The following is a 44,376-nucleotide window of genomic DNA, read 5'->3' on the forward strand; positions in this document are numbered from 1 at the left end:
AAAATAGCCGAAACTCTCACTTTCAAAGCGGACCAGTTTTCAGGGGGAAGGCCACTGTTTCGGCTCGGACTGGCCGGTCGCACCGCTCGATCCGATGACCGGTGTGGATGCGGCCGTCCGGCGGCAGACAATCGACGGCGCCAACCCGGACGGCTGGCACCCGGAACAGCGCGTGACGATTGCTGAAACGCTGACGGCCTATACACACACAGCGGCCTTCGCCGGTTTTCAGGAGGATCGCCTCGGCAAAATCGCGCCCGGCTATCTTGCGGATATGACGGTGCTGGACCGCAATCTCCTCAGCGTCTCGCCCGGTCAGTATCTGAAAACCGGCGTGCTGCGGACCTTCGTCGATGGGCAGGAGCGTTTTACGGCATAATCGCGATAGGTGTTTTCGCCCCGCGCCGAATTACGCCGCGCTGCCCCGTGGTCGCCGCCGAAACCACAGCCACGTCCCGAGGATGATCGTAACCGCAAGCCAGAGGCCCACCGACATGGTGAGAACGCGCCCGAACGTGCCGAGGCTTTCGCCCGTGTGAAGCGGGTAGAAAGAGGCGATGATCGCTCGGGCGGTATCGGCCTCCGTCGCGGGCCAAGCACCGCGCACGCTGCCAGTGTTGGCGTCCACGATCACAAGGCTGCTGCCGTATCCGCCGCGGTAAAGTTCGCCGGGCGCGCGGACCCATGCATAGTAGCTTGCGTCCGCCGCTGACGGGAAGGTCGTCCCTACGAAACGGCTGTCGGGGATCGCGTCCACGGCGGCCTGCCGGGCGGTCGCAAAACCGACGCTGGGGCCTGCGGGCGCGTTGGCGGGCAGGGTGATGTCCGGAACGCGGGCGAGATCGCGCAGCGGATGTTCGAACAGAATGAGCGTGCCCGTTCCCGCGATCACGATGGCGGGAACCGCCGCCCACAGCCCCACGGCGCGATGCCAGGAATAGAGGCCCGCCGTCTTTCCGGTGGAGCCGGCAGGCTTCAGCACACTGCGCCACTGCGCTCGCCTCGGCCATGCAGCGATGATCCCGAAGATGAGGTTCGTGACCAACAGCAGCCCGGAAACGGCAAGAAGCCAGTGACCGAACGTCCCCGCCGCCAGCGTCAGATGAATTTCGCGCATCAGCGCGAGGAAGCTGTAATCGTCGGCTTCCCGATCGCGCAGGATGTTTCCCGCACCGTCGATATAGGCTTTGCGCTGCGTCCCGTCCGCGCCAGCAAACAGGATGATATAGCGGTCGGGCAGGCCGGCGGTCGTCCAGATCCAGGTGATCCCGGCCTCCGCTCCATCCGATGCAAAACTGTCGATCCGCTTTTCGATCGCGGCCGGATCGGTGGGACGGTGTGCGCCGCCAAGCGCCATGTCCTCCAGCTCGAAGTGAAAACTCAGCAGCGTGCCCGTGATGGCCTGGACCAGCCAGAACAACGCGGCGCCAAGGCCGAGCCAGCGATGGAGCTTCATGATCCGGTTGCGAGTGGACCGGCGGGGCGGCTGCGGGATTGATATCATAACGCTGTATGGTGCCGTTCCGAATCACTGTCTGCAACGCGGCGAAAGGGTAAGCCGGGCGTGCAACCGGGTAAGCAATCGCAGCCGAAAACGTAAGAACTGTGCCGCTTGCGAAGGCCTCTGCCGCTACCCAGCGACCACACTTTCGGACTTACCCGTCTTTGCCTCTCATTACCCTCAAAAGCCGTTCGCACGTTGCCGAGACTGTTGTTGAATGCGTGATGTAGGAAGCCGGGGATAACAGACAGCAGCGCCCGGTAATACGCAGCCGCATGAAAAAGGGGGTAAGAATGAAACTTGCAATCCAGAATTCCGGTCCGATGTCGTCGAAGCTCTGGTTGGCGCTGCTTTCGACAAGCTGCGCGGCACTATTGCCCACGGTTGCCTCGGCGCAGGCTGTCGATGACGATGAAAGCATCATCGTAACGGCGGAGCGTGCGGTCGCCGCGACCAAGACCGATACACCGCTCACCGAAGTGCCGCAGTCGATCAGCGTCGTCACCGCCCAGGAGTTCCAGGATCGGACGGTCGTCGATTTCCAGGACGTCTATCGCTACAGCGCTGGCGTCGCCTCCAACAACAGCGTGGACTCGCGGGGCGATTTCGTGCTGACGCGCGGCTTCGATGCGGCGCAGTATCTCGACGGGCTGAAGCGTATGCCCGATTTCATCTACGGCGCCAGGCTCGAGCCGTTCACGCTTGAACGCGCCGAAGTGCTGCGCGGCCCCTCTTCGGTGCTTTACGGCGCGGGCGGCCCCGGCGGTGTGCTCAATGCCGTCAGCAAGCTGCCGCAGTTCGAGTTCGGCGGCGAGGTCGGCGTCATCGTCGGCACTGACGACCGCATCCAGGGCCAGGTTGACGTGACAGGTCCACTCACCGAGGGCGTTGCTGCGCGCTTCGTCGGCGTGCTGCGTGACGGCAAGACGCAGTGGGGTACTCCGGATGACCGTCTGCTCATTAACCCGTCGCTGCGCTTCCAGCCCGGCCCGAACACCGACATCACGCTGATCGGTCTCTATCAGAAGGACAAGCAGGGCTCGCTTGGCTACGCGCCGCTCTTCAAGTCGCTGCTCGCGCCGAGCAAGGCGGAGCGGGTGAAATTCAACTTCTATCAGGGCGAACCCGGCTTCAACGGGATGGACACCGAATATGCGTCCGCCGCGCTGATCGTCTCGCACAGCTTCAGCGATGCGATCACCTTCCGCAGCGCGTCGCGCTACAGCCACATGGATACGGATTACAAGGAAGTCTACACGAACTATACGGCCGAGCCGTGGGAGGATGCGGCGGAAACGCTGCTCCGCCGCGAATTCTATGTGAATTACGAGAAGAGCAAGGTCTTCAACAGCGACAACAACCTTACGATCGACTTCGCGACCGGCCCGATCGAACACAAGGTTCTGCTCGGCGTCGATTATACTTGGTTCAAGCAGAGCAAGGACGAGGGCTTCTCGTACCTCGACTTCTTCCCGTTCCCGGCACCGCCGCCCATCAATATCTATAATCCGGAATACGGTGCGGATTTCGATTTCGGAGCATTCAACTTCCTCGATTACAAGAGCACGCAGCTCGGTTTCTATGTGCAGAACCAGATGAGCTACGCCGACCGCGTGCATGTCGTGCTCGGCCTGCGCCGCGACAAGGCGACGTCGAAGCGCAACGGCGTGTCGGAGCTTTCGCAGACAGCATGGTCGTTCCGCGGCGGCATCATCGCCGAGGTGGTGAAAGGCGTTTCGCCCTATTTCAACTACGCCGAATCCTTCCTGCCGGTTCCAGGCGGCGACTTCTTCGGAAACCCGTATGCGCCGCGCACGGCGCGCCAGTACGAGGGCGGCGTGAAGTGGGAGCCGATGCGCGGCGCGCTGCTCAGCGTGGCGTATTTCGACATCAAGGAATCGAACTACATCTCGCAGGATCCCGGCAACATCCAGAATTTCATTCAGGGTGGTTCCGTGGGCTCGACGGGCGTTGAAGTCGAAGCGATCATACGGATGCCCGAAAACTTCGAGTTCACCGCGTCGTACAGCTACATCGACGCGAAGGTCCTGACGTCCAGTTCGACGCTCACGGCCGGCGACCGCCTCTCGGCACAGCCGCGGCAACTCGCCTCGATCTGGGGATCGAAGACGTTCATGGTGGGCGACGACTGGCAGGTCCGTGCCGGTGCCGGCGTGCGTCATATAGGTAACAAGATCGATGCGGGCCAGTCATTCCTGACGCCGTCGGTGACGCTGGTCGATGCGATGGTATCGGCAACCAGCGGCCAGTGGGTCGCGTCGCTCAACGCGAGCAACCTGTTCAACAAGAAATACTACGACCTCTGTTCGCTGCTCGCGACGACGCATGGTCTGTGTACGGCGGCGAAGGACCGCACGTTGCTTGCGTCGCTGACGCGCAAGTTCTGATTGTCCTCCAGGAGGAGCACGCTCAGGCGTGCTCCTCTTCAGGTTTCGAGTGTGAGTGAACCGATGATCCTGTCTTCCCGCAATTTTCTGCCCAATGCCGCCGTCGTCCTTGGTGCAGTGCTTCTCGCGTCCTGTGCGGGGCAGGCCGTGCAGTCGCCTGCGGAAACGGCTGATCTCATTCTCACCAACGCGCGCGTCTACACGGTGGAAACCGCGCGGCCGTGGGCGGAGGCCGTTGCGATCGACAACGGCAAGATCGTCGCGGTGGGTTCTGCGAAGGACGTGCTGAAATATCGGGGGGCGGACACCCGTACCGTCGATCTCGGCGGTCGTCTGCTGATGCCTGCGTTCGGCGATGCGCATGTGCATCCCGTTTTTGGCGGCATGGCCTACACGCGCTGCTCGCTGCACAGCGGCAAGACCGTGGAGGATTATCAGAAAATCATTGCCGGCTGTGTGGCCGCGTCGCCCGGTGACGGGCCGATTTACGGTGTCGGCTGGCAAGACGCATTGTTTCCGCCGAAGGGCGTGCCGCGCAAGGAACTGCTCGACGCTGTCACGGCGCAGCGCGCGCTGATCTTTGAATCCGTCGGTGGCCACAGCTACTGGGTGAATTCGAAAGCGCTCAAGATCGCAGGGATCACCAAGGATACGCCTGACCCGGCCAACGGCCACATCGACCGTGATCCCGCGACGGGCGAGCCGGTCGGCGGGCTACAGGAAGCGGCCATGGCGCTCGTCGGCGATCTCATACCAAAGCCCACGGCGGAAGAGGTGCAGCAGTCGATCGTCTATGTCGCGCACCTCTTCAACAGCCTCGGCATCACGAACTGGCACGATGCCGGCATCGATCTCGCCGCCGACGGAACCAGCGAAACGCTTGCCGCCTATCACGCCGTCAAGGACCGCGGTGAACTGAGCGCGCATGTTTCGCTGGCCTTCAAATGGGAGAATGAGCGGGGCCTGGAACAAATCCCGGCGATCCGGGCCGCTTCGGAACGCGCCGCCGCGTGGGGGATCAGCGCGAAATCGGTCAAATTCTATGCAGACGGTGTCATTCCGCAGCAGACGGCGGCCATGATCGCGCCGTACGAGCACGCGGGCGACCATCGCGGACCTTTGCAGATCACGCCCGAAACGCTGGCGCAGGCGATCACCACGCTTGGCAAGGATGGTTTCCAGCCGCACGTCCATGCGATCGGGGACCGTGCCGTGCGCGTCGCGCTCGATGCATTCGCTGCTGCAAAGAATAGCAACGGCACCGCGAACCGGCCGATGATCTCGCACCTCAACGTCGTCGATCCGGCTGATCAGCCGCGCTTCGGCAAGCTCGGCGTCATCGCGCAGTTCCAGCCGACGTGGGCGAGCAACTATCCGTACATGGACCTCACCAAACAGGCGATCGGTCCGGTGCGATCCGGCTACATCTATCCTTCGCATGGCATTCTCGCGCCGGGCGGCATGATCGCTTATGGTGCCGATTGGCCCGTGGCGACCGCGAACCCGCTGTTCGGCCTTCAAGTTGCAGTTACGCGCGTGAATTATGAAGAGCCTGCAACACCGCCGCTGCTTCCCAAGGAAGCGATTACGCTGGAGCAGGCGATCCGCGCGCATACGCTGAATGTCGCCTATGCGAACGGCATGGAAACGCTGACGGGATCGATAGCGCCCGGCAAGAGTGCGGATCTTGTCGTTCTCGACCGGAACATCTTCACGCTCGCCCCGCTCGAAATCGGCAAGGCGAAGGTGATGGTCACGCTGTTCGAAGGCAGGCCGGTGTTTGGTAACTGGTCGTCGTTGGGCGCGGCGAAGGAGCCTTAACGCGCGCGTGCCGCCGCGCGCAGGCTCGCGGTGACCGACCGGCTCGGTACAGAGATATGGGTTTCTTCATCGAGCATGATGAAGTCGCTGCGCAGACCCTGCGCGGAAAGCGCGGCCATGCGCTGCGCGAGCGCCTTCGTATCGCCCGGAATATTGCCTTCCTCTTCGCGTTCACCCGCCATCAGCAGCAAACTGGTGGCCTTGCCGGTATCGGGGGTCTTCAGGACCTGTGCCCTGAACGCAGCCTCTTCCGCCAGGATGGATTGGTTGTCCCACCAGATCGAAGGGCTGGTCGCGATGATCGTGCGGAACGCGCCGGGGCGGGAATAAAGCATATGGAGCGCGAACAGGCCGCCGAGCGAATGCCCGTAAAGCGATTGCCGGGTGGTGTTCACGGAATAGCGCTTCTCGATTGCCGGGCGCAGCTCGTCGAGCAGGAACTTCGCGAACCGGTCGCGCCCGCCGCTTTGATATTGCGCGAACGCCTGTTTCAGCGCCGGGGTTGCGATGGGCGCGGTGAAATCGAACATGCGCCGCGCATCGTAAATCTGTTCGCCCGGATGGCCGACGCCCACGACGATCATCTTGTCGATGCCGCTGCTCCCGAAGCCATGGATACGGCGCGCTTCGGCGAAGCCCGCGAACATCGCATTCCCGTCGAGCACGTAAAGAATCGGATAGCCGCCCCCGGGTGCAGGCGCGGACGGACGCGAGACGAAGATGCGAAATTCCTGTCCATCTGCCGACGTCATGTCCCACATCTCGGTTTCGGGCATGGCGTAGGGGACGGAGACGGGTTCGGCTGCCGCAGCCGGAACGGCAAGCATCGCAAAGGCGAGGAATAGGGGAGCTGCCAGCATCAAATCAGGTTCGCGGCCTGAGGACGGCGACCGGCCCAAGGTTGCGCCTCTTCCAGTACGGTGCCGAGCGCGAGCAGCTGATCGTCACCTCCGCGCCCGGTCCAGAACATCGCGCCTGCGGGCAGGCCATCGGACGCCATGAACAGCGGCAGCGACAGGCCGGGATAGCCCGCCATGTTCTGAAGCTGCGTATAGTTCACGTGCCGGAAGTGATCGTTCCACAGCCCATCGAATTCACGGTCGGGCGCCAGCACGCCGAGCGGCGGCGGTGTGCTGCTGGTGACCGGGCTCAGCACGACATCGTATTTTTGCCAGAACGCGTCGAGGCTTCTGTCGATCTCCGCGATTGCGCTTAGCGCAGCGGCGAGATCGTCGGCCGTCATGCCGTCGCGCCGCCGCGCAAGCCCGAGCGTCCACGGTTCGAGCAAGGAATCCGCCTGCGTCCCCAGCCGCGCCCGGCAAAGGTCCACGACCTCTCCGCCGCCGTAGCTCCACAAAACATCGAAAGCGCGGCTCAGCGCACCGCGATCTATCGGCGGCTCGCAGAGTTCCACACGCCACCCAAGCGTCTCGCACAGAGCCGCTGCCTTCCCGATCACCTCGGCAACGGCCGGATCAGGCTGCAACCCGTCCAGCCCCTTCAAACTCACTGCCACCCGCAGAGTATCGGTCGTCTTCGTCTCACCCGGCTGCGACCGAAGAAACCGCGCGGCCCAGGCCGTGTCGCGCATCGTGCGTCCGTAAAGTCCATCGGAGGTCAGCAGATCATCGGCCAGGCTCGCCCCGCGCGCGCGGAGGTTCCAGCCCCGGCTCGGCTTGAAGCCAATGATGCCGCAATGCGAGGCAGGGATGCGGATCGAACCGCCGCCGTCGCTGCCCGTTGCGAACGGCACCATGCCCGTCGCGACCGCCACCGCCGCGCCGCTGCTGGAGCCGCCGCTGCTGCGTGTCAGATCCCACGGATTGCGCGTGGGACGGTATAGCAGTGCCTCGCCCGTGCCGATCAGGCCGAACTCCGGCATGGTCGACATCCCGCAAGGAATGAGCCCGGCCGCATCCAGCCGAGCGGTGAAGGGGTAACGGGCCTTCCCCGTCGTGCCCGCCCGCGTCCGCGAGCCCGACAGCATAGGGAAATCGGGATATTCGAGCGAGGCTTTGAGCAGATACGGAACACCTGCCATCGGCGCGGCTCTGTCCACTTGGCGTGATGCTTCAAGCGCATGGTCGAAGGCGCGGTGGCTGACGGCGTTCACCGCGGGGTCGACCTTTTCGATCCGCTCCATCGCGGCCTCGACGAGCGCGAACGGCGGCACCTCGCCGCTGCGGACGAGAGCGGCCTGCGCGTGCGCGTCGAGCGCGGCGATCATCGCTGCCGCCACCACAGCAAAAGCCCGTAGCTGCCTGCGGCGAGCAGCGTGGCATCGAGCGCGGGAACGGTCGTGAGCGACAGACCCATGTGCATCGCGGGCAGGGTGATGGCGAGCGAACCCAGCCACACGCCGATCGCGTCCCAGCGGATCGCGGGCGGGGTCTCGCCATCCGTCCCCCGAAAACGCGAGAAGCCGTCGATCACGTAGATGGCTGCGATCGGCGGAATGATGAGCCCGAGCGTCACCAGAAACGGAATGAAGGAATTGATGATGCCGAGCAGCGCGAAGATGCAGCCGATCGTCCCGCCGACGACGATGATGACCCATTGGCGAACGCCGGGGAAGGTCGCCGCCATCGATAGCCCGGCGGAATAGAGGTTGAGCGCGTTGATCGTCCACACGGAAAGCAGCAGCATGGCGAGCGCCGGTATGCCGAAGCCCATGGCGACGACGATCTGCATGATGTCCGTCTGTCCTGTCGCCAGCGCAATCAACGCTGAAATCAACATCAGCAAGGGTGCGGCGAGCGGAAAGGACAGGAGCATTCCGGCGATCGCGCCGCGCTCGGTCCGGATGAAGCGGGACAGGTCCGGCATCGCGGCGACGGTGAGCATGTTGCCGCCGACGAGCGCGGAGAGCGCGATGCCGAAGCTCATCGGCGTCGGCGGGTTCGCGGCGGGCGCGAGATCGACGGGCTGGGCGCCGACGGCCGTGACGCACACGGCGACCAGAATGATGCCCGCTAGCGGCACTGCAACCATTGCCAGCCGATCAAGGGTGCGAAAGCCGTAGATCGTAGAGGCTGTAATCAGCACGCTGCCCAGGATGACGAACGTGCCGAAATCGCCGGGTATTCCGTAGCCCTGCTTCGAGGCGGCCACCATTGCGTCGCCGAAGAACGACACATTGACCCCGAACCAGCAGAAATGGACGATCGCGATCACGATATTGACCAGCGCCGCGCCCTTCATGCCGAACGACCGCTGGACGAGCAGATACGTCGTCAGCCGCGTGCGAACGCTGATGATCGCGGTGAGACAGGCGGCCGCGCAAAGGATGAGCCCGGAGAGCAGGGCGGCGAGAACCGCCTTGTCGAGCCCGAGCGCAAGGCCGGTCTGCGCGCCGTTCAGGAATCCCGGCAGCGAGAATGTGAAGCTCGTGATGATGAGCGCCACGCGCCATCCGGCGACGGTCAGATGTTCCGGCAGCGGTCCGCTGGCATGGGCATCGCTGTGCCCGCCGCTCATACCGTCTCCGCGGTGTCGAGGTTTTCGAGCGCGATGAAATCGGTGCCGAGCCTGAAGGCGCGCGGGCCGACGAAACGCAGTGCCGGCTCTTCCCGCAGCATCGCGGGCGCGGCCGCGGCGATCACCTTGACGCGCTGGCCATATTTCAGACGCTCGGTGGTGATCGTGTCGGCGGTTTCCCGGTCCATGATGGTGATGAGATCGGGCACCATCGCGCGAATTCGGCCGTCCTGGCGGGCGATGAGGTTCTCGTTCTGAAACTCGATCTCCATGCGCCCTTGCCCCCCGAAGCCGTCGATTATGACGTTTCCGACGGAAAAGCCACCGCGCGTCTCACGCTCCAGATCGACGATCTTTCCATCGAAGAGCGTCTTGCAATGCGGGTAAAGGCCGGTCGCGCGTAAGGCTTCGGCAAGGGCCTCAAACGGGTCCTGCCGGGCGGCACGCGCCTCGCGTATGGCGGCGCCCGTGGCGATGGCCGCGCTGACGCTGCCCGCAATCGCGTGCGCGCGCGCCTCCGCGCCGGTGAGAGGGTATTCGACCATGTGCGCGATGCCGCCGAGCGCCACGGAAAGGCTCCGCGCGATGCGTTCGTGCGCAAGATTGTCGTCGGTTTCGATGACTGTCAGCGCGCCGCAGGAGGCGGTGACGACCGATGGGCAGGCACTGAGGCCCCGGATGTTGAAGATCGCCATTTGCGATTCCGGGAAGGCGCGCCCCATGCCGTCGCAGTCGACGACGGGCACGCCCATGTCGGCGGCGGCAATGATCGGCGCCAGCCCATTGCCGCCGCCGATCTCGATAGGCAGTACGGCATCGATGCGGCGGCCGAGGATCGTCTCCAACCGTCGCAAGCCGGCGACCGCCTCGCTGCCGTTCGGTAGCTTTTCCACCGAAACGGTCGGCGCGCCGATCCAGCCGCAAGGAACGACGAGCGCGTCGTCGGCGAGCGAGGAGAGCGGGATCAGCTCGACACGTCCGCGCCGTTCAAGCGCTGCTTCGGCGAGGAGTAGGCTGTAATAGGGGTCGCCGCCGCCCCCGGAACCGAGAAAGGCGGCACCGCGCGCCAGATCGGCCAGCGCCTCGCGTTCAATGCGCATGGTGGGCCTCGGCGATGAGGTTGCCGGCAGCGGGCGAGGAGGTTTCGACAAGATCGCCAACAGCCTTGATCCTTACCTGTGCCGACCGGCCGGGCAAGTAGCTCAGAAACACCTCCTCCATATCGACGATCTGGATGCTGTCTTTCTGGCCGCCGTTGGCGACGACACGCGCCGCGACGGCTTCGCGCATCCGATCAAGGGCCGCGTGGCGCGGAACGCTGTCGTAGTCCACGATCTGTTCAAGCTGGGCGCCGATCTGGGCGATGGCGGCGCCGACCGCGTTGGCGACCGAGGCGTGCGGCGGCCGCAAAACCTGCGTTGCGCCCGGCAAATCGTTATCGATCAGAAAATGCCCGCCGCCGACGGCGATGATCGGCACATCGCCTTGCGCGGTCTTCATGCGATCGATGCCATCGGCGAACATCGCCTGCATACGGTGCCAGATGGCGGTTTGCACGGTCGCGCTGAGCGGCGGGATGCGGGAGGGATCGCCGAAGTGTGTTCGACCGGCAGCCACGGCGACATCACTTGCCGTCAGGGTTCGGCCGCCGAAGAGAAACGCGTCCTGCAGGATGCGGTAGCCCACCGAATCCGGGCCGATCTGCAGATCGGATTCGCCGAGCGCGTCCGCCAGGTAGAGCCCGGGATCGAGATGGATGCGGGTGCCGCCGCCAAGACCGAGGGCGAGGATGTCCGGCATCCGGAAATTGGTGCGGACTCCGCCGATATCGACCGAAATCGAGGATTCGCGAGGGAAGCCCTTGGAAAGCACGCCGATGTCGCAGGTGGTTCCTCCCACGTCCATGACGATCGCGTCGTTCATGCCCGTGAGGAAGGCTGCCCCGCGCATACTGTTCGTGGGCCCGGAGCCGATCGTCATCACCGGATAGCGCGCGGCATCCTTCGCCGAGATCAGCGTGCCGTCGTTCTGCGAAATGAACAGGGGCGCCTCAAGTCTCAGATCGCGGAGTGCGCGTTCCAGCGAGGCGACAACGTGCCGTGCGAGACTGGTCAGCGCGGCGTTGAGGATGACGCCGTTCTCGCGTTCGACAAGCCCCAGCCGCCCGATGGTGTGCGAGAGGCTGACGCTGGCCTCGGGATGTTCTGCGCGGATGACTTGGGCGGCGCGCTCTTCCATGGCCGCATTGATCGGGGCGAAGGCACTGCTGACGGCGATGCTGTTGATGCCGCGTTCGCGGCAACGCCGTGCTGCGCTGCGAACCCGGTCCTCGTCGAAGGCCGAGATCTCGCGACCATCGAACTCGTAGCCGCCGGGCAGTAGGAAGATGTCGCCGCAGATCTGCTTCGTGAGGGGTGAGGGCCAGCCCGTGAACGGGGGCAGTGCCTCCCCCGAAGGGCTCGCCAGCCGCATGATCGCGACGCGGTCCAGCCGGTTTGCCTCGACGAGCGCGTTGGTGAAATGCGTCGTGCCGATCATCACCGCGGTGATCGCGCCGGGCGCGACGTTTCCGCCCTCAAGCACGGCGCGGATGGCGGCTGAAACGCCGCTGCTGACGTCGGGGGTCGTCGGCTGCTTGTTCGTTGCGACGATCCGGAGGCCATCGATCAGAACGGCGTCGGTGTTCGTTCCGCCGACATCGACACCAATACGCACCTGATCCTCCTTGAAGCGTCGTTCGCTAACGTTCCGGGATTTGAAGGGCCTGCCCCCTCATGCGCAACGCGAATTACGGGTGTGAACGGGTGTGAACGGGTAATGCGCCTTCCCGATACGGGTAAAAGCCCCTCCACCGCCGTGCGTGGGGGCGTCTGCAGGTTGCCATACCCGCGTTCAACCCGTAACTTTGGTCCATTCGGTAGAATGAAATCACGCGCGCGAGGTTCGAGGCCCCATGCTGGATGTGATTGCCGCAAAATTTGATCCGCCGATATGGATGAGTGAGCAGATTCATCGTGGCCTTCTGCTGCGCCAACTCAATCATGCGCTGTCCCATCGCCTCACGCTCGTTCACGCGCCTGCGGGATATGGCAAGACCAGCCTGCTGGCGCAGTGGCGCGACAGCTTGGCGCCGGCATCGGCGCAGGTGGCCTGGCTGACGCTGGAACGTGATGACCGCGATCTGAAGCGGCTGGTGCGCTACCTCTTGATCGCGATCCACAGCGACGCTCACGACGGAAGCCAGAAAAGGTCCTCGCCGGACTTGCCGCCGCGTGCCGCTCTCTCTGCGATAGTCAACGGGCTCGCGGGGCGTTCGAGCCCGTTCGTGCTGATCCTCGACGACCTTCACCACGCCGACAGCGAGCCGGTGGCGGCGTTCCTTCAATCGCTGATCCGCCTTGCGCCCGCCAACTGCCACTTCATATTCGCATCGCGCGACTATCCCCGGCTTGGCCAGTCCGTGCTCGCAGCCGAAGGGCAAGTGCTCGAAATCACGGCGCACCAGCTCAAATTCTCGCTTGCCGAGACGGAAAGCCTGCTGGCCCGCACCGAGCAGCCTCTGGACTCTTCCGATATCGAAACCATTCTCGACCGAACCGAAGGCTGGCCGATCGCCGTGCAACTGGCGTCGCTGTCGCTGAAGCGCGGCGCAGACGCAGGAAGGGTGATCGACGAATACTGCGGGTCCAGCACCGATCTTGCGCGCTATCTTTCCGAGCAGGTGCTGATGACGCTTCCGCAGGAGACGCGGGAGATCGTGATCCGCACGGCGCTGCTCGATCGGCTGACGGGCGGGATGGTTGATCTGCTATGCGACCGGGAGGACGGCTGGCTGGTACTGGAACGGCTGGAACAGCAGGGCGTGTTTCTGGCGCCGGTGACGTGGGAGCGACGAGAATACCGCTATCATCAGCTGTTCGCCGAATATCTCCGAGACCGCTTCGAACGATCTGATCGCGCCGGCTACTGTGCCCTTCAGCGACGAATCGCACAGTGGCTTGCCGAACGCGGCATGGTGGCCGACGCCGTGAACCACGCGATTCTTGCATCCGACGATCTGCTGCTGGCCAACATCATCGAGGAAGCTGGCGGATGGCGCTTGATACCGCAGGGCTTGCTGGGCGTTGTCGAACGCGGCCTCTCCAAGCTGCCGGGCGCACTCATCCGTTCGCGTCCGGGTCTCGTGCTCGCGCAGGTGTATCTCCAGATAAAGTTGGGCGAGTTGGGCGCGGCGCGCGCCGAATACGATCGTCTCGCTGCCGAAGTCGAAAAAGCGGAGTTGTCGGCTGCCATCCGCATCGAAATGCAGGTCGTGGGCGACACGCTCACCGATTACGAAAATCAGCCGATGACGTTCGAGGACCTGCTCGCGCGCGAAGCCCTGCTCCGCAAGTTCCCGGCAAACGATCATCTGGTGCTTGCGAACATCTCCGAAACACTCGGCGCCAAATATTTCGAGGGCGGTTGGCTGGAACGCGCATTGCAGCCGACGCTTGCTGCGCGCGAACATTATCAGTCCTGCGGATCGCTCTATAGCGATCTCTTCACCCGTTTCCTCGAAGCCCGGATCAAGCGTGGGCAGGGGCGATCGAAAGAGGCGGGAACGATCCTGCAGGCTGCCTGGCAGGCCATCGCGGAGAATTTCGGGAGCCGGTCCGACCTCGCCGCCAATTGCGCGGCGTTTCAGGCGGAGCTGCTCTACGAGCAGGACCGCGTTGCCGATGCGCGCGAGCTGCTGTCATGGGCGCTGCCACACATGGAACAGTCCGATGGCTGGGTCGATGTGTATGCGGTGGCCTATTTCACTGAAGCCGGCGCGCTGGCGGGCGAGGGCGCGTTCGACGAGGCGTGCGACGTCGTGGCGCGGGCACGGCGCGTGGCGGGGCGCAGGCGTCTGGTCCAGCTCGAGCAGCTCGCGGACATTTGCGAACTCGATCTGAAGATTTCTAACGGTTTCCTGTCCGCTTCGGGGGTGGCCGAGCTCGATCGCTACGCCGACATGATGGCAGAGGATTCGCCCCAGTATCGCCCCGTGGCCGTGGCCGCGTCGCTGTGCCGGGTCCGGCTTCGCCTGTTCAACGGTGCATACGAAGCCGCGTTGGAGGAACTCACGCGTTTACGAGCATGGGCGGATCAGCGCGGGGCAGGGCGGCTTCTCATTGATGTCAATATCCTCGCCGCCGCCGCGATGCGCGGGCTTGGCGCGGTCGAAGATGCCCGAAACCACTTCGACGAGGCTGTCAGCATCGCGATGTTCCAGGATATCGTCCGGCCGTTCGTGGACGCGCGGCAGTTTGTAGGACCTTGTCTTGAAGATGCCATGCGCGCCGACACGCAGGTGGACCGTTTCCGCGCCCAGTTCCTCAAAACGCTGGCGAAGTCCCTCGCATCCTGCCGGAATACCGTGGCGGGGCAGGGGCCGTTCACCGAGGCGGAAGCCGAGGTGCTGCTATATCTGAGCCAGGGACATTCGAACAAGGAGATCGCTCGGCTGATCGGCATGTCGCCCGATACCGTGAAATACCGGCTGAAATCGGTCTTCCGCAAAATCGGTGTCGCCAAGCGCCGCGATGCCGTTCGTATCGCTGCCGAGCGCGGTCTTGTCTCAATGCAGCTGGTGTCCTGAGGTCTGCCAAGCGAGACGCCTGAGAAGGATCATCAGCTAGCGCAGATCACGCCGGCCGCGATCAGCGCCTCGATATCAGCCTCCGGCATTCGGGTTTCGCGCAGGATCGCGCGGCTGTCTTCGCCGAGAGCGCGCGGCGGCGTGTCGGGCCGGGGTTCGAAGCCTTCGAACAGCACGGCTTGCGGCAGGCTGCGGGCGATGCCTTCGGGATAGCCGCCGGGCACATCGAAAAAGCCGACCCGGGTCAGATGCGGATCGGTGAGCAGGTCTTCGAGACTGTTCACTTCCGAGCACGGCACGTCGCGCGCCGAAAGCGCTGCAATCCATTGCGCGGTCGTGCGTGCGGCCATGCTTTCTGCGACGAGCGCGTAAAGCTCGTCGATATGTGCGGGACGCTGCTGGGGATCGCGAAACCAGTGCTCTTCCGCCACATCGTCGCGGCCGATCTCCGTGAGGAACGCGCGCCACTGGCGGTCGGTATAGGGCAGCACCGCGATCCAGCCGTCGGCGCTGCGGAACGGGCGGCGATTGGGTGAAAGAATGCGGGGATAGCCGACGGGGCCGGCCGGCTCAAACGTCGCAGATGCCAGATGCTCGTTGAGAAGGAATGCGGCCAGCGCTTCGAACATCGGCACCTCGACCTTGATCGCTCCCTCGCGTCCGTTCGCGCGGGCGAGGAGCGCGGCAAGGATGCCATAGACGGCGTGAAGCGCGGCGACCTTGTCGGCGAGAATGGTGGGGACGAAACGCGGGTCGCCGCCCGTTGCCGTGCCAAGGCCGGCGATGCCGCTTACCGCCTGTATGATGTCGTCGAAGGCTGGGCGATCACGATACGGGCCGCGCTGGCCGAAGCCGACGGCTGCGCAGTGGATGATGCGCGGATTGATCGCCGCCACCGCGTCGAAGCCGAGGCCGAGCCGGTCGGCGGCGTCGATGCGCATGTTATGGAAAAGCACATCCGCGGTTTTCAGCAATTCTGCGAAGGCCGCGCGGCCTGCGTCTGCCTTCAGATCAATCGCAAGCATCCGCTTGTTGCGGTTGTTGTTCACGAAAAGCGCGCCGCCGCCTTGGCCGCGTGGGTGGGCATGGCGGGCGATATCCCCCTCCAGCGGCTCGACCTTGATGACGTCGGCGCCGAGGTCCGCGAGCAGCTGACCCGCGTAGGGGCCGAGCACCACGGCGCCCACCTCGATTACCCGTATTCCTTCCAGCAAAGCCAGCATCGTTCGCGTCTCCGTCTTGACTTCTATTCCTAAACAGAGACAAAAATGTCCACAAATAGAAATTATATGGGGAGTCGCGATGCCGACCGGTTTCCGTTTCGATCGTCTTTTCATTGGCGGCGCGTGGGTGGCCCCGCGCGATGGCGGCGTCCGGCCGAGCATCGATCCGGCGACGGGCCAGCCGTGGGGTGACGTGGCTTACGGCGGCGCGCGCGACATCGATGCGGCGGTTGCGGCTGCGAAGGCGGCGTTCGAGGGGCCGTGGCGGACGATGCCGCCGTGGGAGCGCGCTGCGCTGCTGCGGAAATTCGCGGACCTCTATGCAACGCGCGTAGGCGCGCTCGCCGAGGTCGAAACGCGCGACAACGGCCGCGCCGTGCGTGAATCGCGCGGCGATATCGGGCTGCACGCGCAATATTATCACTGGTTTGCCTCGCTCGCCGACAAGCTCGGCGGGCGCACCATTCCGATGGACGACAGCGTTCACGCCTTCACCACGCGGCATCCCGTGGGCGTGGTCGGCGCGATCACACCGTGGAACGTGCCGCTGATGGCGGCGGCGTGGAAACTCGGCCCGGCGCTCGCAGCGGGGTGCACTGTCGTGCTGAAGCCGGCGGAGCAGACACCGGCCTCGTCGCTGGCGCTGGCGCATCTTTTCGAGGAGGCCGGTTTTCCGCCCGGGGTCGTCAACGTCGTGCCGGGTGACGGCCCGGTCGCGGGCGCGCGTCTGGTGGAACATCCCGATGTCGCCAAGATCAGCTTCACGGGCGAGGGGACGACGGCGAAGACCATCCTGAAGGCGGGCGCGGACACGCTGACGCGCTGCACCTTCGAACTCGGCGGCAAGGCCCCCCACATCCTCTTCGCCGACGCCGATCTCGATCAGGCGCTGAATGCGGCGACCGGCTCGGCATGGGCGCTCTGCGGCCAGAGCTGCGCGCTCGGCAGCCGCGTCCTCGTCGAGCGGCCTGTCTACGACAGGGTCGTGGAGGCGTTCCGCGAACGCGCCGCGCGCGTGCGTGTCGGAATGCCGCTCGATCCGGCGACGCACATGGGGCCGCAGGCGCATCAGCAGCAGCTCGACAAGACTCTTTCCTACGTCGCGATCGGCCGCGCGGAGGGCGCCGAACTGGTAACGGGCGGCGCCCGCATCGATCGCGATGGTCTTGGCGGAGGCTATTTCGTTGAACCGACCGTGTTCGCCGGGGTTTCGGCGAACATGCGGATCGCGCAGGAGGAAATCTTCGGGCCGGTGGCCGCGATCATCCCCTTCGACGGTGAAGACGAGGCGGTCTCCATCGCCAATTCGACACCCTACGGTCTCGCCGCCGGTCTGTGGACACGCGACACGGGCCGCGCGCACCGCGTCGCCGCGCGGATCGAGGCAGGCATGGTGTGGGTGAACACCTACCGCTATATCCGCTGGTCGACGCCCTATGGTGGCGTCAAGGCCAGCGGCTGGGGCCGTGAGAACGGCATCGAGGGGCTCGATCCGTTCCTCGAAACCAAAACCACGATTGTTTCGACCACCGGCACGTTCGCCGATCCCTTCGCAAACTGAGGACAAGACCATGCGCCTTTCGGGCAAGCTCGCCATCGTCACCGCCGCGGCATCCGGCATGGGCCGCGCCGGCGTGGAGCGTTTCGTGCGCGAAGGCGCGCGCGTTGCCGCCATCGATATCAACCCGGATGCGCTTGCCGCACTCGTTGAAGAGTTCGGGGACAGCCGGGTGACTGCGGTCGCCGCCGATCTCTCCACGCCCGAAGGCGCCACCGACAGCATCGACCGCGCCGTCGCGGCGCTGGGCGGCGCGGATATTCTGTGGGCACATGCCGGAATGCCTGGCCCGGCCTCGGTCGAAAATCTCGATCTCGCCGCCTATGACAAGGCCATCGCGCTCAACGTCACTGCAGCGGCATTGGGCGCCGGGCAAGTGGCGCCGCACATGCGCGCGCGCGGCGGTGGCGCGATCGTGTTCACCTCCTCGATCTCCGGCCTCGTCGGTTCGATGATGAGCCCGATCTATTCCGCTGCGAAGTGGGGCGTCGTGGGGCTCGGCAAGAGCCTCGCGCTGGCCTTCGCGTCCGATAATATCCGCGTCAACGTGGTTTGCCCCGGCCTTGCCGATACGCCGATGAAGGTCGGCTTCACCGGCCGCAGCGGAGATCCGGCGGAAGCCGCGGCGAACGAGGCCAAGATCGTCGCCGCCGTGCCGATGGGCAGGCTCGTGAAGGCCGGCGAGGTAGCTGACGCGGTGCTCTGGATGGTCTCCGACGAGGCGAGCTTCGTCACCGGCGTCGCCTTGCCGGTCGACGGCGGCTTCACGGCACGGTGAGCGAAGGTGCTTGCGGCTTTTCCGGGCGCGCCGCTTCGGCCATACGGGAGGCTGCAATACCCTTTAGGCGAAAACCAAGATGATCGTGCGGCAAGCAGCCAATGTGCTGGAAATTCTAGAATATTTCGCGAAGCGGCTGAAGCCGGCGACGCCCGCCGAGATGGCCGGGGACCTCGGCTGGCCGCGTTCGAGCACGTTCAAGCTGGTGGGTACGCTCGCCGCCAAGGGCTATCTCTACGAACCGCGCGGGCGCGGCAGTTACTATCCCAGTCCCCGCTGGCTGGTGCTCGCCGAAGCAGTGACGCGCGCAGAGCCGCTGCCCGAACGGTTCCAGCGGCTGGCCCGCGATCTGATGGAAGCCACGGGAGAGACGACGGCGATCTCGGCGCCCGCGGGCATCTTCGCGACTTTCGTGGATGTCGCGGAGTCGCGTCAGCCGGTGCGCTATTTCGCCAGCGTCGGGGACAGGGTGCCGATCCATGCAAGCTCGGCGGGGCGCGCCCTCCTCGCACAGCTGAGCCCGGACGAGCGCGAGCGCCTGTATCGCAAGATCGATTTTACCGCTTATTCGCCCGCCACGCCCACCACGCCGCAGGCGGTGGAAGCGAAGCTGGCGCGCGCCGCCGAACGCGGCTGGCACCAGAGCAACGCCGAATACACGCCCGATCTGGCAGGCGTAGCCCTGCCTTTGCCGGGCAGCGATCGGCGCCTGTCCGTAGTGGTGGTGGGGCCGGTGTCACGCTGTCTCGAGCGGCGTGCCGAAATGGCGGCGATCGTCGCAAGGCATCTGGCGACGCTGTAACCCGCGTATCCAGATTCAACGAAGAATCCGGGCGGCCGATCCGGCGCGCGTTCGGCGGGGGAGGGGCAGCATGAACAATGACCCAAGGGCGATGCTGGCAGCCTCGCCTATGCGGCCGGTGCAGATTGTCGTCGTCGCGCTGTGCATCGCGCTCAACGCGCTCGACGGGTTCGATGTGCTCGCGATCAGTTTCGCGGCGCCCGGCATCGCGGCCGAGTGGGGTGTCGATAGAGCGACGCTGGGCGTGGTTCTGTCGATGGAACTGTTCGGCATGGCGGCAGGCTCCGTGCTCATCGGCAACATCGCCGACAGGATCGGGCGGCGGCCGACGATACTTTCCTGCCTGATCGTGATGACGCTGGGTATGGCCGCCGCATTGTTCGCAAACGACGTGATGACGCTTTCGGCAGTGCGATTTCTAACAGGCATCGGCATCGGCGGCATGATCTCGTCGACGAGCGCGATGGTCGCCGAGTTCTCGAACGATCGTCGGCGCGGCCTCAATATGGTGCTGAATATCGCAGGCTATTCGGTGGGCGCCATTTCCGGCGGCCTGGTGGCTTCGGCATTGCTGGAGATGACAGGCGACTGGCGATCCGTCTTCATGCTCGGCACGGCGGCAACGGCCGCGATGATTCCACTGGTGGTTTTCTTTTTGCCGGAATCGATCGAATCGCTGATTGCGCGGCGACCGGCGGGCGCGCTTGAAAGCGTCAATAAAACGCTGCGGAAACTTGGCCACGCGGCGGTCGATATGCTGCCCCCGCCGCCGGAACAGGTGGTGAAGCCGTCAATCGGTTCGCTCTTTTCTCAGAACTATGCGCGCGTGACGATCCTGCTCACAGCGGCCTATTTCGCGCAGATCCTGTTTTTCTATTACATCCAGAAATGGATTCCGAAGATCGTCGTCGATCTCGGCTTCGACGCGGCGGAGGCGGGCCGCGTGCTTGTCGCGGCCAATGTCGGAAATCTCGCGGGCGCCCTGGTCATCGGCCTCGCGAGCCAGCGTTTCAACCTGCGCCCCCTCGTTGCCGGTGCGATGCTGGCCGGGTTCCTCGCGATCGGTGCCTTCGGCCTCGTCGGCGCTGATCTCACGCGGCTTTCGATCACCGCTGCCGTGGCGGCATTCTTCGTCAATGCCGGGGTCGTCGGCATGTACCCGATCTTCGCCCAGACCTATCCGGCGGCGCTGCGAGCCAGCGGAACCGGGTTCGTCATCGGCATCGGGCGCGGCGGCTCTGCGCTGGGTCCGGTCGTCGCGGGGGCGCTGTTTGCCGGCGGAAATAGCCTGCTGATCGTTTCGCTTGCGATGGGTGTCGGCGGATTGATCGCGGCGACGATGATATGCCTGCTGCCGCGCGCGCGCTCTGAGAACAACGCGCCGCCGCCGCCCTGACCGCGCTCCTCAGCGGATTTCGAAAGCGAATCTCAGCACATCGGTCACGGACCGGGCGGGCACGCTCATGTGGCCTTCGTTCTCGTAGCGCGTGAAGCGGACACGCAGGCCGTGACCTGAAAGACGGTCGAGCCGGTCGGCGAGCGCGCGTGCGGGTTCGGGATCGTCATCGACATCGCGGTCGCCCACCACGATCATCAAGCGGCTCGTCTTGCCGATCTTGCCGTTCGTGAGCCGCGCAGTGAATTCCCGTTCCTCGCCCAGCACGCCTTGATCGTTCCATTCGATGGAGGGGCTTGCCGCGATGATCGAATGGAAGGCATCGGGCCGGGCGTAGAGCGCATAAAGGCCGAACAGTCCGCCGAGCGAATGCCCGAACAGGGACTGGCGCTCGGGGTCGATCTTGTGGCGCCTGCCGATTTCGGTGCGCAGCTTGCCGGTCAGGAAATTCAGGAATTCCTTGCGGCCGCCGCTTTTGTACTTCGCCAGCCATCGCCATTGCGTCGGCGGCGGATCGAGGAGCGGCGGCGTCAGGTCGTTGAGCCGTCTAACGTCATATGTCTTGTCGGTCGGGTAGCCGACGCCGACAATGATCGATTTCCCGACGGGGTAGAACTCTTGCAAGCGCCGCGCTTCGGCAAAGGATGCGAAGCTCGCGTTGCCATCCAGCACATAGAGTACGGGATAACCGTCCGCCGGTGGTTCACCTTCAATCGGGTAGGACACGAAGATCCGGTAAATCTCGCCCGTGTCGGCTTTCATGTCCCACATATGCGTGGACGGCATCGTATAGCCTGGCAGGGATGGTGTCGTCGCAGGGTCCGCGCTTGCTGCCACGGCAGAGAATACGAGCAGGGCTGCCACAGAGACGAGCTTCATCATTCGCGTTCTCCTTCAGTCGTGAGGCCGGTGTGCGCTCAAGGCAAGGTCGGGTTCGCTCTTGCCTTCCCCTAGCACATGCTCAGCCACGTAGCGCCCGACGGCAGGACCATGTTTGAAGCCGTGTCCGCTGCCGCCTCCCACGATCCATGTATTTGCCCAAAGCGGGTGCCGGTCGATCAGAAGATGGCCGTTGTCGCTGTTTTCGTACTGACAGACCCGCGCTTCCGAGAGCGGGCGATCAGCGAGATCGGGAAAGCGCCGCCGAAGGTAATTTCGAACGTCGTGAATGCCCTGATCGGTCACCCGGCGGTCGTTGCGGTCCGGATCTGTTTTCGGGCCATGCTTGTCGAGCGCGATCTTGAAGCCGCGCGCTTCGATGTCCGGAAAGCCGTAATGGAGGTCCGCGCTGCTGACATCGACCCACGCTGGAAGGTTCGCATGTCCGAAGCGCGCATCGCCGGCGTCCGGCGCGAAAAAGAACACCTCCTGACGGGTTGGAACGATACGGCTTCCGATGACGTGGGGAAACATCTTGGGGAGCCATGGGCCGCAGGCGAAGACGTAAGAGTTCGCATGAAGCGTTTCGCCACCGCCTGAGATCGAATCGAGTGCTGGTCCTTTGGCTCGTGGCGGATCGATGGCCAAAGTCCGATAGGTTCCGCCCGCGTTCACGAACTCGGAGACGAGGCTCTGAACGCTCCTGCGCGCCATCAGCGCGCCCATCGTCGGTTGCATCACGCCCACTGCGATGCCGCTGAAGTCGATCTGTGGCCAGCGCTTCGCCATCTCGGGGGCCGTCATCTTTTCGATCGGTATGCCGAGCCCACGCTGGAGCGCGATGCTCTCGTCGATCTTCGCGTTATCCTGGGGGTAGATGTAAAGCGCGCCCGTTTCGAGGAAGATCGGGCTTTCATGGCGACGCGACAGTTCATGCCACTCTGCAAGCGATTCCCAGGCCCAGCGGGTATACAGCGCATTGCCCGCGTACTCCGTGCGGATAAGGCGCGTCTCACCGCCGGACGAGGACCGGCTATGCGCAGCGCCCCAGGCATCGACGAGCAGCACGGTCCGCCCTCTGCGCTGCAAGTTCCAGGCCGTCCACGCCCCGAACACACCCGTGCCGATCACGATGACATCCCACCGCTCGGAGGGTTGGGCGACGGCCCGGGTCGAAGAGGTGCCGGCGAAAACGCCCGTCAACGCCATTCCACCCAGAATATGACGGCGGGAGACGAGAGAGTTCGCCAGATCGATTCCGTTGCTCGTGGGTCGGCGAGTGATCATCTCTTCTCTCTCACTCCGGACAGACCAGAAAGGCCAAGACGCCGCGTTACCGTCTTTGCGGAGATCAATAGACTGCTTCGCTAAAGCCCATGTCTTTTGGAGCCCTTTCCAACAGCTTTTTCCAGCGTTCGAAGGGGTAAGAATAATCACATTTAGGGTAACGCAAGTCGTCCAGCTTTTTTGGAATCGAAACGCATTTTTAAGCTGCCTCCATGGTGAGTGGTGCTTGGCTGCCAATTCTCACTGCGCTCTGCAGAGGCAATTTCGAGCCACGCTGGCTGCGGAAGACATGCCGCCGCCCGCGATTGGTAGACGCGCCCCTGCTCCTGCTCTGGGAGTGCTCGCGGAACTGGCAGCCTTTTTCCCGAAGGCATGAGGCCGGCCGGCGTGCGGCCGGCCCCAACTTACCGCGCAGTCTGTGTCAGTCGTTCGAACTCGCCTTCGTCCGTCACGCCTTCCGTGATGATGAAAAGCAGGGTGGCATCGCCGTTCATGCCGATGGCTTCGCGCCATCCGAGGTTGGTGGCGGCAAGTGCGCCGGCAATACCGGCCGCGCCTGATGCGCCCGCGCGGATGACGGTGTCTGTTTCTGCAGGGGCGGCAAGGCTGCGGACGGCTTCGGCAGCGTAAGTGTCCGCTATCGATATAAAGGCGTCCACGCGATCCTTCAGGATTGCGAACGCCGGCAGCGAAGGGCGCAGACAATCGAGCATCGCGAAAATCGTCTCCGCGCTGTGCGCGATCTCGGTCGCACCGCCGGCACGGGCGCTTTCCAGAAGGCAGTCGGCGCTGTCCGGCTCGACGACGATGATGCGCGGCGCGTGGGGGCTGCTGCTGAACCGGCTGGCCATCGCCGCGGCAAGCCCGCCAACACCAGCCTGGACGAACAGGTGCGTCGGCTGTTCGCCGGGTGAAAGCTGCGCGCGGATTTCTTCGGCGATCACGGTGTAGCCCTGCATCACGCGAACGGGCAGCGGATCGTCCGCGCATTCCGGTGCGTCCGCGGTGTCGGAAACGAGGATGGCGCCTGTGCGCGCCGCATCGCGCCGTGCCTGCTCGACCGAATCGTCATAGGTGCCGTCGATGCGCACGATCGCCGCGCCCTGCCTCCGGATATGGTCGGCGCGTTCCTCGGTAACACCAGCGTGCAGATAGACCGAGCAGTGCGCACCCACGAGCCGTGATCCGGCCGCCACGGCGCGGCCGTGATTGCCGTCGCTGGCGCAAACGAAATGCATGTCCGAAGCGATGGCGCGAACCTCTTCGCCGACGAGGTCGGCAGGATCGAGCGTGCGGCCGAGCGTGGCCTCGGCGCGCGCGCGTACGACGCTGAACACCGCATAGACACCGCCCAGCGCCTTGAAGCTGCCGAGCCCCATGCGCTTGCTCTCGTCCTTCACGAGCACCTGCCCAACGCCCAGGCGGCGCGCGAGGCCGGGCAGTCGCACCAGCGGCGTCTGTGCATAGGCCGGGCAGGCGGCGAGCATCGCCATCGGTTCGAGATGCGCGTCGGCAGGAAGGCCACCCTGCGGGTGGGTGGTTTTGAGCGGGTTCAAAAGCAACTCAGTCATACGGAAGCTCCGGTTCATGTGGCGGAGACCGGCGGCCGCGTGTCCCGCCACGGCCGTGCGCTTTGGAGCGCGGCGGCAAGCGAAAGCAAGCTCTCCTCACCACCCAATCGGCCAGCGATCTGCGTGCTGATCGGCGATCCGTCAAGCACATGCAGCGGCACGCTCATCGCGGGCTGACTTGTGAGACCTTATTGGAAATCCCCGCCATCCGTCGGGGAAGGCGGGTGCGCGCCGTCAACACATGTCGGATCAGAAGCGGGGATGATGCTCGATCCCCACGGTTCAACGTCGCGCGCGATAAAGGCGATGGCCGTAAGGCCGAATCGGCGGCGCTGCATGGCTTTTTCATGGTTTTTTCTGGCGGAGACGGAGGAAAGTGAAATTTTAATAATAACAATGTAAAATCAAATATTTAAAGAATATATTTGTACAAGATGTCCCTCCTAATGCCCCCGATATGAGGCATCAATCGCATTGGTGGTGACTGCGACGTCTTGAATTTGCGCCTCTAGAACCGGCGCAATCAGCGATGCCAACAGCATAAGCACTGCGCCGACGAAAGCGCCGGCCGCTGCGTACCATTTGACGGCTCGCTGCTGGTCCTGCGCCGTCCGCGCGGTGGCAAGCGCGCTCTCGATCTGACGCGCTGCTGCCGCCATACCGTTCTGCGCGTGCCCGAGCAGCCGAGCATCTTCGGCCCGCACCTGCTGGCTCGCGCGCAGGATCTGCTGTCCGATGGCTTCGGGTGTCAGCTGAAGCGCCGGCGCCTGTGCCATGGCGCCGAGCGCCGCATTCTGTTCCCTGACCCTCTGGCCGATGCCGGCGAGCACACCGCTGTAATCGGGCTGCGCCTTCTGCTCGGCGGCGAGCCCTTCGAGTGCGCGGCGGAGCAGCGCCACCTCGCGCCTCAGCGCCTCGAACGCGTCTGCCGGGGATGAGTCGGTTGCCATGAGCATGAGCCTAACGGCTAAGCCCGCGCCCGCGCGAGAGGCCGAACCAGTCTGAGAGCTCCCGGGACAGCCCGCGTGCCGGTTCCATGCCGATGCCGAGCCCGAGCTCGCGGGCGCGTGGTCGAAGCAGTGATTCCATCTGCGCGTCGCGCTCGAGGCTCTTGGCGAGTCCGGCCATGCCGGCGTTGATCTTCGGGAGCTTGTGTTCCTCGCCCCAGAACCTGGCGTGCTCCTGCTGCTTCCGCAGCCGGGTCCATTCGGCGACGAACCGGTCGGCACGGTACGCGGGATCGGTGCGGACACGCTCGGCCTCGTCGAGGATAGCGCGCGCCTGGCGCACGTCGCCGCGCGCCATGGTGTCGAGGAGCTTCAGGTCCGCGCGCCATGCATTCCGAAGGTCGCGCGCCGCGCCGGGGCGGATGGCATCGAGCGCGGCCTCGTCGCGTTCGTGCATGGCGCGCAGGCCGTCGCTCATCGGCACGCCTGCGATGCCCATCTCGCGGACCTTGTGCACCGTGCGCGCATACTGCTCGACCGCCGGCTCCAGCTGGGGTTTAGGAGGTGTGAGCGGCTCGGCCTTGAGCTGCAGCCCCTCGAACATGTCGCGGACCTTGACCGCGATCTCTTTGACCCGTTCCTTGAGCGTGATGCCGCGCCGGGCCGCGAACGCTTCCCCCTTGTCTGCGACCGGCCCATAGTCGCCGACCATGTCCTTGCCGCGGTCGCGCCCGAGTGTGCGGATCAGCAGCTGCTCGTTTTTGAACGTCTCCTTGCCGTAGTAGAGATCTACGCGCTCCCTGTGGCGTGAGAGCGCCACATAGGCGCCGTGCCGGTTCATGCCGCCTGTCGCCATCACATAGGCCTTGTCCACAGTGACGCCCTGCGCCTTGTGGATCGTGGCGGCATAGCCATGGTCGATGTCGGTGTAGAGCTTGGTGTCGAAGCTGATGGCTCTACCATCATCGAGCATCACCGCCATGCGGGCCGGACTCACGTTCTCGACGCGCCCAAGCGAGCCATTCTTCACCCCCAGGCTCTTCTCGTTCCGCAGGAACATCACCCGATCGCCGCGCGCGAACGGCTTGGGGCCCTTCGTGGTCTCGACACGGACGTCATCACCCAGCTGTTTGCCAAGCCGCAGGCGCTGGCGGGCGAGCGCGTTGAGCTCTGCGACGTCGGCACGCGTGTGCGCGAGGATCAAGCGGCTCTTCTGCGGCGCCGCTTTGCGGTCCTTGTCCCAGCGGTCGATGAGCTGCTTCTTGGCGTCGGCTTCGGTCGGCGATGCGTAGATGCGGTCATGCTCGCGGAGGGCATGGATCGCCTCCGCGGTTCTCCCGGTGGCGAGCTGACGCACGGCGTCACGTTGCCAGCCCTCATGCTGACGGCGGATCTCGGTGACCTCGACCCCGCCGTGTCGCTCGTGGATGCTGCGGAACGCCGCGCCCGCCTCGATCGCCTGCAGCTGCTCGGGGTCACCCACCAGCACCACCTTCGCGCCCACCTCGCTGGCGTGGCTGAGGACACGCTCCATCTGCCGCGTTCCGATCATCCCGGCCTCGTCGATGACGAGTACGTCGCGGGATGTGAGGTGTTCGGTGCCGTTGGCCCAGGCGTGCTCCTGCGCCGCGATCGTACGCGATGCGATGCGTGAGCCGCTTTCGAGGTTTTCGGCGGCGATACCAGAGAGCGCGAGTCCGCGCACACGGTAGCCGGCGTCCTCCCACGCTTCGCGCGCCACGCCGAGCAATGCCGACTTCCCCGTTCCGGCGTAGCCGACAATGACGCCGAGGCCTTTGGGCTCGGTCACATGGTCGAGCGCCGCGCGCTGCTCGGAGGAGAGCACAAGACCGCGGCGTTCTGCGCGCGCGACGGCATGGTCGCGGAACAGGTCGTGCACGGTGTGCTTACCCTGTATCTGCAAGCGCTCTGTCGCCTGTTCGAGCCGCTGCTCGGTCTCCAGCATCGCGCGGGATGTGAACCGCTCCTGCTCGCGTCCGTCTTTCCCGAGCGCCACGAGTTCGGGAGAGGCTTCGACCGCAGCGAGCACCCGGTCGAACTGGTCCTTGCCGTCGCTGTGCCGGTGCACGAACATCGCGAGCTCTCTTCGCGTGAACGTCGACTGGCTGTGGGTCAGCGCATCGAGCGCTACTTCAGGGTTCGCGAGGATACGTTCGCCGTTGGCGCGCGCGATGGCGTGGTGCTCGTCGAGGCGTTCTCCGGTAAGCCCCACATCAGCCATGCGCGACGCTGCCGGACCGATCTTGTTCTGCGGCTCAAGATCGATGCCCTGTGCCTCGAGGCTGCGGTGATCGACGGTGATGTCGATGTCGCGCTCGGCGAGTGCGCGGTTGAGGTGTGCTGCCCAGGCCTCGCGCCAGTGTTCGAGAAGCTGTGTGCTGTTCCAGTCGCGCACCTTCGCGCCGAAGCCGTTCTCATCCACTTCGCGCATGGTGAGCATGACGTGGGCATGGGGCTTTGCGAGCCCATCGGCGCCGATGTCCCAGTGGACATTGAGATCGGCGCACATGCCGCGTTCCACGAACTCACGGGCGACGAAGTCGCGCGCCACACGGATCGCGTCCGCTTGTTCCAGTTCCCTTGGCAGCGCAAACTCGACTTCACGCGCGAGCTGCGCGTCCTTGCGCACCTCGGCGGCCTCGACGGCGTTCCAGAGCGCTTCGCGATTCCGAAGCAGCTCGGGAGCGTTCTCCGGCAGCATCACTTCTGAGTGGATGACGCCGGCCTTGTTGGTGAAATCGTGATGGCGATCGAGGTGCTGGTCGTGGAGCCGCGAGGCAGAACGGTAGGCGGCGGACGCAAGCGCGCTCGCGCCGGTACTCCGGCTGATGACCTTCGCGCTGAAGTGATAGATCGCCATGAGGGCTATCCATCTACACCCCGAAAGCCACGTCGGCACGACGTATAAGCGCGCCCTCACAAGATCGAATCTCGCGAGGGACCGGGTGATCTCACACAGGTTCGGCCTCTTTACCGCGCGCCAGAACGACTCGTAGCGTCGGGCACATCACTGCAAACGGAAGGACTCCATCCCATGCGCAGGCCCCGTGACTATGATGCCGAGATGAAGCTGCTCGCTGAGAAGACGAAGGCGCTTCAGGACCGGAAGCTTCGTGAGCTTGGGCAGCTCGTTACCGCGACCGGCGCAGATAGCCTCGGGGCCGATGTGCTCGCGGGTGCGCTGGTCAAGGCCGCCGCGACCACCGACATGGTGCAGAGGGAGGAGTGGCGCACCGCGGGCGCCGCTTTCTTTCTGCGCGGGAAGCACGCTGACGGCACTGCGAAGGACACTCCGCGCCGAGGGAAGGCTCCGGGTTCTGCTGAGCCGGCTGCAAGCTCGGCGGGCGCGGGCTGATACGCGAGACTGGGTCGTGAAGCGCCGTGAACGGACGCGCAGGCTCATTGAGCTGGGCGGGCTCGTCGTCAAGACCGGGCTCGACGTTCTCGTCGATGACGACCGGGCGGCGATCTACGGGGCGCTGCTCGGGCTCGTGCAGCAGGTGGACGAGGAGCAGCGCGACGAGGTCGTTGCGCTGTGGCGGCGCAAGGGGAAACGGGCGTTCGAAGCCGAGCAGAACCAGACATGACATCGACTTCGCACCCGCTTTTCTGAGCTGGTCACATCCGGGAAGCGGAAAAATCGTTGCAACAAGCATCCTGCATTCGACGAACCAAACGTAGCATGCGTCTGTAATCAGTGATCAGGCCAACTGCGGTGCAGCTCATCAATGATGTAAGGATGCCCCGCGGTGCCTCCGGCGTGTTCTTTTCGAAGATGCGGATGGTCGGCGGACAAGTCGTCGTGACGATGCTCGATGATTTCGGGATCCTTCCGTGGCCAGATCCACCACGCGACCAACGTGCCGACGAACGCCATCGCCGCGCTTGCGCCGAACGCCGCGCCCATGCCGGCGCGGGCGCCTATCTGGCCCGCGAGGGGATAGGCGATCAGCCAGCAAACATGGCTGAGCGCGAACTGGGCCGCGAACAATGCCGGGCGGTCCTCTGCGCCTGACGAACGCCGCAGCAGCCGTCCGCCTGGCGTGATGCTCGCAGCGTAGCAGAGCCCCAGCGCGAACCAGCCCGCGAGGACGATCGGCCAGTGGCCCGGAGCGTTGGCAAGCGACCATGAGGCGGCAAGCAGTGCGAGCACGACACTCATGCAAGCTGCCGCGGCGATCATGACGCTGCGGTCCGTCGTGCGGTCGAGAAGGCGCGGCAGGAGTAACGCTGCGATCATTGAGCCGCCGCCGAAGGCTGCAAACGTGATCGCAACCTCGCTTTGACCGAGTCCAAGCGCACCGCGAACGAGCACCGGCGTGTTGACGATGACCATTGCGCTCGCTGCGGCAGCAGCAAGCGTAACGGCGAGAAGGCCGCGCAGGCGGGGGGTCTTCAGATATTGACGGGTGCCGCGCGTCGTCCTGTCGTAGATGCCGCCGCTTGCGGGTTTCGCTTGGGCCTGCGGAAAGGTCACTGAGAGCACGAGCAGCGCCGAGGCGGCAAAGCCGATCGCCGTGCCCGAGAAGAGCCAGTGGAAATTCATGATGCCGAGCAGCGCCGCAGCGAGCAGCGGGCTTGCGAGGCTTTCCATGTCATAGGCCAGCCGCGAGAGCGACAGTGCTTTCGTATACGCCTTCTCGTCGGGCAGGACATCGGGGATCGTTGCCTGGAAGGACGGCGTGAACCCCGCCGACGCGGACTGGAGAATGAATATCAGGATGTAGATCTGCCAGACCTGGTCGACGAAGGGGAGTATCAAGGCGACAAGTCCGCGAGCCACATCCATCGCGACAAGGAAGGTCTTCCTCGGCAGGCGGTTCGCATAGGCACCGACGACAGGAGCGATGCCGATATAGGCAATCATCTTGATTGCCATCGCGGTGCCGAGCACGGCGCCCGCATCCGCCCCCGCGATTTCATAGGCGAGAAGCCCGAGCGCGACCGTTGCGAGGCCCGTGCCGACGAGCGCGATGATCTGCGCGAGGAAGAGGTGGCGATACGTCCGGTTCGAAAGCACATCGAGCATGGCTTTGGTCCTTGCTGATGCCTCCGGCCGAGCCTGCCGGCCGGAGGTCACGCCTGCGTCCTCAGACGACGCGGCGAATTTCGCTATAGGCGCCTTCGGTACGCAGCGTGATGGTCACCGGACTCCCCGAGCGGTTGCGCCAGAACCAGCCATGCGTGCCGTTGAAAGCCGCGACGAGTTCGCCCTTCTCACCGGTCGACTCACGGCCTTTGCCGTAGCCATGATAGAAGCCGCGCGGCGCATTTTCGGGATCGCCGTGCGTATCGAAATGGACATGACCACCTTCAACAGACCAGTCGAAGGCGAGGCGCGCACCGTTCGTCATTTTCGCTTTGATCTCGGCGCCCTCGCCGGGCGCAAGAGCAAGCGTCATCGTGTCGGACCGCTGCGCGGTGGCACCGGTCGCCGTAGCGGCGGTTGCGGCTTCGGTCACAGCCGGCACGGCCGTCGGCGTCGGGACAATGGTTTCGGACACGGCCTCACGTGCCGCTTCTTCTGCGAGGTGGGTCTTGATCTCGCCCATCTTCGTCAGGCCGAGCTGTCGTCCGACGCCGGTCGGGTCGATCGCATATTCGCTGGGAAGAACGATTGCGACCAGAATCGCACCTGCACTGACGATGGCGAGACCAGTTGCGCGAAGGAGCTGGCCGGTGGTCGGCAGGTCTTCAAGGCGGGGGCGCTGGGAATTGAACATGGCGGATTCCTTTGAATTAGCTGATTGCGTAGCCAGCGAGCTGGTAGCCGACGAGCACGAAGCCCGCGGTCATCAGCAGCACATTGGCGGCGAAGGCGTGACGCATGAAACTCGAGGTCCGGCGCCAGTAACCCATGAGGATGAGAATTGCGGCGAGCGCGAGCAATTGCCCGATCTCGACCCCGATGTTGAACGCAAGGAGGTTCGGGATCAGCCCATCGTTCGCGATCTCGAACTCGATGATCTTCGTTGCAAGGCCGAAGCCATGGAAGAATCCGAAGATCAGCGTCGCGGCCCTGGTGTCCGGCTGAAAGCCGAACCAGCGCTGAAAGGCGCCGAGATTGTCGAGCGCCTTGTAAACGACCGAGAGGCCGATGATCGCATCGATGATATAGGCGTTGGCGCTGATGCCGCTCAGGACGCCAAACAGCATCGTCGTCGAATGACCGATCGCGAACAGCGTTACGTAGAGGCCGATATCCTTCATTCGGTAAAGGAAGAAGATGACCCCGAAGAGGAAGAGCAGATGGTCGTAGCCGGTGACCATGTGCTTGGCGCCGAGATAGACGAAGGGCCAGAAGAGGAAGCCGGTGCTTTCCTGAATATAGCCCTTGTCGCCTTCGGCGACATTATGTGCCCAGGCCTCCGCGCCCGCAGCGAGGGTCAGGAGGATCAAACTGACGGCGAGCAGGAGCCTCCGGGTGGACATCCACGGCGGCGCGATCGTGCGAGTAAACATGCAATAGTCTCCTGAATTACTGAAAGGACCGTGCGGGCTCGGTCGGCGGGACCGCGTGCTTCCCGGCCGCACGGCCATGCACCATGCGGTAGAGCGCCGGCAGCACGAGCAGCGTCAGGATCGTCGAGGACACGATCCCGCCGATCACGACCGTCGCCAGCGGCCGCTGCACCTCCGCACCCGCGCCGACGTTGAAGGCCATCGGGACGAACCCGAGGCTGGCGACGAGCGCGGTCATGAGCACCGGACGCAGACGGGTGAGCGCGCCTTCGCGGATCGCTTCCTCCAGCGCCGCACCGCTTTCACGCAGCTGGCGGATGAAGCTCAGCATCACGACGCCGTTCAGCACCGCAACGCCCGAGAGGGCGATGAAGCCCACACCCGCCGAGATCGACAGCGGCATGTCGCGGATGAGCAGCGCGGCAACGCCGCCGGTGAGCGCCAGCGGCACCCCCGAGAAGACGATCGCGGCATCCCTGCCCGAACGGAACAGCGCATAGAGCAGGCCGAAGATCAGCAGCATTGCCGCCGGCACCACGATCTGGAGGCGCTTCGCCGCCGAGATGAGCTGCTCGAACGTGCCGCCATAGCTGATCCAGTAACCGGAAGGCACCTCGACTTCTGCCCCGACCCTGGCCTGAAGGTCCTCGACGAAAGAGCCGAGATCCCGTCCGCGGACATTGGCCGTCACAACGACACGGCGCTTGCCGTCCTCGCGACTGATTTGGTTGGGGCCGATGACGACCTCCACCTTCGCCACATCCGCGAGCGGCACGAAGCCGCTCAGCCCCGTGTCGAATGCCGCGTCCATCGTGCCCGCCGCAGAGGCGCCAACGGTGGGCAGCGGGATGCGCAGACGGCCGATCTCGTCGATCCGTTCCCGCGCTTCCTCGGGCAGGCGCACGATGATCGGGAACCGCCGGTCACCCTCGAATATCTGCCCGGCCTCGACGCCGCCGATGGAGATGGCGACGACATCCTGGATATCAGCGACATTGAGACCGAAGCGGGCGAGCGCCGCGCGGTCAGGCGTGATCTGCAGCACCGGCAGACCGGTGACCTGCTCGACGCTGACATCCTGCGCCCCTTCGACGCTCGACGCGACGCCTTCGATCTGCTGCCCGACTTCGAGCAGCGTATCAAGATCGTCTCCGAACACCTTGACCGCGACATCGGCCCGAACACCCGAGAGCAGTTCGTTGAAGCGCATCTGGATTGGCTGGGTGAACTCGTAGTTGTTTCCCGGGATTTCAGCGACGGCCACCTGCAGTTCGCGAACAAGCTCCGCCTTGGGCTTGCGCGGATCAGGCCAATCCTCCCGGTCCTTCAGGAAGATGAAGGTGTCGGCAACCGATGGCGGCATCGGATCGGTTGCGACTTCCGCCGTGCCGATCTTCGCCACCACCCGGTCGACCTCCGGAAACTGCTTGATGCGTGCCTCCAGGGCGGCCTGCATACTGATCGCCTGGCTGAGGCTGGTGCCGGGGATGCGCAGGGCATGAAGCGCGATATCGCCCTCGTCGAGGTTCGGCACGAACTCCGACCCCATACGGCTCGCGGCGAGGCCCGAGATGAGCACGAGCCCGACCGCACCCGCCACGAAAAGCGTTCGCAGCCGCATCGCCTTGTCGAGCGAGGGCGCATAGATACGCCGCGCCCAACCCATCAGCCGGCTTTCCTTTTCCTCGACCTTGCCCGTGACGAACAGCGCGACCGCCGCCGGTACGAAGGTGAGCGAGAGAATGAGCGCCGCGCTCAGGGCCATCACGACGGTGATCGCCATCGGATGGAACATTTTCCCTTCGACGCCCGTGAGCGCGAAGATCGGTACATAGACGAGCGCGATGATCAGCACGCCGAAGAGCGACGGACGAATCACCTCCGACGTTGCCGAAGCGGCGAGGCGGAAGCGCTCTTCCCGATCAAGCAGGCGACCGAGTTGGTGTTGTGCTTCGCCGAAACGCCTGAGGCAATTCTCGACGATGATTACCGCCCCGTCGACGATGAGGCCGAAGTCGAGAGCCCCGAGACTCATGAGGTTTCCGGACACGCCTCCACGGACCATGCCGGTGATCGTCATCAGCATGGTTATAGGGATGACCGCCGCCGTGATCAGCGCCGCGCGGACATTGCCGAGCAGCAGGAACAGCACGACGATGACGAGCAGCGCGCCCTCGAGAAGGTTTTTCTCGACGGTCCAGATCGCGCGCTCGACGAGATCGGTGCGATCGTAGATCGGTACGGCTTTCACACCGCCCGGAAGTGCCTTTGCGGCTTCCTGAAGCCGCTGTGCCGCGGCGCGCGCGACGATGCGGCTGTTCTCGCCCGCGAGCATGAAGACCGTGCCGAGCACGACTTCCTTGCCATTCTCGGTCGCGGCGCCGGTACGCAGTTCCTCGCCGAGGTTGATGTCTGCCACGTCGGCGATGCGGATCGGCACGCCGCCGCGGTTGCTGACGATGATCATTCCAAGGTCGTCGATGCCCGCGGCCTGTCCGGGCGTGCGGACGAGATATTGCTCGCCGTAGCGCTCGACATACCCCGCGCCGCGATTGTCGTTATTGCGCTCAAGTGCGCGAACGACGTCGCCGAGCGTCAGCCCATAGGCAGACAGTCGTGCGGGGAGCGGGGTCACATGATACTGGCGTTCGTAGCCGCCGATGCTGTTGACCTCGGTCACGCCGGGCGTGCTCCGAAGCTGCGGCCGGATCACCCAGTCCTGCAACGTCCGCAAATCCTCGGGCGTATAGGCGGTGCCGTCGGGTTTCTTCGCGCCCGGCACGGCTTCGAGCGTATACATGAAAATCTCGCCGAGGCCGGTCGCGATCGGCCCCATTTCCGGCGTGACGCCGGGCGGGAGTTGTTCGCGTGCCGATTGCAGCCGTTCATTGATGAGCTGACGGGCAAAATAGATGCTCGTTCCATCCTCGAAGACCGCAGTGACCTGGCTAAGCCCATAGCGCGAGACCGACCTTGTATATTGCAGCCCCGGCAAACCGGCGATTGCCGTCTCGACCGGGAAGGTCACGCGCTGCTCGGCTTCGAGCGGAGAGAAACCCGGCGCCTCGCTGTTGATCTGCACCTGAACATTGGTGATGTCGGGCGTGGCGTCGATGGGCAGCCGCTGGAAGCTCCAGACGCCGATTGCACAAAGCAGTGCGACCATCGCAAGAATCGCCCAGCGGAACCGGATCGCACCTGTGATCATCCGCTCGAGCAAGGGCGTTTTTCCCTGCAGCGGTGCTGTCTCAATGGTCATGGCTCGCCCCCGATTTCTCAATGTCGGCGCGGATCAGGAAGGCACCGTCGACGACATAGACCTCGCCCGGCTCAAGCCCGCCGAGCACTTCGGTCCACTCAGGCGTGCGGCGCCCGATTTCGAGCATCCGCACCTCATAGGTGTTGCCGACCTTCGCGAAGACCACCTCGAAGTCGCGGAAGCGCTGGATCGCCTTCGTCCGTACTGCGAGCGGCACGTTCGATTGCGCCACCGCAAAGCTGCCCTCGACGCCCATGCCCGGGCGGAACACACGCGAGGCGGATGGCGGCAGATGAACATGGGCAATCATCGTCTGACTCGCGACGTCGGCCGTTGGCAGGATCGCCTCGACCTCGCCTTCGAAGCGCGCCTCACCCGACAGGCTGCGGAGGTTCACCGACTGCCCGACGCGGACCCTTTCAGCATCACGCGGATAGACGAAGAATTCGGCATGGAGCTTGGTCGGATCAGCGACGACGAAAAGCGCGCGGTCACCGGTCGTATCGCCGACGTTGACATTCTTCTCCACGATCGTGCCGCTGATCGGCGCTGTGATCGCGTAGGTCTGGAGCGAATGACTCGACTCCACCCGCGCGAGAACGTGGCCCCGCGACACCTGCTGCCCAAGCTTGCCGCTGAGCGAGACGATGAGGCCCGGCAGGCGCGCACGCACTTCGCCCTTGCCCTCGGGTGTGATCTCGATCCGTCCCCCCATGTCGACAAGATCGCTGACCGTCGCCGGCCCCGCCGCTTCGATCTTGATGCCTCCGGCTTTGGCAGCCTCCGGAGTGATGACGGTACGCCCTTCATAGGAGGGATAGGACCATTTGTGATTGCGCCCGCCTTCCGAGGCCTGAACGCGAACGTCGAAACTGTGCGGTTCGGTGACGACACCGCTGCCCCGCAGAAAGTCTTCCTGCGGGGTAAAGCTGAAGCGATCGGTCTTGCCGCCGAGACGGCCCAGTTCGATCGTCAGCTTGACCTCCGACGGCTTGATCGGTTCGTCGTTCCGATAGGCATAGACGCGGAACTCGGGATCGACGCCGTCCTCGAAGATGGTGATCTCGAGCGCAAGATCACCGTCACGAAGCATACGGCCTCGATGCGGGCCGCGTTCATATTCGCCGGCGGCGACCGCAGCTTTTTCGCCGTTTTCTTTGGTCGGCGGGCCGTCGCTGCACGACGCCAGCAGCGCGACCGCCAGGAGGGGCAGCGTCCTCAACAAGTGCTTCGTGTTCATCGAACGGTCTCCAGGGTTGCGAGCAGGGGCGCGTGACGGCCGGCCAGCCGGTCGAGGCGCACGCTTAGAAGATGAAAGCGTCGAAGCAGGTCGACACGACGCGCGCGCGTGTCGTGGGCCACGGTCTGGGCCTGACTGAACTCAAGGAAGGTGAAAGCCGTGCCCCCGCGCGCGAGCCCGTCACGGATCAGCCGCACCGCACGTTCAGCGCTGGGAATCACGTCGGCGTCGATCCTCCTGATCTCGGCGGCGATCAGCCGGCGGTCGGCGGCGAGCTTGTCGATCTCCCGACTGATCTCGACGCGCGTCACGGCGATATCCGCTTCCAGCGCGCGTCGTTCGGCCTCGGCCCGCATCACATTGCCGCGATTGGCACGTTTGGCGCCGATCGGTATCGAGCCGCCGATCATCACGGCGACATCATTGCCATCGCCGAAATGGCGTAGCCCGATGCGACCGCTCGGGTCGGAGACATTGCCTGTTTCGGCCAGCTTGACCTTCGCGTCCACGGCCGCACGTTCCGCGAGGAGAGAGGCGATATCGGCGGACTCCCCGCGAGGTGGGACAGTGACGTCCAGCGCCTGAAATGTTGCCGGATCAAGTTTGAAGTCGCCCGAACCGCCCCACCAGGCCGCGAGGTTCGCGCGGGCGATCTGCGCTGTTTCGCGCGCCTGCTCCAACGCGATCTCGGCCTGTGCCACATTGGTCCGCGCCCGCTCGGCCGCGAACTGGGGATCGAGCGCGCCCCGCACGCGCTTCACCACATCGCGTTCGACATGCTGAAGGTCGGTCAGGCGGGCTTCGGCCACGGGTATCGCCGCTTCGGCGGCCAGCGCCTCGACCCAGGCCGCCTGCACGCGCGCGAGGCGATCGAGCAGGCGAACACTGTTTTGCTGCACCACGACTTCGACATCGGCGCGCGCCGCGCCGATGCGCGCTTCCCGCTTGCCCCCGCGCTCCCAGGTCCGCTCGTACCAGCCGGTCGTTTGCGGTCGGGCGAGCGACGAATAGGCACCGGTGCCCGCAAAATCCTCGAAATCGGCACCAATCACGTCGCGCGGCCGGACGTCAGCCTGCAATATGCCGGCATCCACGGCTTTGAGTCTCGCTGCGTTGGCAGCAACGGCGGGGTCGCTGCTTGCGACCCGGGAAAGAACCTCGTCCAGAGTTAGGGTCTGTGCCCGTGCGGGCTGCGCGGCTGCGGCCAGCAGAACGCCCCCGAAGAGCAGCGCTCTACGGACGGCACGCGCGCCGGAGCGCGCTCGATGTTGGAAAAACATGAGATAACAGCCTCGCTGAAAGGCGTGGAAACACCCCACGCCTCACGATGCGGCGCAGGAACTCAGGCGTTCAGCGGGGTTCTGGGAGGGCGCTCTTGTCCAAGCGCGCCAAGACCGGCAATCGGTCGGTCCGTGCGGAAGCCGTGCATTTTGCCTGAAAAATCAATATCCAGGTGACGCGCGAGACTTGGGAATATCAGACTGGCGCCATTGTCGCCATGATGATGGTGAGGACCACCGGCAAGAGGATCACCGGGCTGTTCACGCCCCGCCTCGTCACCATGATCATGGTGTGCGTCATGGCTTTCATGAACGGCATCGAATGAAAGCGTGCCAGGTGCCACATGCTCATGGCCGATTGTCGCAGATGAGGCGTGCTGGATGTTGTTCAGCGCTTTTGCAGGTACAGCCCCGGCGTACAGCAGCATGAGCGCTGCACAGAGTACGGCGATAAAGCGCCGCGCGCGAGAGGCGAACAGTTCGAGCACAATCGCCATGTACTCAGAGCGCCGCACATTGACAATACGGATGAGCGCCTGAGCCAAGTACCCCCACGTCAGTCAGATCACCCGCGCATAGCGGCGGTCAATCGCCTCCCAATCAAGATTACGGAACCAGGCATCGATGTACCGGGCGGCCTGGGTGCCGTAGTCCATGTGGAAACTGTGCTCGTACATATCGAGCACCAGTAACGGAACGCCGGCGGCGGCGCCGTGCATATGATCCCATGCCCAATGATTGTTGAGTGAGCGGGTATGCAGGTTGTAGGCGAGAATCGCCCAGCCCGACCCGCCGGCCAGACTCATGCCGATGCGGCGGAACTCGGCCTCCCAGGTTGCGAAAGAACCGAAGGCCGTCGTGATCGCGTCACGGATCGAGCCTGCCGCCACGCCGTTGCCGCCCAGCCCGTCGAAATAGATTTCGTGCAATACGACCGAGCCGGTGCGATGCAGCTCTTCGCGCTTGAGGCCGCCATAGATCGCGGCCGGGGCTTCACTGTCGACAAGCGCCGCCGCCAGACGGGGGCGGAGAGAGTTCAGCGTCTTGACCGATCCCTGGTAGTTGTTCTCCCAATGGGACCGGATCAGTCGTTCGGAAAGGCCGTCGAGCTTCGCCGGATCGAATTTGAGTGGCCTCGGCTGATAGCCGCCGGCAAAGGCGGACGCGAGGGCCGACGCAGGCTGCTGTGCTTCCGCGCTATCCATTGCGGTCATCGCAACGGCGCCCATTCCAAGGGTTTGCACGGCGGTGCGTCGTGAGATTTCGGTCACTGGAGCGTCTCCTTCAGGCAAAGAATACATAGGCCGCGCCGAGACCGGCGCAGGCCAGCAGCACCGGGATCATTCCGGCCTTGAAGCGGAACACCGCGATTGCCGCCCCGGCTGCGAGAATGAAGGCGGGCAGGTTGAGCGAGGCGAGCACCGGTGCATCGAACGCGCCGCCCAGGATGCTCACCGTCCGCACCTCGTTGAACAGCGTGTGGATCGCGAACCAGAGTGCGAGGTTCAGGATCACACCGACCACTGCCGCAGTGATTGCGCCGAGCGCGGCTGAAAGCGCCGGGTTGCCGCGCAGCCGCTCCACAAAGGGCGCGCCGCCGAAAATCCACAGAAAGCAGGGCACGAACGTTACCCAGGTTGTCAGGATCGCGCCGAGCGTCGCGGCGACCAGCGGATGCAAATCACCCGCATCCCGAAATGCCGCGAGGAAACCGACGAACTGGGTGACCATGATCAACGGCCCCGGCGTCGTTTCCGCCAACCCGAGGCCGTCCAGCATTTCGCCGGGCTGCAACCAGCCATAGGTGCCGACCGCTTCCTGCGCGACATACGCAAGCACCGCGTAGGCGCCGCCAAAGGTGACCACCGCCATTTGGCTGAAGAATGTCGCGATGCGCGCGAAGACGTCATCCGGCCCGAACAGCGCGAGCATCGCCGCGACGGGAGCCAGCCAAAGAAACAGCAGCGTGCCCGAGATTTTGAGCGACCATGCAAGATCGGGGCGGGCATGGTCGGGCAGCCCTTCGCCGAGCGCAGTGTCGCGATCGTGGACCACATCGCCGCTCGCCGGGCCATGCCCGCCGCCGACCTTGAAGGCCGGAACGCCAAGGCGTCCGCCGACATAGCCGCCAAGCGCGGCCGCCAGTACGATCAGCGGAAACGGCGCGCCGAGGAAGAAGATAGCGACGAAGGCCGCAACCGCGATCCCGCGCATCACATTGTTCTTTAGTGCCCGCGAACCGACCCGGACAACCGCCTGAAGCACGACCGCGAGGACCGCAGCCTTCAAACCGAAGAACAGCCCCTCGATCAGCGGCGATTGGCCGAGCAGTACGTAGAGGAAGCTGAGCCCAAGGATCGCGAGAAAGCCAGGCAGTACAAACAGCGCGCCCGCGATCAGGCCGCCCTTGGTCTTGTGCAGCAGCCAGCCAATGTAGGCGGCGAGCTGCTGCGCCTCCGGGCCGGGCAGCAACATGCAATAGTTGAGCGCGTGCAGGAACCGCTCCTCGCCGATCCACCGCTTCTCCTCGACGAGGATGCGGTGCATGACCGCGATCTGCCCCGCGGGGCCGCCGAAACTCAGCGACGCGATCCGCGTCCACACCCGCACGGCCTCGCCGAATGGAATGCCATGATCTTTCGCTGGCGTGGCAGCGCTCTCCTGAAGTTCGGTCGTAACGGTCATCGCTCGGTTTTTCGATTGCTGAAGAAGGCGTGGAACTGGTTGAGCGCGTCGCCTCCACTGGCAATGCGCTGGAGGTCATCGTCGGTCGACGCGCAAACCCCCGACAGCATCGCGCCGAGACCCGACGTCTCCGGGCGCCCGAACTTGCCGTCGCCAATGTCGAGATCGTGGATGATCTCGCCAATCGCGACGAGCGCCGGGTCGCTTTCCAGTTCGGCGCGCAGCAATAGGGTCTCGAAGCTGCACCGATCGCCTTCGTGCGTGAACTCTGCGTCCACCATATCGAAGCGCAGCTCGTCTGGCTGCGGTGCGTAGCTCTTGCCGTCGACGAACTTGAAACGTGCTTCGGGGTCGATGAACCGGCGGATCAGCCAGGCGCTGGCAATACGATCCACATGGACGCCGCGCCGCGTCACCCAGACGCGGTTCTTGAGGCCGGCGGACAACCAGGGCGTGGGCTCGCCTGTGCGGCCGACGTCGGGATGAACATGACGCTGCGCGTCCAGCTCACGCAGGGCTGCCTCGGCGTCCTGGCGACCGTGCGCGCCGAAGAAGTCCAGCCGGACGATTTCCGCGAGCCGCCGCTGGAGCTTGGCGATTTCCGCACCGGAGGACGGCCCTGTCTCGAGCAGGCGGCGCGCGGCCTGCGTCAACTCGTTATAGTCAGCGTCCCGTGACGCATCGAAAAGGCCGCGCAGATCGGCGTCACTCTGGCCCTCGATCATCCGCGCATCGATCAGGACCGCCTCGCCGCCGCTCGACACGATCTCGGCGAGCAGCTCGCGGAAGGCAGCTTCATTCTCTTCTTGCCGGGGCAGCACATGCACTGCGTTCTTGAGCGGCACTGCTCCGATCACCTGCAGGCGGCGCCAAATCTTCACGCGCAGGTAGGGTGGCTTCGCCGGAAGCTGATGGAGCAAGGCCAGCCAATGTTCGGACGCGGTTGAGGCATTCATGACGCACATGTATCATCACGAGATATTTTGCGAAACATACATATCTCATTTTAACCGCTACGCTGAGCGTAGCCCTTGCTAAACCTGCCGGGTCGCAGCAGGCTTCGGCACATGCTGGGTCATCGTCGTCCGAAAGATGGCCTTACGCTTTCAGGCTCGGTCCGCCTGCGCTCCGAGGTGATCGACGGGCAGGCGCGTGCCGGATTCAACAAGAGCGACGAACTGGGGAACCTGCGCACCGCGATGCCAGGGTCCGGCTCGACATGGAGAGCTTCGACCTCGTGTTGTGGGGCGGACAGCTCAGTAAGGCCGGGATGTTCGACACGGCGATGGCTGAACTGAACTATTTTCATCTCGGCGAACGCAATGCGCCGGGGCGCCTCACGCGCGATCGGTCACTCGATACCTTCGGTGGGCGGTTCATCACGAACCACAACCGGGGAAGATCAATCATGAGATCGAGGCGTTCTACCAGACGGGTCATATCTGCACATCACTAGCGCCCGCTGCGGCCCGGCAACCCGTCAGTGCGAGTTTCGTCCATGCCGAGGTGGGCTACAGCTTCGTTGGCCCCTGAGAGCCGCGCCTGTCGGTCGAGTTCGACCGCGCGAGCAACGATAAACCCGGTGGGCGCTTTGGCCGCTTCGATACGTTGTTCAGGATGCGGCGTGCCAACCTTGCGCCGGCCGGCCTCTATAACGCGGTCGGGCGCGCCAATATCCTGAAGCCAAGCATCCGCCTAGAAGCGACGTCGATCAAGCAGCTGGATGGATTCGCTGCTTATCGCGCGATGTGGTTCGCTGCTGACGAACGGCAAAGATCCTGGCGGCTATCGACGTAGTCGAACTGCACTGTCAGCGCCCGCTTAGTCACGATAGATGCCTTATGCCTGAAGGCGGTACAGGCCGGCATCGGCCAAAATCAGCCCTTCGCTTTCGCTTCCAACTCGGCGATGCGCTCGCTGCACACGGCATGGACGACACGGCCGAGCTCCTCGACCTGCTCGCCGAGCCACGTGAGTTCTTCCTCGCTGATGCGGTAATGCTTCGAGTAGCGTGCCTTCACATAGGCCTGCTTCAGCTTCTCGAACATCGCGCGCTGCTTGCGGTTCTCCTCGGGCCAGACGTACATCAAGCGCCGGTCGATCAGGTTGGCCTGCGACCGCAGAAAACCAAGGTTGTGAACGTGAGGGGTATAGAACGTGCAGACCAAAAGAACGCAGTGATAGAGGCGTTCAGCAGCTTGGTGCAGTTGGAAGGCCGCGTTGTTCCGTCGGCCCTTTTCAAGATTGAACTTGTAGTTGTCGAAGAACTCGACGCCGCTTGGTAGCCACTCATCGAAGTATTCGCGCGCCATCTTGAGCGCATCCTTCGGCGTCTTTGGCTTCGGCGTATGCAGCACGCTGTCGTCGCTCTGGTAGAGCGCGATGCCATCCTTCGCGACATCCATGAAGAAGTAGCGGCCATGGGCGAGGCCGTCGTTCACCTCCTGGAGCGTGTGCACGATGAAGTTGACCGGCGTCTTCAAGGTCTTGGTGATGCCGTACTCGCGGTGGAAGCGTTCCTCGGCCTTCGCCCAGTATTTCACATAGTCGGTGAGGCGTTTGTCGTTGACGATGACGAGGAGGTCGAAGTCGGACTTGTAGCCCTTGGCGGTGTGCGGTTCGTCGACCCAGCCCCCGCGCGCATAGCTGCCGTAGAGAATGACCTTGGAGATGCGGCCCTTTTTCTTCCACTGGTGCTGGGCGAGCGCGAGGACGTCATTGAACTCCTCGAACAGGATCTCGACGACACGCTCAAGCTCGCGCTGCTTTGCGGGCGGAAGATGATCGAGGCTCGTTCGCATATGAGACCTTCCTAGCAACTCAGACATGACTTTGCACTGCAAGAACAGGCTGTTGCCGCAGGTACGGGCACCGCAACCCCCTGATCAGAGGGTTGTAGCCTTGTGCAGCGCCACCAAGGCTGCCGCCATGCGGGTTTCCACCTCATGGGAGGTGAGGCCGAGCCGCAGCGCGATGCGGTCGCCCGGCAGCCCGTCCCAGGCAAGCTCCATGATCTGCTGCGATACCGGGTCGAGCGCTGCGAACGCGTCCCGGTAGGGCTTGCCGATCTTAAGTATGTGCCGGATGGCCTTCCGCATATGCCAGCGCACGCGCCACTCGCCGATGCCCAGTTCTGCGGCGATCTCGGCGTAGGCCTTGCCTTCGACCCTGTGGGCGATGAACACCATCAATGTCCGCTCAGGCAGTTTCCTGAGCCATACCCGCATGACGGCGTGACGATCCCGCTCAAGGGGCGCGCCGGGTTCAGATACAGACTTGCCGTTCATCATCCATCTCCTGCCAAAGCCGCAACCCCGGCCGGAGGGCGGGGGCGGGCGGCAGGAACGGGATCAGGCGGGCCGCATGAGGCGGCCTGCACCCGAAGGGCTGGAACGCGAGTGGAAGACCTGCCGCAGGCAGGTTGCAGGCCGGCGCGGCCCGCCTAAAGACCCGTGACGCCCGCTCCCCGCCGGAACAGACGGATCAAACACGCCGCGGGCAAAAGCCCGGCGTCTGATTCGCGCGCCGATCCGGCGCACGGGACATCATGGGACGCCAGACCCGCATCGCCGCGATCTGCCGTAAAAAAATTCTTTGGCGGCGAACTGACGTGCACTGACATCCGGTGACGTCCTGGGCGATCCCACGGGGCCGTTTGCGATGAGATGGCATCATTTCCGCCACTCTTGACGCCCGTACCGGGCTCGGCATCCTGGCCCGACTGGGGAAGCTGACAACCGCTCAAGGAAGGACCAGCCATGTCCCATGATCGCATCCTGCGCCTGAAGGCCGTTCTCGACCGTACCGGGCTCAGCCGCTCGACACTCTACAGGAAAATGCAAAGCGGCACGTTCCCGCGCCAGGTCCGGATCGCCACGCGCTGCACTGGCTGGCGCGAGTCCGCCGTTGCCGCATGGATGAAGAATCCGATGTTCTTCCATGTCGACGATCTGCCCGCAGAGTAGACTGTGCCGCAACTCACCGACAGGTTTGTTGGGATCGGTGACGTGACGCGGCGTACCAGCCTCAGCCGCACGACGATCGCGCGGAGCGTGAAGGCCGGATCATTCCCGGCGCCGGTCCGCTTCAGCGCGACCTGCGTCGGCTGGTACGAGTCCGAGATCGATGCATGGATTGCAGAGGTCCGCTAGCGGC

Annotated in this window: 36 protein-coding genes and 1 pseudogene; 13 read left to right on the forward strand and 24 right to left on the reverse strand. The window is 64.4% G+C overall.

The window, feature by feature from the left end; all coding sequences use genetic code 11:
• Window positions 1–67: 67 nt before the first annotated feature.
• Window positions 68–379, forward strand: a pseudogene (locus AAC014_RS17670) (amidohydrolase family protein); the annotation flags it as partial.
• A 30-nt stretch (window positions 380–409) separates the two neighbouring features.
• On the opposite strand, the gene AAC014_RS17675 reads toward AAC014_RS17670, so the two are convergent.
• Complete coding sequence (locus tag AAC014_RS17675) at window positions 410–1,456, reverse strand: PepSY-associated TM helix domain-containing protein (protein WP_339711261.1); 1,047 nt, start codon at window positions 1,454–1,456, stop codon at window positions 410–412.
• A 338-nt stretch (window positions 1,457–1,794) separates the two neighbouring features.
• Here AAC014_RS17675 and AAC014_RS17680 point away from each other — a divergent pair, with 338 nt between their 5' ends.
• Together AAC014_RS17680 and AAC014_RS17685 are read left to right on the forward strand one after the other, a co-directional pair.
• On the forward strand, window positions 1,795–3,909 hold the full coding sequence (locus tag AAC014_RS17680) for a TonB-dependent siderophore receptor (RefSeq protein WP_339711265.1): 2,115 nt from the start codon (window positions 1,795–1,797) through the stop codon (window positions 3,907–3,909).
• A gap of 63 nt (window positions 3,910–3,972) precedes the next feature.
• On the forward strand, window positions 3,973–5,730 hold the full coding sequence (locus AAC014_RS17685; RefSeq protein WP_339711268.1) for an amidohydrolase: 1,758 nt from the start codon (window positions 3,973–3,975) through the stop codon (window positions 5,728–5,730).
• Here AAC014_RS17685 and AAC014_RS17690 read toward each other — a convergent pair.
• From AAC014_RS17690 to AAC014_RS17710, 5 genes are read right to left on the reverse strand one after another with little or no spacing between them, the layout of a single operon-like run.
• Entirely contained in the window at window positions 5,727–6,590 is an 864-nt protein-coding gene (locus AAC014_RS17690; RefSeq protein WP_339711270.1) for an alpha/beta hydrolase-fold protein, read from the reverse strand. The genes AAC014_RS17685 and AAC014_RS17690 overlap by 4 nt on opposite strands.
• Window positions 6,590–7,969 (reverse strand): amidase family protein, encoded by a 1,380-nt coding sequence (locus AAC014_RS17695; protein ID WP_339711272.1) that lies wholly within the window; start codon window positions 7,967–7,969, stop codon window positions 6,590–6,592. The genes AAC014_RS17690 and AAC014_RS17695 overlap by 1 nt, the downstream gene beginning before the upstream one ends.
• Entirely contained in the window at window positions 7,954–9,207 is a 1,254-nt protein-coding gene (locus AAC014_RS17700) for a cytosine permease (protein WP_339711275.1), read from the reverse strand. The genes AAC014_RS17695 and AAC014_RS17700 overlap by 16 nt, the downstream gene beginning before the upstream one ends.
• Window positions 9,204–10,307 carry a DUF917 domain-containing protein gene (locus tag AAC014_RS17705; protein WP_339711277.1) on the reverse strand — a complete coding sequence of 368 codons (1,104 nt, stop codon included), beginning with the start codon at window positions 10,305–10,307 and terminating at the stop codon, window positions 9,204–9,206. The genes AAC014_RS17700 and AAC014_RS17705 overlap by 4 nt, the downstream gene beginning before the upstream one ends.
• Window positions 10,297–11,922, reverse strand: coding sequence for a hydantoinase/oxoprolinase family protein (locus AAC014_RS17710; protein WP_339711279.1), 1,626 nt, complete (start codon window positions 11,920–11,922; stop codon window positions 10,297–10,299). The genes AAC014_RS17705 and AAC014_RS17710 overlap by 11 nt, the downstream gene beginning before the upstream one ends.
• Before the next feature lie 280 nt (window positions 11,923–12,202).
• Here AAC014_RS17710 and AAC014_RS17715 point away from each other — a divergent pair, with 280 nt between their 5' ends.
• Window positions 12,203–14,833, forward strand: a complete 2,631-nt coding sequence (locus AAC014_RS17715; RefSeq protein WP_339711282.1) for a LuxR C-terminal-related transcriptional regulator — start codon at window positions 12,203–12,205, stop codon at window positions 14,831–14,833.
• A gap of 32 nt (window positions 14,834–14,865) precedes the next feature.
• Here AAC014_RS17715 and AAC014_RS17720 read toward each other — a convergent pair whose 3' ends face one another.
• Window positions 14,866–16,056, reverse strand: coding sequence for a CoA transferase (locus tag AAC014_RS17720; RefSeq protein WP_339711284.1), 1,191 nt, complete (start codon window positions 16,054–16,056; stop codon window positions 14,866–14,868).
• A 79-nt stretch (window positions 16,057–16,135) separates the two neighbouring features.
• On the opposite strand from AAC014_RS17720, the gene AAC014_RS17725 reads away from it, so the two are divergent.
• The 4 genes from AAC014_RS17725 (at window position 16,136) to AAC014_RS17740 (ending at window position 20,590) form a co-directional block, all read left to right on the forward strand.
• On the forward strand, window positions 16,136–17,617 hold the full coding sequence (locus AAC014_RS17725) for an aldehyde dehydrogenase (protein WP_339711286.1): 1,482 nt from the start codon (window positions 16,136–16,138) through the stop codon (window positions 17,615–17,617).
• Between the two features lie 10 nt (window positions 17,618–17,627).
• Window positions 17,628–18,392, forward strand: coding sequence for an SDR family oxidoreductase (locus tag AAC014_RS17730; RefSeq protein WP_339711289.1), 765 nt, complete (start codon window positions 17,628–17,630; stop codon window positions 18,390–18,392).
• A 79-nt stretch (window positions 18,393–18,471) separates the two neighbouring features.
• Window positions 18,472–19,194 carry an IclR family transcriptional regulator gene (locus tag AAC014_RS17735; RefSeq protein ID WP_339711292.1) on the forward strand — a complete coding sequence of 241 codons (723 nt, stop codon included), beginning with the start codon at window positions 18,472–18,474 and terminating at the stop codon, window positions 19,192–19,194.
• A gap of 70 nt (window positions 19,195–19,264) precedes the next feature.
• Entirely contained in the window at window positions 19,265–20,590 is a 1,326-nt protein-coding gene (locus AAC014_RS17740; protein ID WP_339711294.1) for an MFS transporter, read from the forward strand.
• A 9-nt stretch (window positions 20,591–20,599) separates the two neighbouring features.
• On the opposite strand, the gene AAC014_RS17745 is transcribed toward AAC014_RS17740, so the two are convergent.
• The 3 genes from AAC014_RS17745 to AAC014_RS17755 form a co-directional block, all read right to left on the reverse strand.
• Entirely contained in the window at window positions 20,600–21,472 is an 873-nt protein-coding gene (locus AAC014_RS17745; protein WP_339711296.1) for an alpha/beta hydrolase-fold protein, read from the reverse strand.
• A gap of 12 nt (window positions 21,473–21,484) precedes the next feature.
• The gene (locus AAC014_RS17750) at window positions 21,485–22,756 is read right to left on the reverse strand and encodes an FAD-dependent oxidoreductase (RefSeq protein WP_339711298.1); all 1,272 of its coding nucleotides are present in this window, start codon (window positions 22,754–22,756) and stop codon (window positions 21,485–21,487) included.
• Between the two features lie 404 nt (window positions 22,757–23,160).
• Window positions 23,161–24,327 carry a diaminopropionate ammonia-lyase gene (locus AAC014_RS17755; protein ID WP_339711301.1) on the reverse strand — a complete coding sequence of 389 codons (1,167 nt, stop codon included), beginning with the start codon at window positions 24,325–24,327 and terminating at the stop codon, window positions 23,161–23,163.
• Between the two features lie 18 nt (window positions 24,328–24,345).
• On the opposite strand from AAC014_RS17755, the gene AAC014_RS17760 reads away from it, so the two are divergent.
• Entirely contained in the window at window positions 24,346–24,504 is a 159-nt protein-coding gene (locus AAC014_RS17760; protein WP_339711303.1) for a hypothetical protein, read from the forward strand.
• Between the two features lie 266 nt (window positions 24,505–24,770).
• On the opposite strand, the gene AAC014_RS17765 is transcribed toward AAC014_RS17760, so the two are convergent.
• Both AAC014_RS17765 and traA read right to left on the reverse strand, forming a co-directional pair.
• Window positions 24,771–25,277, reverse strand: coding sequence for a hypothetical protein (locus AAC014_RS17765; protein ID WP_339711305.1), 507 nt, complete (start codon window positions 25,275–25,277; stop codon window positions 24,771–24,773).
• Between the two features lie 10 nt (window positions 25,278–25,287).
• Window positions 25,288–28,155 carry a Ti-type conjugative transfer relaxase TraA gene (traA, locus tag AAC014_RS17770; RefSeq protein ID WP_339711307.1) on the reverse strand — a complete coding sequence of 956 codons (2,868 nt, stop codon included), beginning with the start codon at window positions 28,153–28,155 and terminating at the stop codon, window positions 25,288–25,290.
• Window positions 28,156–28,329: 174 nt separating this feature from the next.
• On the opposite strand from traA, the gene AAC014_RS17775 reads away from it, so the two are divergent.
• Window positions 28,330–28,650 carry a conjugal transfer protein TraD gene (locus AAC014_RS17775; protein WP_339711310.1) on the forward strand — a complete coding sequence of 107 codons (321 nt, stop codon included), beginning with the start codon at window positions 28,330–28,332 and terminating at the stop codon, window positions 28,648–28,650.
• Window positions 28,651–28,666: 16 nt separating this feature from the next.
• The gene (locus AAC014_RS17780; protein ID WP_339711313.1) at window positions 28,667–28,882 is read left to right on the forward strand and encodes a conjugal transfer protein TraD; all 216 of its coding nucleotides are present in this window, start codon (window positions 28,667–28,669) and stop codon (window positions 28,880–28,882) included.
• A gap of 107 nt (window positions 28,883–28,989) precedes the next feature.
• Here AAC014_RS17780 and AAC014_RS17785 read toward each other — a convergent pair whose 3' ends face one another.
• The 12 genes from AAC014_RS17785 to AAC014_RS17840 all read right to left on the reverse strand — a co-directional run bounded on the left by AAC014_RS17785 (window position 28,990) and on the right by AAC014_RS17840 (window position 43,508).
• On the reverse strand, window positions 28,990–30,324 hold the full coding sequence (locus AAC014_RS17785; RefSeq protein ID WP_339711316.1) for an MFS transporter: 1,335 nt from the start codon (window positions 30,322–30,324) through the stop codon (window positions 28,990–28,992).
• A gap of 61 nt (window positions 30,325–30,385) precedes the next feature.
• On the reverse strand, window positions 30,386–31,018 hold the full coding sequence (locus AAC014_RS17790; RefSeq protein ID WP_339711320.1) for a transmembrane anchor protein: 633 nt from the start codon (window positions 31,016–31,018) through the stop codon (window positions 30,386–30,388).
• 16 nt (window positions 31,019–31,034) lie between these two features.
• A complete protein-coding gene (locus AAC014_RS17795) occupies window positions 31,035–31,757 on the reverse strand; it encodes a HupE/UreJ family protein (protein WP_339711324.1) in 723 nt (240 codons plus the stop codon).
• A gap of 16 nt (window positions 31,758–31,773) precedes the next feature.
• Complete coding sequence (locus AAC014_RS17800; RefSeq protein WP_339711327.1) at window positions 31,774–35,016, reverse strand: CusA/CzcA family heavy metal efflux RND transporter; 3,243 nt, start codon at window positions 35,014–35,016, stop codon at window positions 31,774–31,776.
• Window positions 35,006–36,256 (reverse strand): HlyD family efflux transporter periplasmic adaptor subunit, encoded by a 1,251-nt coding sequence (locus tag AAC014_RS17805; RefSeq protein WP_339711330.1) that lies wholly within the window; start codon window positions 36,254–36,256, stop codon window positions 35,006–35,008. Before AAC014_RS17805 ends, AAC014_RS17800 begins: the two co-directional genes overlap by 11 nt.
• Window positions 36,253–37,536, reverse strand: a complete 1,284-nt coding sequence (locus AAC014_RS17810) for a TolC family protein (protein WP_339711333.1) — start codon at window positions 37,534–37,536, stop codon at window positions 36,253–36,255. Before AAC014_RS17810 ends, AAC014_RS17805 begins: the two co-directional genes overlap by 4 nt.
• A gap of 62 nt (window positions 37,537–37,598) precedes the next feature.
• Entirely contained in the window at window positions 37,599–38,033 is a 435-nt protein-coding gene (locus tag AAC014_RS17815; protein WP_339711335.1) for a hypothetical protein, read from the reverse strand.
• Between the two features lie 63 nt (window positions 38,034–38,096).
• Window positions 38,097–38,807 (reverse strand): Fe-Mn family superoxide dismutase, encoded by a 711-nt coding sequence (locus tag AAC014_RS17820; RefSeq protein WP_339711337.1) that lies wholly within the window; start codon window positions 38,805–38,807, stop codon window positions 38,097–38,099.
• A 13-nt stretch (window positions 38,808–38,820) separates the two neighbouring features.
• Window positions 38,821–40,221 (reverse strand): chromate efflux transporter, encoded by a 1,401-nt coding sequence (chrA, locus tag AAC014_RS17825; RefSeq protein ID WP_339711338.1) that lies wholly within the window; start codon window positions 40,219–40,221, stop codon window positions 38,821–38,823.
• Window positions 40,218–41,186, reverse strand: a complete 969-nt coding sequence (locus AAC014_RS17830) for a chromate resistance protein ChrB domain-containing protein (RefSeq protein ID WP_339711340.1) — start codon at window positions 41,184–41,186, stop codon at window positions 40,218–40,220. The genes chrA and AAC014_RS17830 overlap by 4 nt, the downstream gene beginning before the upstream one ends.
• A 912-nt stretch (window positions 41,187–42,098) precedes the next feature.
• Window positions 42,099–43,022, reverse strand: coding sequence for a HEPN domain-containing protein (locus tag AAC014_RS17835; RefSeq protein WP_339711342.1), 924 nt, complete (start codon window positions 43,020–43,022; stop codon window positions 42,099–42,101).
• A gap of 84 nt (window positions 43,023–43,106) precedes the next feature.
• Window positions 43,107–43,508: a sigma factor-like helix-turn-helix DNA-binding protein gene (locus AAC014_RS17840; RefSeq protein ID WP_339711344.1), complete on the reverse strand. Its 402-nt coding sequence runs from the start codon at window positions 43,506–43,508 to the stop codon at window positions 43,107–43,109.
• A gap of 471 nt (window positions 43,509–43,979) precedes the next feature.
• Here AAC014_RS17840 and AAC014_RS17845 point away from each other — a divergent pair, with 471 nt between their 5' ends.
• Both AAC014_RS17845 and AAC014_RS17850 read left to right on the forward strand, forming a co-directional pair.
• Window positions 43,980–44,186 carry an AlpA family phage regulatory protein gene (locus tag AAC014_RS17845; RefSeq protein ID WP_339711346.1) on the forward strand — a complete coding sequence of 69 codons (207 nt, stop codon included), beginning with the start codon at window positions 43,980–43,982 and terminating at the stop codon, window positions 44,184–44,186.
• 3 nt (window positions 44,187–44,189) lie between these two features.
• The gene (locus tag AAC014_RS17850) at window positions 44,190–44,372 is read left to right on the forward strand and encodes an AlpA family phage regulatory protein (protein ID WP_339711348.1); all 183 of its coding nucleotides are present in this window, start codon (window positions 44,190–44,192) and stop codon (window positions 44,370–44,372) included.
• The last annotated feature ends 4 nt before the right edge of the window (window positions 44,373–44,376 follow it).

Origin of the sequence: uncultured Sphingosinicella sp. (assembly GCF_963974575.1) — a bacterium.
Lineage (GTDB): Bacteria > Pseudomonadota > Alphaproteobacteria > Sphingomonadales > Sphingomonadaceae > Sphingosinicella.

Coding starts and splice junctions, on each gene's coding strand:
- AAC014_RS17810 (WP_339711333.1), bottom strand. CDS start 37,536: ATGTTTTTCCAACATCGAGCGCGCTCCGGCGCGCGTGCCGTCCGTAGA.
- AAC014_RS17800 (WP_339711327.1), bottom strand. CDS start 35,016: ATGACCATTGAGACAGCACCGCTGCAGGGAAAAACGCCCTTGCTCGAG.
- AAC014_RS17840 (WP_339711344.1), bottom strand. CDS start 43,508: ATGAACGGCAAGTCTGTATCTGAACCCGGCGCGCCCCTTGAGCGGGAT.
- AAC014_RS17740 (WP_339711294.1), top strand. CDS start 19,265: ATGAACAATGACCCAAGGGCGATGCTGGCAGCCTCGCCTATGCGGCCG.
- AAC014_RS17705 (WP_339711277.1), bottom strand. CDS start 10,307: ATGCGCATTGAACGCGAGGCGCTGGCCGATCTGGCGCGCGGTGCCGCC.
- AAC014_RS17775 (WP_339711310.1), top strand. CDS start 28,330: ATGCGCAGGCCCCGTGACTATGATGCCGAGATGAAGCTGCTCGCTGAG.
- AAC014_RS17685 (WP_339711268.1), top strand. CDS start 3,973: ATGATCCTGTCTTCCCGCAATTTTCTGCCCAATGCCGCCGTCGTCCTT.
- AAC014_RS17745 (WP_339711296.1), bottom strand. CDS start 21,472: ATGATGAAGCTCGTCTCTGTGGCAGCCCTGCTCGTATTCTCTGCCGTG.
- AAC014_RS17830 (WP_339711340.1), bottom strand. CDS start 41,186: ATGTGCGTCATGAATGCCTCAACCGCGTCCGAACATTGGCTGGCCTTG.
- AAC014_RS17715 (WP_339711282.1), top strand. CDS start 12,203: ATGAGTGAGCAGATTCATCGTGGCCTTCTGCTGCGCCAACTCAATCAT.
- AAC014_RS17785 (WP_339711316.1), bottom strand. CDS start 30,324: ATGCTCGATGTGCTTTCGAACCGGACGTATCGCCACCTCTTCCTCGCG.
- AAC014_RS17790 (WP_339711320.1), bottom strand. CDS start 31,018: ATGTTCAATTCCCAGCGCCCCCGCCTTGAAGACCTGCCGACCACCGGC.
- AAC014_RS17730 (WP_339711289.1), top strand. CDS start 17,628: ATGCGCCTTTCGGGCAAGCTCGCCATCGTCACCGCCGCGGCATCCGGC.
- AAC014_RS17765 (WP_339711305.1), bottom strand. CDS start 25,277: ATGGCAACCGACTCATCCCCGGCAGACGCGTTCGAGGCGCTGAGGCGC.
- AAC014_RS17755 (WP_339711301.1), bottom strand. CDS start 24,327: ATGACTGAGTTGCTTTTGAACCCGCTCAAAACCACCCACCCGCAGGGT.
- AAC014_RS17835 (WP_339711342.1), bottom strand. CDS start 43,022: ATGCGAACGAGCCTCGATCATCTTCCGCCCGCAAAGCAGCGCGAGCTT.
- AAC014_RS17815 (WP_339711335.1), bottom strand. CDS start 38,033: ATGGCGATTGTGCTCGAACTGTTCGCCTCTCGCGCGCGGCGCTTTATC.
- AAC014_RS17675 (WP_339711261.1), bottom strand. CDS start 1,456: ATGAAGCTCCATCGCTGGCTCGGCCTTGGCGCCGCGTTGTTCTGGCTG.
- AAC014_RS17845 (WP_339711346.1), top strand. CDS start 43,980: ATGTCCCATGATCGCATCCTGCGCCTGAAGGCCGTTCTCGACCGTACC.
- AAC014_RS17805 (WP_339711330.1), bottom strand. CDS start 36,256: ATGAACACGAAGCACTTGTTGAGGACGCTGCCCCTCCTGGCGGTCGCG.
- chrA (WP_339711338.1), bottom strand. CDS start 40,221: ATGACCGTTACGACCGAACTTCAGGAGAGCGCTGCCACGCCAGCGAAA.
- traA (WP_339711307.1), bottom strand. CDS start 28,155: ATGGCGATCTATCACTTCAGCGCGAAGGTCATCAGCCGGAGTACCGGC.
- AAC014_RS17720 (WP_339711284.1), bottom strand. CDS start 16,056: ATGCTGGCTTTGCTGGAAGGAATACGGGTAATCGAGGTGGGCGCCGTG.
- AAC014_RS17795 (WP_339711324.1), bottom strand. CDS start 31,757: ATGTTTACTCGCACGATCGCGCCGCCGTGGATGTCCACCCGGAGGCTC.
- AAC014_RS17735 (WP_339711292.1), top strand. CDS start 18,472: ATGATCGTGCGGCAAGCAGCCAATGTGCTGGAAATTCTAGAATATTTC.
- AAC014_RS17700 (WP_339711275.1), bottom strand. CDS start 9,207: ATGAGCGGCGGGCACAGCGATGCCCATGCCAGCGGACCGCTGCCGGAA.
- AAC014_RS17680 (WP_339711265.1), top strand. CDS start 1,795: ATGAAACTTGCAATCCAGAATTCCGGTCCGATGTCGTCGAAGCTCTGG.
- AAC014_RS17750 (WP_339711298.1), bottom strand. CDS start 22,756: ATGATCACTCGCCGACCCACGAGCAACGGAATCGATCTGGCGAACTCT.
- AAC014_RS17690 (WP_339711270.1), bottom strand. CDS start 6,590: ATGCTGGCAGCTCCCCTATTCCTCGCCTTTGCGATGCTTGCCGTTCCG.
- AAC014_RS17725 (WP_339711286.1), top strand. CDS start 16,136: ATGCCGACCGGTTTCCGTTTCGATCGTCTTTTCATTGGCGGCGCGTGG.